This is a genomic window from Streptomyces sp. NPDC017940, from assembly GCF_044328435.1.
In the GTDB taxonomy this organism is placed as follows: Bacteria; Actinomycetota; Actinomycetes; order Streptomycetales; family Streptomycetaceae; genus Streptomyces.
Map to the genome: position 1 here is coordinate 744,635 of NZ_JBIRHJ010000002.1, position 57,671 is coordinate 802,305.

The 57,671-nt window shown below is 72.4% G+C and carries 45 protein-coding genes (2 of these 45 running past the window's edge); 21 read left to right on the plus strand and 24 right to left on the minus strand.

What is annotated here, in order from left to right; translation table 11 throughout:
• Positions 1-376, minus strand: partial view of an HdeD family acid-resistance protein gene (locus tag ACH4DX_RS08785; RefSeq protein ID WP_398154553.1) — the 5' portion only. It extends 308 nt beyond the left edge of the window; only the first 376 of its 684 coding nucleotides appear in the window; its start codon is at positions 374-376; its stop codon lies beyond the left edge, outside the window.
• 77 nt (positions 377-453) lie between these two features.
• On the opposite strand from ACH4DX_RS08785, the gene ACH4DX_RS08790 reads away from it, so the two are divergent.
• Entirely contained in the window at positions 454-1,236 is a 783-nt protein-coding gene (locus ACH4DX_RS08790; protein WP_398114713.1) for an enoyl-CoA hydratase/isomerase family protein, read from the plus strand.
• Positions 1,237-1,263: 27 nt separating this feature from the next.
• Here ACH4DX_RS08790 and ACH4DX_RS08795 read toward each other — a convergent pair whose 3' ends face one another.
• Both ACH4DX_RS08795 and ACH4DX_RS08800 read right to left on the minus strand, forming a co-directional pair.
• Positions 1,264-1,896, minus strand: a complete 633-nt coding sequence (locus ACH4DX_RS08795; protein ID WP_398114715.1) for a DJ-1/PfpI family protein — start codon at positions 1,894-1,896, stop codon at positions 1,264-1,266.
• Positions 1,897-1,967: 71 nt separating this feature from the next.
• The gene (locus ACH4DX_RS08800) at positions 1,968-2,945 is read right to left on the minus strand and encodes a GlxA family transcriptional regulator (protein ID WP_398154554.1); all 978 of its coding nucleotides are present in this window, start codon (positions 2,943-2,945) and stop codon (positions 1,968-1,970) included.
• A 149-nt stretch (positions 2,946-3,094) separates the two neighbouring features.
• Between ACH4DX_RS08800 and ACH4DX_RS08805 the strand changes: the two genes are divergently transcribed.
• The 3 genes from ACH4DX_RS08805 (at position 3,095) to ACH4DX_RS08815 (ending at position 6,766) form a co-directional block, all read left to right on the plus strand.
• Positions 3,095-3,988, plus strand: a complete 894-nt coding sequence (locus ACH4DX_RS08805; RefSeq protein ID WP_398114719.1) for a hypothetical protein — start codon at positions 3,095-3,097, stop codon at positions 3,986-3,988.
• 104 nt (positions 3,989-4,092) lie between these two features.
• Complete coding sequence (locus ACH4DX_RS08810) at positions 4,093-4,236, plus strand: LPFR motif small protein (protein ID WP_169749679.1); 144 nt, start codon at positions 4,093-4,095, stop codon at positions 4,234-4,236.
• Between the two features lie 67 nt (positions 4,237-4,303).
• Positions 4,304-6,766 carry a Tex family protein gene (locus tag ACH4DX_RS08815; protein WP_398154555.1) on the plus strand — a complete coding sequence of 821 codons (2,463 nt, stop codon included), beginning with the start codon at positions 4,304-4,306 and terminating at the stop codon, positions 6,764-6,766.
• Between the two features lie 162 nt (positions 6,767-6,928).
• Here ACH4DX_RS08815 and ACH4DX_RS08820 read toward each other — a convergent pair whose 3' ends face one another.
• Positions 6,929-8,572, minus strand: a complete 1,644-nt coding sequence (locus ACH4DX_RS08820; protein WP_398154556.1) for an ABC-F family ATP-binding cassette domain-containing protein — start codon at positions 8,570-8,572, stop codon at positions 6,929-6,931.
• A gap of 90 nt (positions 8,573-8,662) precedes the next feature.
• Positions 8,663-9,685 (minus strand): oxidoreductase, encoded by a 1,023-nt coding sequence (locus ACH4DX_RS08825; protein WP_398154557.1) that lies wholly within the window; start codon positions 9,683-9,685, stop codon positions 8,663-8,665.
• Positions 9,686-9,751: 66 nt separating this feature from the next.
• Between ACH4DX_RS08825 and ACH4DX_RS08830 the strand changes: the two genes are divergently transcribed.
• Positions 9,752-10,720: an FAD-dependent oxidoreductase gene (locus tag ACH4DX_RS08830; protein WP_398154558.1), complete on the plus strand. Its 969-nt coding sequence runs from the start codon at positions 9,752-9,754 to the stop codon at positions 10,718-10,720.
• A gap of 261 nt (positions 10,721-10,981) precedes the next feature.
• On the opposite strand, the gene ACH4DX_RS08835 is transcribed toward ACH4DX_RS08830, so the two are convergent.
• The 3 genes from ACH4DX_RS08835 to ACH4DX_RS08845 all read right to left on the minus strand — a co-directional run bounded on the left by ACH4DX_RS08835 (position 10,982) and on the right by ACH4DX_RS08845 (position 16,093).
• A complete protein-coding gene (locus ACH4DX_RS08835) occupies positions 10,982-12,673 on the minus strand; it encodes a BCCT family transporter (RefSeq protein ID WP_398116045.1) in 1,692 nt (563 codons plus the stop codon).
• A 127-nt stretch (positions 12,674-12,800) separates the two neighbouring features.
• Positions 12,801-14,081, minus strand: a complete 1,281-nt coding sequence (locus tag ACH4DX_RS08840) for a M14 family metallocarboxypeptidase (RefSeq protein WP_398154559.1) — start codon at positions 14,079-14,081, stop codon at positions 12,801-12,803.
• Entirely contained in the window at positions 14,078-16,093 is a 2,016-nt protein-coding gene (locus tag ACH4DX_RS08845) for a Xaa-Pro dipeptidyl-peptidase (protein ID WP_398154560.1), read from the minus strand. The genes ACH4DX_RS08840 and ACH4DX_RS08845 overlap by 4 nt, the downstream gene beginning before the upstream one ends.
• A gap of 267 nt (positions 16,094-16,360) precedes the next feature.
• Here ACH4DX_RS08845 and ACH4DX_RS08850 point away from each other — a divergent pair, with 267 nt between their 5' ends.
• Positions 16,361-17,899, plus strand: coding sequence for a M1 family metallopeptidase (locus tag ACH4DX_RS08850; RefSeq protein WP_398116047.1), 1,539 nt, complete (start codon positions 16,361-16,363; stop codon positions 17,897-17,899).
• Between the two features lie 163 nt (positions 17,900-18,062).
• Here the strand turns inward: ACH4DX_RS08850 and ACH4DX_RS08855 are convergent, their stop codons facing one another.
• Complete coding sequence (locus tag ACH4DX_RS08855) at positions 18,063-19,523, minus strand: amino acid permease (protein WP_398114733.1); 1,461 nt, start codon at positions 19,521-19,523, stop codon at positions 18,063-18,065.
• Positions 19,524-19,705: 182 nt separating this feature from the next.
• Positions 19,706-21,520 (minus strand): AMP-dependent synthetase/ligase, encoded by a 1,815-nt coding sequence (locus ACH4DX_RS08860; RefSeq protein ID WP_398154561.1) that lies wholly within the window; start codon positions 21,518-21,520, stop codon positions 19,706-19,708.
• A 133-nt stretch (positions 21,521-21,653) separates the two neighbouring features.
• On the opposite strand from ACH4DX_RS08860, the gene ACH4DX_RS08865 reads away from it, so the two are divergent.
• The gene (locus tag ACH4DX_RS08865) at positions 21,654-22,529 is read left to right on the plus strand and encodes a MerR family transcriptional regulator (protein WP_398154562.1); all 876 of its coding nucleotides are present in this window, start codon (positions 21,654-21,656) and stop codon (positions 22,527-22,529) included.
• A 48-nt stretch (positions 22,530-22,577) separates the two neighbouring features.
• Here the strand turns inward: ACH4DX_RS08865 and ACH4DX_RS08870 are convergent, their stop codons facing one another.
• The 4 genes from ACH4DX_RS08870 to ACH4DX_RS08885 form a co-directional block, all read right to left on the minus strand.
• On the minus strand, positions 22,578-24,773 hold the full coding sequence (locus ACH4DX_RS08870; RefSeq protein ID WP_398154563.1) for a 3-hydroxyacyl-CoA dehydrogenase NAD-binding domain-containing protein: 2,196 nt from the start codon (positions 24,771-24,773) through the stop codon (positions 22,578-22,580).
• A 274-nt stretch (positions 24,774-25,047) separates the two neighbouring features.
• The gene (locus ACH4DX_RS08875) at positions 25,048-26,262 is read right to left on the minus strand and encodes an acetyl-CoA C-acetyltransferase (protein WP_398154564.1); all 1,215 of its coding nucleotides are present in this window, start codon (positions 26,260-26,262) and stop codon (positions 25,048-25,050) included.
• Between the two features lie 35 nt (positions 26,263-26,297).
• Positions 26,298-27,440 (minus strand): acyl-CoA dehydrogenase family protein, encoded by a 1,143-nt coding sequence (locus ACH4DX_RS08880; RefSeq protein WP_398114743.1) that lies wholly within the window; start codon positions 27,438-27,440, stop codon positions 26,298-26,300.
• Positions 27,441-27,457: 17 nt separating this feature from the next.
• Positions 27,458-28,663, minus strand: a complete 1,206-nt coding sequence (locus ACH4DX_RS08885; protein ID WP_398154565.1) for a CaiB/BaiF CoA transferase family protein — start codon at positions 28,661-28,663, stop codon at positions 27,458-27,460.
• A 238-nt stretch (positions 28,664-28,901) separates the two neighbouring features.
• Between ACH4DX_RS08885 and ACH4DX_RS08890 the strand changes: the two genes are divergently transcribed.
• Positions 28,902-30,092: a saccharopine dehydrogenase family protein gene (locus ACH4DX_RS08890; protein ID WP_398154566.1), complete on the plus strand. Its 1,191-nt coding sequence runs from the start codon at positions 28,902-28,904 to the stop codon at positions 30,090-30,092.
• Between the two features lie 166 nt (positions 30,093-30,258).
• Here ACH4DX_RS08890 and nfi read toward each other — a convergent pair whose 3' ends face one another.
• A complete protein-coding gene (nfi, locus tag ACH4DX_RS08895) occupies positions 30,259-30,981 on the minus strand; it encodes a deoxyribonuclease V (protein ID WP_398154567.1) in 723 nt (240 codons plus the stop codon).
• Positions 30,982-31,170: 189 nt separating this feature from the next.
• Here nfi and ACH4DX_RS08900 point away from each other — a divergent pair, with 189 nt between their 5' ends.
• A complete protein-coding gene (locus tag ACH4DX_RS08900) occupies positions 31,171-31,470 on the plus strand; it encodes a YciI family protein (protein ID WP_030560764.1) in 300 nt (99 codons plus the stop codon).
• A 72-nt stretch (positions 31,471-31,542) separates the two neighbouring features.
• Here ACH4DX_RS08900 and ACH4DX_RS08905 read toward each other — a convergent pair whose 3' ends face one another.
• The gene (locus ACH4DX_RS08905) at positions 31,543-32,571 is read right to left on the minus strand and encodes a WD40/YVTN/BNR-like repeat-containing protein (RefSeq protein ID WP_398154762.1); all 1,029 of its coding nucleotides are present in this window, start codon (positions 32,569-32,571) and stop codon (positions 31,543-31,545) included.
• 603 nt (positions 32,572-33,174) lie between these two features.
• Here ACH4DX_RS08905 and ACH4DX_RS08910 point away from each other — a divergent pair.
• Entirely contained in the window at positions 33,175-33,591 is a 417-nt protein-coding gene (locus ACH4DX_RS08910) for an SsgA family sporulation/cell division regulator (protein ID WP_398114751.1), read from the plus strand.
• A 15-nt stretch (positions 33,592-33,606) separates the two neighbouring features.
• On the opposite strand, the gene ACH4DX_RS08915 is transcribed toward ACH4DX_RS08910, so the two are convergent.
• Positions 33,607-34,455 carry an isocitrate lyase/phosphoenolpyruvate mutase family protein gene (locus tag ACH4DX_RS08915; RefSeq protein ID WP_398154568.1) on the minus strand — a complete coding sequence of 283 codons (849 nt, stop codon included), beginning with the start codon at positions 34,453-34,455 and terminating at the stop codon, positions 33,607-33,609.
• 478 nt (positions 34,456-34,933) lie between these two features.
• Here ACH4DX_RS08915 and ACH4DX_RS08920 point away from each other — a divergent pair, with 478 nt between their 5' ends.
• From ACH4DX_RS08920 to ACH4DX_RS08935, 4 genes are all read left to right on the plus strand, one after another.
• Positions 34,934-36,568 (plus strand): ABC-F family ATP-binding cassette domain-containing protein, encoded by a 1,635-nt coding sequence (locus ACH4DX_RS08920; protein ID WP_398154569.1) that lies wholly within the window; start codon positions 34,934-34,936, stop codon positions 36,566-36,568.
• Positions 36,569-36,785: 217 nt separating this feature from the next.
• Positions 36,786-37,766, plus strand: a complete 981-nt coding sequence (locus tag ACH4DX_RS08925; protein WP_398114757.1) for an acyl-ACP desaturase — start codon at positions 36,786-36,788, stop codon at positions 37,764-37,766.
• A gap of 35 nt (positions 37,767-37,801) precedes the next feature.
• Positions 37,802-38,239: a hypothetical protein gene (locus ACH4DX_RS08930; RefSeq protein ID WP_398154570.1), complete on the plus strand. Its 438-nt coding sequence runs from the start codon at positions 37,802-37,804 to the stop codon at positions 38,237-38,239.
• A complete protein-coding gene (locus ACH4DX_RS08935) occupies positions 38,236-39,099 on the plus strand; it encodes a hypothetical protein (RefSeq protein ID WP_398154571.1) in 864 nt (287 codons plus the stop codon). Before ACH4DX_RS08930 ends, ACH4DX_RS08935 begins: the two co-directional genes overlap by 4 nt.
• A gap of 21 nt (positions 39,100-39,120) precedes the next feature.
• Here the strand turns inward: ACH4DX_RS08935 and ACH4DX_RS08940 are convergent, their stop codons facing one another.
• Both ACH4DX_RS08940 and ACH4DX_RS08945 read right to left on the minus strand, forming a co-directional pair.
• A complete protein-coding gene (locus tag ACH4DX_RS08940) occupies positions 39,121-39,372 on the minus strand; it encodes a WhiB family transcriptional regulator (protein WP_398114762.1) in 252 nt (83 codons plus the stop codon).
• 154 nt (positions 39,373-39,526) lie between these two features.
• The gene (locus ACH4DX_RS08945) at positions 39,527-40,318 is read right to left on the minus strand and encodes a VOC family protein (RefSeq protein WP_398154572.1); all 792 of its coding nucleotides are present in this window, start codon (positions 40,316-40,318) and stop codon (positions 39,527-39,529) included.
• A gap of 317 nt (positions 40,319-40,635) precedes the next feature.
• Between ACH4DX_RS08945 and ACH4DX_RS08950 the strand changes: the two genes are divergently transcribed.
• Complete coding sequence (locus ACH4DX_RS08950) at positions 40,636-41,859, plus strand: glycoside hydrolase family 64 protein (protein ID WP_398114766.1); 1,224 nt, start codon at positions 40,636-40,638, stop codon at positions 41,857-41,859.
• 64 nt (positions 41,860-41,923) lie between these two features.
• Here the strand turns inward: ACH4DX_RS08950 and ACH4DX_RS08955 are convergent, their stop codons facing one another.
• Together ACH4DX_RS08955 and ACH4DX_RS08960 are read right to left on the minus strand one after the other, a co-directional pair.
• Positions 41,924-43,042, minus strand: a complete 1,119-nt coding sequence (locus tag ACH4DX_RS08955; protein ID WP_398154573.1) for an acyltransferase family protein — start codon at positions 43,040-43,042, stop codon at positions 41,924-41,926.
• 321 nt (positions 43,043-43,363) lie between these two features.
• Positions 43,364-44,383 (minus strand): LacI family DNA-binding transcriptional regulator, encoded by a 1,020-nt coding sequence (locus tag ACH4DX_RS08960; RefSeq protein WP_398154574.1) that lies wholly within the window; start codon positions 44,381-44,383, stop codon positions 43,364-43,366.
• 116 nt (positions 44,384-44,499) lie between these two features.
• Here ACH4DX_RS08960 and ACH4DX_RS08965 point away from each other — a divergent pair, with 116 nt between their 5' ends.
• Positions 44,500-45,564: a biotin/lipoate A/B protein ligase family protein gene (locus ACH4DX_RS08965; RefSeq protein WP_398154575.1), complete on the plus strand. Its 1,065-nt coding sequence runs from the start codon at positions 44,500-44,502 to the stop codon at positions 45,562-45,564.
• A gap of 57 nt (positions 45,565-45,621) precedes the next feature.
• Here ACH4DX_RS08965 and ACH4DX_RS08970 read toward each other — a convergent pair whose 3' ends face one another.
• The gene (locus tag ACH4DX_RS08970; RefSeq protein ID WP_398154576.1) at positions 45,622-46,671 is read right to left on the minus strand and encodes a multicopper oxidase domain-containing protein; all 1,050 of its coding nucleotides are present in this window, start codon (positions 46,669-46,671) and stop codon (positions 45,622-45,624) included.
• Between the two features lie 409 nt (positions 46,672-47,080).
• Here ACH4DX_RS08970 and ACH4DX_RS08975 point away from each other — a divergent pair, with 409 nt between their 5' ends.
• Both ACH4DX_RS08975 and ACH4DX_RS08980 read left to right on the plus strand, forming a co-directional pair.
• Positions 47,081-49,525: a ThuA domain-containing protein gene (locus ACH4DX_RS08975; RefSeq protein WP_398154763.1), complete on the plus strand. Its 2,445-nt coding sequence runs from the start codon at positions 47,081-47,083 to the stop codon at positions 49,523-49,525.
• The gene (locus ACH4DX_RS08980; RefSeq protein ID WP_398154577.1) at positions 49,522-51,735 is read left to right on the plus strand and encodes an OmpL47-type beta-barrel domain-containing protein; all 2,214 of its coding nucleotides are present in this window, start codon (positions 49,522-49,524) and stop codon (positions 51,733-51,735) included. The genes ACH4DX_RS08975 and ACH4DX_RS08980 overlap by 4 nt, the downstream gene beginning before the upstream one ends.
• A gap of 26 nt (positions 51,736-51,761) precedes the next feature.
• Here the strand turns inward: ACH4DX_RS08980 and ligD are convergent, their stop codons facing one another.
• Positions 51,762-52,778 (minus strand): non-homologous end-joining DNA ligase, encoded by a 1,017-nt coding sequence (gene ligD / locus ACH4DX_RS08985; protein WP_398154578.1) that lies wholly within the window; start codon positions 52,776-52,778, stop codon positions 51,762-51,764.
• Positions 52,779-52,851: 73 nt separating this feature from the next.
• Between ligD and ACH4DX_RS08990 the strand changes: the two genes are divergently transcribed.
• The 3 genes from ACH4DX_RS08990 to ACH4DX_RS09000 all read left to right on the plus strand — a co-directional run bounded on the left by ACH4DX_RS08990 (position 52,852) and on the right by ACH4DX_RS09000 (position 56,919).
• Entirely contained in the window at positions 52,852-53,934 is a 1,083-nt protein-coding gene (locus ACH4DX_RS08990) for an ATP-dependent DNA ligase (protein ID WP_398114778.1), read from the plus strand.
• A 198-nt stretch (positions 53,935-54,132) separates the two neighbouring features.
• The gene (locus tag ACH4DX_RS08995; RefSeq protein WP_398154579.1) at positions 54,133-55,920 is read left to right on the plus strand and encodes an FAD-dependent oxidoreductase; all 1,788 of its coding nucleotides are present in this window, start codon (positions 54,133-54,135) and stop codon (positions 55,918-55,920) included.
• Between the two features lie 51 nt (positions 55,921-55,971).
• A complete protein-coding gene (locus ACH4DX_RS09000) occupies positions 55,972-56,919 on the plus strand; it encodes a DUF3048 domain-containing protein (RefSeq protein ID WP_398154580.1) in 948 nt (315 codons plus the stop codon).
• A 121-nt stretch (positions 56,920-57,040) separates the two neighbouring features.
• Here the strand turns inward: ACH4DX_RS09000 and ACH4DX_RS09005 are convergent, their stop codons facing one another.
• Positions 57,041-57,671 carry the 3' portion of an SDR family oxidoreductase gene (locus ACH4DX_RS09005; RefSeq protein WP_398154581.1) on the minus strand. It continues 311 nt past the right edge of the window, so only the last 631 of its 942 coding nucleotides appear in the window; its start codon lies off the right edge, out of view; it ends in the stop codon at positions 57,041-57,043.

Sequence of the window (57,671 nt, forward strand, 5' to 3'; positions counted from 1 at the left end):
GCAGCGCCGCGAACATCGTCAGCGCCTCCGCCGCCACATCGGGCCTGCGGATGACGACGACGCCCGCCGCGAGGTTCAGCGCGGCCACCACCACACCGAGCCAGAAGAAGTTCGTACCGCGGGACTGCACCGCGTGCAGCAGCGCCACGACGCCGCCCACCAGGAGCAGCCAGCCGAACAGCAGCATCGAGGTGAGCGTCGCGACACCCGCGTACACGAGCCCGACGAGCCCGCCGACGGCGAGGATCGCGCCGAGCAGCGTGAGCAGGCCGAAGCTGCGTCGCAGCTGCGGGCCCCGGTCGGTGGTGCCGGGCCCGTGGGCACCGGCCCTTCCGTGTGCGCGGCCCCTGCCGGCCTGCTTGTCTCTGCGGCCCATGACCATGTGCGTCTCCGTCCGTGCGAAGCCGCCCCTTGTCGATCGTACGTTCGCGGGGTGCGGATAGCATCCGGCGCATGGAGCCGCAGCTGAGGCAGGCCGTCGCCGACGGCGTCGCCACCGTCGTCATCGACCATCCGGCCAAGCGCAACGCCATGACGGCCGACATGTGGCGCGCGCTGCCACCGCTGCTCGGGGCCCTCGCCGTCGACCCCGCCGTCCGGGCCCTGGTCCTCACCGGCGCCGGGGACACTTTCTGCGCGGGCGCGGACATCTCCTCACTGCGTACGGAGCCCGGCCGCGCCCAGGAGCTCGCGGGGCGGGCCGAGGAGGCACTCGCGGCGTTCCCGAAGCCGACGCTCGCGGCCGTGCGGGGGTACTGCGTGGGCGGGGGCTGCCAGCTGGCCGCCGCCTGCGACCTGCGGTTCGCCGACCAGGACGCCACCTTCGCCATCACCCCGGCGAAGCTCGGCATCGTCTACCCGGCGTCCACCACGCGGCGCCTGGTGGCCCTGGTGGGCCCCTCCACCGCCAAGTACCTGCTGTTCTCCGGCGAGCCGGTCGACGCGGCGCGCGCGCTGCGCCGCGGGCTCGTGGACGAGGTGCTCGCCGCCGGTGAACTGGACGCCCGGGTCAAGGAGTTCACCCGGGTCCTCGCCTCCCGCTCGCTGCTCACCCAGGCGGCGGCGAAGGAGTTCGCGACGGACGTCGGCAGCCTCGGTGCCGGGACCGGGGCCGCCGGGGCCGCGCGGGAGGCGTACTGGGCGGGGCAGATGCGCGACAGCGGCGACACCGCCGAGGGTGTCGCCGCCTTCCTGGAGCGCAGGCGGCCGCGGTTCACCTGGACGCCGCCGCGCTAGGGGGCTTCCGGCAGGGCCACCCCGCGGCTACGCGGTCGCGCCCGCCTTGCGCCGCCACATCTCCACGAGGTGGGCCGGGGCCTTCTCCGGCGACCCCGCGTCGTAGGGCGGCTGGGGGTCGTACTCGATGAGCAGCTGGACGGTCTGGGCGCACTCGTCGCCCGCGATCCTGCCGACGAGGGCGAGGCCCATGTCGATACCGGAGGACACGCCCGCGGCCGTGACGTACTTGCCGTCGAAGACCACGCGCCGCCCCGTGGAGCGCGCGCCGAGTTCCTCGAGGGTCTCCAGGGCCAGCCAGTGCGAGGTCGCCTCGCGGCCGGTCAGGAGTCCGGCGGCGGCGAGCGCCAGGGAGCCCGTGCACACCGACGTCGTCCATGTGGTGGTCGCGTCGACGGCGCGCAGCCAGTCGAGCAGCGGCGCGTTCTCCCGCTGGTCGGCCTGGCCGGGGCCGCCGGGGACCACCACGATGTCCGGGCGCCGCACCTCCTCGAAGGTCTTGGTCGCGACGAGCGCGAGCTGCCCGCTGTCGTCGGTCACGGGTCCGGTGCGCTCGGCCACGAAGACCACCTCGGCGTCGGGGATGCCGCCGAGGGTCTGGTAGGGGCCGACGGCGTCGAGCGCGGTGAAACGCTCGTACAGGGCGATGGCGATCTGCATGGGTGCTCCTTGAGAGTGCGGTCGGTCGGTGGCGTGCGTCGGTGCGGTGCGGTGCGGTCAGGGGCCAGTGGTCAGGGAGTCGCGTTCAGGGGGCTGTGGAAGCGGCGGCGGTACTCGGCCGGTGGTGTGCCGAGTGCCTTCACGAAGGCGCGGCGCATGGCCTCCGGGGTGCCGTAGCCGCAGGCGCGCGAGACCTCCTCGACGCCGTCGGAGGTGTCCTCCAGGAGCCGTCGCGCCTGCTCGACGCGGACCCGTTCGACGTACTTGCCCGGCGTCGTACCGGTCTCCGCCTGGAAGGAGCGGGCGAAGTGCCGGGGCGAGAGCCGGGCGCGCCCGGCGAGCGACTCCACGCTGAGGTCGCCCCCGGGGTTCTCGCTGATCCACCGCTGGACCTCGCGCAGCGGCTCGCTCCTCGCCGTCTGCGCCGAGAGCTGCGCGCTGAACTGCGCCTGGTTCCCGGGGCGGCGCAGGAACACCACCAGATAGCGCGCCACGGTCAGGGCGGTGTCACGGCCCAGGTCCTCCTCGACGAGGGCGAGCGCCAGGTCGATGCCCGCCGTCACACCGGCCGAGGTGGCGACATGGCCGTCGCGTACGTAGATGGGGTCCGGGTCCACCTCGACCTCGGGGTGGTTGCGGGCGAGCGTGTCGCAGTACGCCCAGTGCGTCGTCGCGCGGCGGCCGTCGAGGAGTCCGGCGCGGGCGAGCAGGACCGCGCCGGTGCAGACGGACACCAGGCGGCGGGCGCGCGGGGCGTGGGCCCGGAGCCAGGCCACCAGGTCGGCGTCATCAGCCCGGGTGCCCGCGCCGCCGGGGACCAGCAGGGTGTGCCAGGGCCGCGCCGCGGCGTCCGCCAGGCGGAGGTCGGGGACCAGCGTGAGCCCGCTCGACGTCCGGAGCGGGGCGCCGTCGAGGGACGCCGTGACGACGCGGTAGGGCTCGGCGTCCCGGTGCCGGTGGCTCGCCCCGGTGAAGACCTCCAGGGGGCCCGTGACATCGAGGCTCTGGACGCCGTCGAAGAGGACGACCAGGACGGTTCGCTGCTGCATGCCTCGATTCTTGGGGCGGGCGCCCGACGGCCGCAATGACGAGTGCCCCACCTTTCCTGCCATGGCTGCTGGGGGGGGGTCGTGCCGCTCGGGGTGTCGGGGCCGGGCGGGACTTCACCTCATACCGACCAGTCGGTAACGTAGGGGGCATGACCTCTTCGACGACTTCCCCGCAGCTCGGCGCGGCCCTGCCCCCACGTGCGGGGCGGCGCTGCCACGGCGTGCTCAACACCGTGCACACGACGCACTATTTCGCCCCCGACGCGGGCCGTGAACTGGCCGCGCTCGGCATCACGCACCCCAAGGCCGTGAACTTCGCGATCCGGGGAGCGGCGATGGGGGCCGTGGGCGCGGGTGTGGTCACCGCCGCGTTCTACAACTACAAGCCGGAGGTCGTGGCGCGGTTCGTGCCCGCGGTGTGGCGCACCGCGACACCCGAGGACGTGCTCGCCGCCCGGCTGCGCGCCGTGGACTCCACGCTGCGCCGCCTCCTCGGCGACGACGTGCTGTCCTCGCCGGAGATGACCGAGGCGGCCGGGCTCGCCCTGCGGGCCGCGGAGGCCTGCTCGCCGGGCGGCCGCCCGCTGTATGCCGCGCACGCCGCCCTGCCCGTCCCCGAGGAGCCCCACCTCGCCTACTGGCACGCGGCCACACTGCTGCGCGAACACCGGGGCGACGGCCACCTGATGGCGCTCCTGGACGCGGAACTCGACGGCGTGGAGGCGCTGGCGAGCCACACGGCGACGGGCAAGAGCATGACGCCCAAGTGGAACCTGGCCACGCGCGGCTGGTCCCCGGAGGACTGGGGCGCGGCCGTGGAGCGGCTGCGCGGGCGCGGGATCCTGGACGCGGAGGGCGAGTTGACGCAGGCGGGCATCGCGCTGCGGCAGCAGATCGAGGAGCGCACCGACCGGCTCGACCGCGCCCCCTACGAACACCTCGGCGCGGCCGGTGTCGAGCGCCTCACCGAACTCGGCTCCGCGTTCGCCGGTGCGGTCGTGCGGGCGGGGGCGTTCCCCGGGGACCTGCTCGGCAAGGCCTGACATGCTTCCCCCGTCCGCGGGGTACCCGGACGGCCCGCGACTTCGAACAGCTCTCCGTGGAAGAGGTTCCGTGGAGGAGGTCGGGGAGACGAAGGGAGAACCTCGTGTTCCGTGCGATCGCGGACGTTCTGCGACAGATCGCTGGTGCCATCGCCACCGTGGTCACGCTGCCCTTCCGGGCGCTGGCCCGGCTGTTCGGCGGAGCTTCGCGTTCCGGTGGCAGGTCGGGGCGGACGCGCCGGGTCTGACCGCCTCGCTGTCGGTGCCGCCTGCCACAATTGGGCGGCAACCTCAGTGAGAAGGCGGTACCGGAACGTGACGACCACTCCAGCCTCCATCGAAAGCAGGATCGCCGAGGAGCTCGGCGTACGGGAGCGGCAGGTGAAGGCCGCCGTGGACCTGCTCGACGGCGGGTCGACGGTGCCCTTCATCGCGCGCTACCGCAAGGAAGCGACCGAGATGCTCGACGACGCGCAGCTGCGCACGCTCGAGGAGCGCCTGCGCTATCTGCGGGAACTGGAGGAGCGGCGCAGTGCCGTCCTCGAATCGGTGCGTGAGCAGGGCAAGCTCACCGACGATCTCGAGGCCCGCATCCGCGAGGCCGACACCAAGGCCCGCCTCGAGGACATCTATCTGCCGTTCAAGCCCAAGCGGCGCACCAAGGCGCAGATCGCCCGCGAGTCCGGCCTGGAGCCGCTCGCCGACGGGCTGCTCGGCGACCCGACGGTCGACCCGGTGGCTGCCGCCGCCGCGTTCGTCGACGCCGACAAGGGCGTCGCCGACCCGCAGGCCGCCCTCGACGGGGCCCGCGCCATCCTCACCGAGCGGTTCTCCGAGGACGCCGACCTCATCGGTGAGCTGCGTGAGCGCATGTGGGTGCGCGGGCGTCTGGCCGCCAGGGTCCGCGAGGGCAAGGAGGAGGCGGGCGCCAAGTTCGCCGACTACTTCGACTTCGCCGAGCCCTTCACCGAGCTGCCCTCGCACCGCGTCCTCGCGCTGCTCCGCGGCGAGAAGGAGGACGTGCTCGACCTGGTCCTCGAGCCGGAGGAGCCGAGCGAGGACCGGGTGGGCCCGTCGTCGTACGAGGACTCCGTCGCCCGGCGCTTCGGTGTCGCCGACCGCGGCAGGCCCGGCGACAAGTGGCTCGCCGACACGGTGCGCTGGGCCTGGCGGACCCGGATCCTGGTGCACCTCGGCATCGACCTGCGGCTGCGGCTGCGGACGGCGGCGGAGGACGAGGCGGTGCGCGTGTTCGCGGCGAACCTGCGCGACCTGCTGCTCGCCGCCCCCGCGGGCACGCGCGCCACGCTCGGCCTCGACCCCGGCTTCCGCACGGGCGTGAAGGTCGCCGTGGTGGACGCCACCGGCAAGGTCGTGGCGACGGACACCATCCACCCGCACGTCCCCGCGAACAAGTGGGACCAGGCCGTCGCCACCCTCGCCCGCCTCGCCGAGCAGCACCACGTGGACCTCATCGCGATCGGCAACGGCACCGCGTCCCGCGAGACCGACAAGCTGGCCGCCGACCTCATCACCAGGCACCCGGAGCTGAAGCTCACGAAGGTGATGGTCTCCGAGGCGGGCGCCTCGGTGTACTCGGCGTCCGCGTTCGCCTCGCAGGAGCTGCCGGAACTCGATGTGTCGCTGCGCGGCGCCGTGTCCATCGCGCGGCGGCTCCAGGACCCGCTCGCCGAGCTGGTGAAGATCGACCCGAAGTCCATCGGCGTGGGCCAGTACCAGCACGACCTGTCGGAGGTGAAGCTGTCCCGCTCCCTCGACGCGGTCGTGGAGGACTGCGTGAACGGCGTGGGCGTGGACGTGAACACGGCCTCCGCGCCGCTGCTCGCCCGGGTGTCCGGCATCGGCTCCGGCCTCGCCGAGAACATCGTGGCCCACCGCGACGCCAACGGCCCCTTCAAGAACCGCAAGGGCCTCAAGGACGTGCCCCGGCTCGGCCCCAAGGCGTACGAGCAGTGCGCGGGCTTCCTGCGCATCCGCGGCGGCGACGATCCGCTCGACGCCTCCAGCGTGCACCCGGAGGCCTACCCCGTGGTGCGGCGGATGGCGGGGACCGCGGGCGGTGACGTCGGCGCGCTGGTCGGTGACACCGCGACGCTGCGGTCGCTGCGGGCCGCCGACTTCGTCGACGACCTCTTCGGCCTGCCCACGGTCACGGACATCCTGAAGGAGCTGGAGAAGCCGGGGCGCGACCCGCGGCCGGCCTTCAGGACGGCGACCTTCAAGGACGGAGTCGAGAAGATCTCCGACCTCGCGCCGGGCATGGTCCTCGAAGGCGTCGTCACCAACGTCGCCGCGTTCGGTGCCTTCGTGGACGTCGGCGTCCACCAGGACGGCCTGGTGCACGTGTCGGCGATGTCCAGGACCTTCGTCAAGGACCCGCGCGACGTGGTGAAGCCGGGTGACATCGTCAAGGTGAAGGTCCTCGACGTCGACGTCCCGCGCAAGCGCGTCTCCCTGACCCTGCGCCTCGACGACGAGGCCGCGCGGGACTCCGCGGGCGCGGGCGGCGGCCGCAAGGAGCGCGGGGGCCGTCCGCCGCAGCAGCGCGGGGGGCGCGGGGGCACCCGGGAGCAGGGTGGCGGCGGGCGCGCGCCGCAGCAGGGTGGCGGTGGCCGCGCCCAGGCCGGGCGGAGCGGCGGCGCCAAGGAGCAGCCCCGGGGCGGCGGCAGGCCCCAGCGCCAGGGCCCGCCGCCCGCGAACGACGCGATGGCCGAGGCACTGCGCCGCGCGGGCCTGGTCGACCCCGGGCGCCGCTGACCGGGGCGCCCCGCCCGGGTCGCCACCGGGGAGACCCGGCGGCGACCCGGGGCTGACCCGGAGGCGGGGTGACCGGGGTGACCAGCAGCGGTCGGACCGTGCACGCCTGCGCCGGGGCACCTTCGGGGCAGTCGCTCGGAGCAGGTGCCCCGGGGAGTCGGCTCAGCGGGAAGCTTCCGTCACCGTGCCCGCCGCCACCGCCAGGCGGCGGGTCACGTGGACGGCGTCGAGCATGCGGCGGTCGTGGGTGACGAGGAGCAGGGTGCCCGCGTAGGAGTCGAGGGCCGACTCCAGTTGCTCGATGGCGGGCAGGTCGAGGTGGTTGGTGGGCTCGTCGAGGACCAGCAGGTTCACGCCGCGGCCCTGGAGGAGGGCGAGCGCGGCGCGGGTGCGCTCGCCCGGCGAGAGGGTCCCCGCCGACCGCAGCACGTGCTCCGCCTTGAGCCCGAACTTGGCGAGGAGCGTGCGGACCTCCGCCGGGTCGGTGTCGGGCACGGCCGCGCGGAACGCGTCGAACAGCGACTCCGCGCCGTGGAACAGGGCGCGCGCCTGGTCGACCTCGCCCACGACGACGCCCGGGCCGAGCGCCGCGTGCCCCTCGTCCACGGGGACACGGCCGAGCAGGGCGGCGAGCAGCGTCGACTTGCCCGAGCCGTTGGCGCCGGTGATGGCGACCCGGTCGGCCCAGTCGATCTGGAGGCCCACCGGCCCCAGCGTGAACGCGCCGCGGCGCACGACGGCCTCGCGCAGGGTCGCCACGACGGCACCGGAGCGCGGCGCCGCGGCGATCTCCATGCGCAGCTGCCACTCCTTGCGGGGCTCCTCCACGACGTCGAGGCGCTCGATCATGCGCTGCGTCTGGCGCGCCTTCGCGGCCTGCTTCTCGCTGGCCTCGCTGCGGAACTTGCGGCCGAGCTTGTCGCTGTCGGTGGCCTTGCGGCGGGCGTTCTTCACGCCCTTGTCCATCCAGGTCCGCTGCATCTGCGCCCGGTCGTGCAGGGCCGCGCGCTTGTCGGCGTACTCCTCGTAATCGGCACGGGCGTGCCTGCGGGCGACGTCGCGCTCCTCCAGGTACGCCTCGTAGCCACCGCCGTAGAGGTTGATCTGCTGCTGCGCCAGGTCGAGTTCGAGGACCTTGGTGACCGTGCGGGTCAGGAACTCGCGGTCGTGGCTCACGACGACGGTGCCCGCGCGCAGTCCGCGTACGAAGGCCTCGAGACGCTCCAGGCCCGCGAGGTCGAGGTCGTTGGTGGGCTCGTCGAGCAGGAACACGTCGTAGCGGGAGAGCAGCAGCGAGGCGAGGCCCGCGCGGGCCGCCTGACCGCCGGAGAGCGCCGTCATCGGGTGGTCGAGCCCCACGCCCAGACCGAGCGATCCCGCGACCTCCTCGGCGCGCTCGTCCAGGTCGGCGCCGCCGAGGGCGAGCCAGCGCTCCAGGCTGTGGGAGTACGCGTCGTCGGCACCGGGCGCGCCTGCGACGAGGCGTTCGGTGGCCTCGTCCATGGCGGTCTGCGCGGCGGCGACACCGGTGCGGCGGGCCAGGAAGGCGTGGATCGTCTCGCCCGGCCTGCGGTCGGGCTCCTGGGGCAGATGACCGACCGACGCCGTCGGGGGCGACAGGCTCAACCGGCCGGAGTCCGGGGTGTCCAGGCCCGCGAGAAGGCGCAGCAGCGTGGACTTCCCGGCTCCGTTGGCGCCCACGAGGCCGATGACGTCGCCGGGGGCGACGACGAGGTCCAGGCCTTCGAAGAGGGTGCGGTCGCCGTGGCCGGCGGCGAGGTGCTTCGCGACAAGGGTGGCGTTCATCAGACCCATGAGCCTAGCCGCACCGGCGGGCGGCCGGGCGGGTGGCCGGGCCCGGCGGTGACGAGCCCCCGGGCCACGCCGGGGCGCCCCTCAGGGCCGCGGCGCCGCGACCGTCACGCTGTCCGGGGTCCGCGCCACCACGTGGCGGGCCTTGGCCGGCAGCGGGAACCGGTGCTCCCCCGGCTCCAGGACCTGGTCGAGGACTGCGTGGACGCGGGTGCGGTGGAGCCGGCCGAGCCGGTAGGCGGTCAGCCGCACCCGGCAGGCGGAGGCGACCTCGGCGACGACCGCGTCCCCGGTCACCTCGAGCCGTGTGAGGCGTCGCTGCCCCGCGGGAGTGCGGTCGAGTGCGCCCTCGATCCGGGCGACGAGCAGCGGGACGACGGGCACGAGGCAGTCGACGTACGCGACGTCGGCCCCCGCGCCCTCGAAGGCCGCCCGCACCGCCGCGCGGACGCGCTCCTCCACCGCGCGCCCGAAGGCGACCGCCCCGTACGTCCGCAGCTCCTCGGCCGGCACACCGGCGGCGTCCGCCGCGATCTCCGCCCCGACGCCGATCGTCCGCAGGGCCGCGGCGAGTTTGGCGAGCAGCGCCACCCGCGCCCCGATGAGCAGCACGCGCCGCCGGCCGCCCCCCGGCCGCTCCCCGTTCAGGAGCCGCCCGAGCTGCGCGCGGTACTCGGCGCCGCGGAAGCGGAACGGGCCTATGCCGTGGTAGCCGTTCAGGGGCAGGTCGGCGTGGGCGGAGGTCTGCCAGGCGAAGTCGCGCCACACGTAGTCGTCGCCGCCGTCGCCGCCCCGCTCGATCACGGCCGTGACGGCGCCGCACCCGAGCCCCTCGCACTCGGGGCAGCCGTAGATCACGTACCGCCCGTCGAGCAGCGGGGCCTCGGCTTCCAGGAGCAGTCGGCGCACATGCGCGGTGAAGATCGCGGGCGGGATGTCGGAGGCGAGCGGGGACACGGCGTCCAGATCGGCGAGCTGGAAGAGGAGGGGACGGCCGTTCACGATGAAGTCGACGAAGTCGCGGTGGACTTGGCAGTCCCCGTTGGCGAGTACCCCACCGGCACGCATCGCCGGTGCCAGGCCGAAGGACGCGTACGCGGCAGGCATGCTGTGAGTATCCCCACCCGGCCGGGGGTCTGCGCACGTGCGCACACATTCCGCTACGTTTTCGGGATGGGTGGGACCAGCAGTACCGAGGTGATCGTTGTGGGCGGTGGGGTCATCGGGCTCACCACCGCCGTGGAGCTCGCGGAGCGCGGCCGCCGCGTCCGGGTCTGGGCGCGGGAGGCGGCCGAGCACACCACCTCGGCCGTCGCGGGCGGCCTGTGGTGGCCGTACCGCATCGAGCCCGAGGCCCAGGTGGGCGACTGGTCGCTGCGGTCGCTCGCGGTGTACGAGAAGCTGGCGGCGGACCCGGAACGCACCGGCGTACGCATGGTCGACGGCGTACACGCGCGGACCGGCCTGGACGGGCTCGGGCCCTGGGCCGCGCGGGTGCCGGGGCTGCGGGCGGCGACCGCCGCCGAGTGCCCGGAGCCCGGCCTGTGGGCGCGGCTTCCGCTCATCGACATGCCCACGCATCTGGCGTGGCTGCGGGGGCGGTTGCGCGCGGCGGGGGGCGTGGTCGAGCAGCGGACCGCGCACAGCCTCGACGAGGCGCTCGGGGAGGCGCCGGACGTCGTCAACTGCTCCGGTCTCGGCGCCCGCTCCCTGGTGCCCGACGACACGGTGCGTCCGGTGCGGGGTCAGCTGGTGCTCGTGGAGAACCCGGGACTGCGTACGTGGTTCACGGCCGCGGATCAGGCGTCTTCGGCGACGACGTACTTCCTGCCGCAGCCCGGGCGCCTGGTGCTCGGCGGCACCGCCGACGACGGCGACTGGTCCCTGGAGCCGGACCCGGCGGTGGCGAGGGCCATCGTCGAGCGCTGCGCCCGCGTCCGCCCCGAGATCGCCTCGGCCCGCGTGCTCGGCCACCGCGTGGGCCTGCGCCCCGCACGCCCGTCGGTCCGCCTGGAACGCGAGCTCCGGGGTGCGGGCCGCACCCTTATCCACAACTACGGCCACGGCGGCGCCGGAGTAACGGTCGCCTGGGGCTGCGCCCGATCAGCCGCCAACCTCCTGGACTCCCCGCCACACCCCTGAGCAGCAGCTCAGCCCCCACGGGGCCTCCCCCACCGCCGCCGCAAGCCAGAATCTCCCCACCTTGACGGCGAAGCCGAATGCCCCCTCGCCCCCCACGGCGAAGCCGAGGTTTTTTCCCCGCCGCAACGGCGAGCAACCGAACAAACGCATCCCGGCGGTGCCAAGCCCACCCCGCCAGAACAGAGACACCCCGAACGGAAACGGCCCCCGCCCCCGGCACGAAGCCGGGACCGAGGGCCGCCGCCCAGCAGGGGGCAAGGCTCAGCGGGCCGGATCGGGCCGCTTCTCCACAGGCGAACCCGACCCGGGCTCGCCGTCCTCCCCGTTGTCGGCCGGTCCGATGCGGATCTCGAACTCCCCGACCCCGTACTGCTCGTGACCGGCGATGACGGCCTTCTCGACGGCCTCGGAGCCGTGTTCGCCGCGTACGATCAGCGGGTCGTGGCGCAGATCGCGCATCAGCGCCACGCACATGCCGATCATCACCAGGGTGAAGGGTGCCGCCACGAGGATCGTCAGGTTCTGCAAGCCCTTGAGGGCGTTGTCGTTCCCGTCACCGATCAGCAGCATGATCGCGGCGACCGCTCCGGTGACCACGCCCCAGAAGACCACGACGAGTCGGCCGGGTTCGAGCGAACCCCTCTGGGAGAGCGTGCCCATGACGATCGAGGCGGCGTCCGCGCCGGACACGAAGAAGATGCCGACGAGGATCATCACCAGGAGGCTGGTGGCGGTCGCGATCGGGTACTCGTTCAGGAGGCCGAAGAGCTGCGCCTCGGGGGTGGCGTCGCCCTCCAGGCCGCCGCGCTCCTTGACCTTCATGGCGCTGCCGCCGAAGACGGCGAACCAGATCAGGCTGACGGAGCTGGGGACCAGGATGACGCCGCCGACGAACTGACGGATCGTACGCCCGCGGCTGATGCGCGCGATGAACATGCCGACGAAGGGCGTCCAGGAGATCCACCACGCCCAGTAGAACACCGTCCAGCCGCCGAGCCAGTCCGAGACGCCCTCACCGCTCGACGCCTCGGTGCGGCCGATCAGCTGCGGCAGATCGTTGAGGTAGGCGCCGATCGAGGTCGGCAGCATGTCGAGCACGATCACGGTCGGGCCCGCGATGAAGACGAAGAGGACGAGCAGCAGGGCGAGCACCATGTTGATGTTCGAGAGCCACTGGATGCCCTTCTCCACGCCGGAGACCGCGGACGCCACGAAGGCCACGGTCAGCACGGCGATGATGGTGACGAGCAGGCCGGTGCCCGCCTTCTCCATCCAGTCGAGTTCCTCGAATCCGCTGCCGATCTGCAACGCGCCGAGGCCGAGCGAGGCGGCGGAGCCGAAGAGCGTGGCGAAGATGGCGATGATGTCGATGACCCGCCCCCACGCACCGTGGGCGTGCTTTTCGCCGATGAGTGGCACGAAGACGGAGCTGATGGTCTGCCGCCGGTTCCGCCTAAAGGTGCTGTAGGCGATGGCGAGGCCGACGACCGCGTAGATGGCCCAGGGGTGCAGGGTCCAGTGGAACAGGGTGGTCGCCATGGAGGTCTCCATGGCGGCCGCCTTGTCCGCGGGGTCGGTGCCGGGCGGCGGCGTCGTGAAGTGGGCGAGGGGTTCGCTCACTCCGTAGAACATCAGGCCGATGCCCATGCCGGCGCTGAACATCATCGCGACCCAGGACACCGTGCGGAACTCGGGCTCCTCACCCTCCTTGCCGAGCGTGATCCTGCCGTACCGGCTCATGGCGAGCCACAGGGCGAAGACCACGAAGCCGGACGCCGCCAGCATGAAGGCCCAGCCACCGTTGTGGATGAGGCCTTCGAGCATGTCGGAGGAGACGTCCTCGAGGGTGTCCGTGGCGACGGCGCCCCAGACGACGAAGGCCAGGGTGAGCCCGGCCGTGACGCCGAAGACCACCCGGTCCGTCCGTGCCAGCCCCCCGTGGCCCACCGACAGCGGCGGGCCTCCTCCGGGATCCGCTTTCTGCGTTTCCTGGGTCACAAGTGCACCTTTCGCGGAGTTGTTGATCGTCGTGGATTCTTCTCCGCTACCCCCTACCACAAGTGACGTGCGCTCCGATGCCTCAACAGTCGGTGTCGGGCTGCCCGATGGCGAGGTGATAGGACGCGCGTCCGTCCAGGAGCAGCGGGACGAGCGCGCGTGCGGGCTGCCGCAACGGCACGAGCGCGCCCGCGCCGTCCCGCTTCACCGTAACGCCGTGGAGGCCGAGTTCGTCCTTGACGTCGGCGAACTGTTCCGGTGTGAGGCGGTAGCCGCACGCCGGGTCCTGAAGGGTCTCGCCGGGTTCGGCCGGGTCGTTGTCGGCGCCGCCGAGGTAGACCGGGCCCCGGTCGCGCAGCCCGGCGAGCCGGGACGCCGTGCTCGCCGCCTCCAGGCGCCACCGGTGGCTCTCGGCGTAGGAGAAGAGGCCGTCGAGTGCCGACAGTTGTGAGCGCACCCGGCGCCGGTTGTTGAGGGACTCGTCCCTCTTCTCGGCGTCCGTGAGGGGGTCGACGCGGCTCTCGATGAGGAGTCCCGCCGCGTGTTTCAGGCCGGAGGCGTTGCGCAGGATGCGTTCCTGGCCGTCTCCGGCGACCTGCTTGACGGGGTCCCCCGTCACCGGGTCGGTCCAGATGCCGTAGGTGCCGGTGCTGTGTCCTTCGGCCTCGGCGGCGGGGCGTACGTAGTCGCGGGAGAGTGCCTTCGCCTCGCGGTGCAGCGCGCCGTGGGTGTTGAGGTTGCGCGGCCAGAGGTCGAACAGGTCCTTGTCGTAGTACTGGGGTGTGGCGCCGTACTCGTGCAGGTCGTAGATGGCGTCGGGCCTGTGGTCGCGGATGACGGCGGCCATGGCGCGGCCCTCGGTGGTCTTGAGGGCGATGTGGTCGCGGTTGATGTCGACGCCGTCGGAGTTGCCGCGGGTGTCCGCGGCGCGGCCGTCGGGGTTGGCGGTGGGCACGACGAGCAGGGTGGTCCTGGACAGGAACCGCCGGGTCCTGTCGTCCTTGGCGTAGGCCAGGTCGCGGACGGTGGTCAGACAGGCCTCGCGCCCGGAGGGCTCGTCGCCGTGCTGGCTGCACACGAGGAGCACGGTGCTCGCGGTGCGGCGCTCCCCGATGCGGACGAGCTGCACCGGCCGGTCCTGCTTCGTGGTGCCGACGCGGGACACCGAGACGCGGTCGGTGGCCTTGTCGAGGCTCCGCAGGAGCCGCTGCTCCTCGGGCTGGCTGGTCCAGCGCGCGCCGTTGCTCTCTTCGAAGCCGGTGCGCGGTGGCGCCGGGGACGCCTGTGCGGGGGCCGTGAGCAGCGGCGCGGCGAGCACCGCGCAGACTCCGGTCAGTGCCAGGGCGCGTATGCGGGATGTCATGAGGTGCGGCCTCCGGGTACGGGGGAGATCCGGCGGGGCGGTGCGACCCCGTCGAGGCGGGACTCGCGCGGTACGACGGCGTGCGGGACCGTGGCGAGTGCCTTGGCGCCGCCTACGAGTGGTACGCGGGCGACGGTGCGGGCGAGGTCGACGGTGAGGGTCGGGGTGTCGGCGGGGGGCACGATGAGGTTCCTGTCGGTGCCGCCGACGATCAGTGCGAGCCGGTGTCCCTTGGGTACGACGTGGTCGCTCGCGGCCAGGTCCAGGGTGATGGTGTACGGCTTGCCGGGCGTCAGCGGCCCGCCGTGCTGGTCGGACGCGTGGTTGCCGAGGTCGGCCCAGCCGCGGCTGAAGACGGTGTAGTCGACGTTCGCGGTCCTGGCCCGGGTGTTCTTGAAGCAGGAGCTGTCGCCGGGTGTGCTCCGGCCCCAGCAGGAGCGGTCGGGCAGCGTGTCGATGCCCTCGTCGTCGTGGGTGTAGTCACGGATGGTGCCGGGGCCGATGTCGGCGAGTACGGCCGTGAGGTGGGCCGTGCGCGTCGTCGGCGTGACGGTGACCCGTATCTGCGAGGAGCCGGAGATGCGCAGGTCGCGGGCGAGAGGGCGGGTGGTGAAGCCGTTCTTCGCGGGCGTGGACGTGTCGATCGCCGAGGCCCAGTCGGCCTCGCCGAGCCGCCGGTCGTCGGTGAAGGTCTCGGTGCCCCTGCCGGGGCGCGGGCCGAGGGTGCCGACGCCGGGCGCGGTGCCCTTGGCGGGGTGCAGCGCGGTGGTGGAGGTGCCGCGGGGCGGCCAGACGCGGTCGGTGGTCCAGCGGTCGGGGGCGCGCTCGACGTCGGCCATCGGCTCGCGGTCGATGCCGTTGCGGTAACCGAGGAGTTCGTGGTCGAACCAGCGGTGCAGGGTGCGCACCCAGTGGGCGCGCCGGAAGTCGAAGGGGTCGACGTGCCCGGCCTGGCTCAGCCAGATCTTCCGCTCCACGCCGGCTTCGGCGAGGGCGTCCCACCACTGCCCGAAGTGCTTGGTCCGCACGTTCAGGTCCTGGAGGCCGTGTACGAGGAAGACGCTGGCCCTGACCTTGCGGGCGTCGGGCACGTGGTCGCGTTCGGTCCACAGCGGGGTCCAGTCGCCGCTGCGGGGCGCCCCGGTGACGAGTTGCTGCTTGACGTGGCCGCAGCGCGCGGCCGCCTCGGGGCTCTCGATGCCGCGGGCGAGTCCGTCGGGGCCGCTGTTGTACAGCGGGGCGCCCTTGGCGAAGTAGTAGTCGTACCAGGAGGAGATGGCGCCGATCGGCACGATGGTCCGCAGGCCCTCGACGCCGGTGGCGGCGACGCCGTTGGCGACGGTGCCGTCGTAGCTCTTGCCGATCATTCCGGTGCGGCCGTTGGTCCACCCGGCGTCGGCCCGCCGGTCCCCGGTGCGGGTGGTGTAGCCGCGGGCGCGGCCGTTCAGCCAGTCGACGACGGCCTTCGCGGACTGGACGTCGGAGCGGCCGCCGACGTCGACGCAGCCGTCGGAGCGGTTGGTGCCCGCGAGGTCGACGGCGGCGTAGGCGTAGCCGCGGGGCACGAAGTAGTTGTCGTAGTACAGCGGGAACCGGACGGGGTCGCCGTTCGCGTCGTACGTCTTCTTCTGGCTCTCGTTGCCGCGTCCGCAGCAGGAGTAGTACGGACTGGCGTCCATGATCACGGGTATCTTCCGGCCCTCGGCCGCGGGTTCGCGGGGCCGGACTATGTCGACGGCGACGCGGTCGGTGCGGCCGTCCGCGTCGCCGTCGATCCGGATGTCGACCCACACGGACTCGCGTATCGCATCCGTGTAGGAGTAGATGGGCTTGCTCTCCTTCACCCGGCCCGCCATCTCCTCGGCGTCGGGAGTGCGCGGCGCGGAGTGGGCGGCGCCGCCCGGGGCCAGGAGGGTGGCGAGCAGGGCGGCGAGCGCCGCCGTCAGGAGCGTCCTCCACAGCGCCGGGCTCAGCGGGGTCTTCGGGCGCGTGCGTCGCGCGCGTATCGGCATGGCGCGGAAGGTACACGCGTCAACTCCTGGCGGAAAGGGGGCCGTACGTCCCGGTGAAAGGTGCGTGGGGCAAGAACGCACATGTCGGCTGAATGGCGATCGTGTGACATATGCGGCCATGGACATGGTCAGGGGTGACGGTGCTCAATAGGGTCGACGACATCGTGACGTACCGCGCCAGGCAGGGACGGCGGCCCCGCACCCCGGGGGCCGCCGTGCCGCGTCCTGGCGCAATCGACCGCATATCGTGATGACTTGGAGATACCCGTGCACCGCAGACTCATCGCCCCGGGCGCGCTCGCGGCCTCGCTCGTCCTGCTGGCGATCCCGGCATCGGCCGCCGACTTCGCCCCCGGGGCGCCGGGCGCCGGCGACCCCTACTACCCGGACGCAGGCAACGGCGGCTACGACGTCTCGCACTACGACCTGCGCCTGAAGTACCAGCCCAGGACGGACTTGTTGGAGGGCACGGCCACGCTCCAGGCCACCGCCACGCAGAACCTGTCCCGCTTCAACCTGGACCTCGGCCTGAAGGTCAGCGAGGTCCGGGTGAACGGCAAGAAGGCCGCGTTCGCCAGGACCGGCGAGCAGGAGCTCGAGATCACCCCGAAGGCGGGCCTGACCAAGGGCAGTTCCCTCTCGGTGGTCGTGAAGTACGCGGGCAAGCCGTCCGAGGTGAAGATCCACGGCTTCACCGCGTGGCAGCGCACGCCCGACGGCGGTGTGGCGGCCCAGGAGCCGGAGTCGTCGGCCTGGTGGTTCCCCGGCAACGACCACCCGCGCGACAAGGCGACGTACGACGTGTCGGTGTCCGTGCCCGACGGTACGCAGGCCATCTCCAACGGCGTGCTCCAGTCGCAGTCCTCCAAGCTGGGCTGGACCCGCTACAACTGGCGTTCCAACAAGCCGCAGGCCACGTATCTCGCGACGCTCGCCGTCGGCAGATTCGACATCACCACGGACAAGACGGAGAACGGGCTTCCCGTCCTCAACGCCTACAGCAAGGACCTCGGTGACAACGCGGGCGCGGCGCGCGCCAGCATCGAGCGGACCACCGAGGTCGCCGAGTGGCTGGAGGAGGTGTTCGGCAAGTACCCCTTCAACGCGCTCGGCGGTTACGTACCGAACGTCCCCGCCAGCTACGCCCTGGAGACCCAGACGCGGCCGTTCTACGGCCCGCGGGCCTTCGCGAACGGCTCGAACGTCTCCATCGTCGTGCACGAGCTCGCCCACCAGTGGTACGGCGACAGCGTCTCCGTGGAGAACTGGAAGGACATCTGGGTCAACGAGGGCTTCGCCCGCTACAGCCAGTGGCTGTGGTCCGAGAAGGAGGGCGAGGGCACGGCCCAGGAACTCGCCGACTACGTGTACGCCCAGAACGCGGCGGACTCGCCCTTCTGGCAGGTCAAGCCGGGCGACCCGGGTCCCGACAACCAGTTCCACATCGCCGTGTACGACCGCGGTGCCCTCGCCCTTCAGGCGCTGCGCAACGAGATCGGTGACGAGTCCTTCTTCCGGATCCTGAAGGGCTGGCCGAAGGAGCGGGCGTACGGCAACGCCTCGGTGCGTGACTTCGTGTCGTACGCCGAGAAGGTCAGCGGCAAGCCGCTGTCGGGGCTCTTCGACACCTGGCTGTACCAGGTGGGCAAGCCGGGGGCGCCCGCCGCGCGCGACGCCGGGGTGGCCCGGGCCGCGGGGAAGGCCGCGCCGGCGAAGCCGAAGTCGTGGAAGAAGATCGCTGCGACGAACACGCTGCACGACCACGAGCACGGCGGTGAGCACGGCAAGGGCCACGACCACCGCTGACGCTCGCCGTCGGCCTGCGGACGCGCCAGTGGGGGGCGCCCTTCAAGGCGCCCCCCACTGGTGTTGCCGGTTCCCGTGGCCCCTACGTCACCGGCGTCCGGCAGGTGCGCTGTGCCCACCCGGTCCACCCCTGGCGGACCGGTCGGCCACAGCGGGGCAACAGCTACTTCGTGACGTCGACCGCCTCGCGGTCCTGCTTGCGGCGGATCGCGTACCAGCCGGCCGTGAGGCCCGCCGCCACGATCGGGATGAGGAAGAGCGTCTTGCGGCCCACCTCGGCGTCCTTCCACATCAGGCCGAGGACGGCGAGCAGGAAGGCGATCGTGACGTACTGCGTGACGCCGCTGCCGGGCAGCCGGAAGTCGGGCCTGGTCAGGTGGCCCTCCTTGGCCCTGCGGACGAAGGCCAGGTGGCACACCATGATGCTGATCCAGGTGCCGATGATGCCGAGCGAGGCCACGTTCAGGACGATCTCGAACGCCTTGTCCGGCACGACGCGGTTGAGGGCGACGCCGAGGACGCCCACCGACGCGGTGAGCAGGATGCCGCCGTAGGGCACCTGGTTGCGGTTCATCCTGGCGGTGAACTTCGGCGCCGAGCCCGCCATGGCCATGGAGCGCAGGATGCGGCCGGTGGAGTACAGGCCGGAGTTCAGCGAGGACATGGCCGCGGTGAGGACGACGAAGTTCATGACGTCACCGGCGCCCGAGACGCCGATCTTGGAGAGCACGGTGACGAAGGGGCTCTCGTCGGCGGAGTACATCGTGCCGGGGAGCAGCAGCGCGAGCAGCACGACCGAGCCGACGTAGAAGACACCGACACGCCACATGATCGAGTTCACGGCGCGCGGGACGACCTTCTGCGGGTCCTTGGTCTCACCCGCGGCGACGCCGACCAGTTCGAGGGACGCGTACGCGAAGACGACGCCCTGGAGCACGATCACGACCGGCATCAGGCCGTTCGGCAGGAAGCCGCCGTGGTCGGTGATCATGTTCAGGCCGGGCTTCTCGCCGCCCACGTCGTGCTGCGTGGAGACCAGGAAGATGCCGACGAACATGAAGGCCACGAGCGCCGCGACCTTGATGATCGCGAACCAGAACTCCATCTCGCCGAACCACTTCACGGAGATCAGGTTCACGGCGAGGACCACGGCGAGCGCGGCGAGGGCGAGCACCCACTGCGGGATGTCGGTGAAGAAGCTCCAGTAGTGCGTGTAGAGCGCGATGGCCGTGATGTCGGCGATGCAGGTGGTCGACCAGTTGAGGAAGTACATCCAGCCGGCGACGTAGGCACCCTTCTCGCCCAGGAACTCGCGGGCGTAACTCACGAAGGAGCCGGACGAGGGCCGGTAGAGGACCATCTCGCCGAGGGCGCGGACCACGAAGAACGCGATGATGCCGCACACGAGGTACGCGACGGCGAGGGCGGGCCCCGCCGAGTGGAGGCGGCCACCCGCCCCGAGGAACAGGCCGGTGCCGATCGCGCCACCGATCGCGATCATGTTGACGTGGCGGGCCTTGAGGTCCTTGCTGTAACCGGCGTCGCCCGCGTCCGCGGGGGCGGCGTTGGCCGCCTGGGACACGGCGGGGGCGTCCGTGGCCGTGTCTACGGCGTCGTTGCTCACGTGGAAGATCCACTCTGTGGTGCCCGGAAGAGGTTCCGGGGTCCGGATGTGCTGCGGGCCGCCACACCCCTGACGTGGGCGAACCAACGCGACACCTTCCCCCACCGCCCCCTGCGGATGCGGTGGCACAGATCACATAGCGGCACTTCTCACATGGTGAGCGCCCTCTGTACAGCTGCGCGTCAGACGGTGTAAAGGTCCTCGATCAGATCCCGGTACCTGTCCCTGATGACCCTGCGGCGCAGCTTCAGGGACGGCGTCAGCTCCCCGGTCTCCGGGCCCCACTCCCCGGCGAGGAGCCGGTACCGCTTGATCTGCTCGGTGCGGTTCAGGCGCGCGTTGGCCGTCTCGACGGCACGGGCGACCTCCTGCCGTACGGCGGGGTGGTCCACCAGGCCGGCGCCGCCGGCGTCGATGCCGCGGGCGGCGGCCCAGGCGGGCGCCAGCTCCGGGTCGAGGACGAGCAGCGCCACCAGATAGGAGCGGCCGTCGCCGTGCACCAGGGCCTGGCCGATCAGCGGGTGCTCCTTGAGGGCGTTCTCGACCAGCGCGGGGGCCACGTTCTTGCCCGTGGACGTCACGATGATCTCCTTCTTGCGGTCGGTGATCCACAGGAAGCCGTCGTCGTCGAGCCGCCCCACGTCACCGGTCGCGAACCAGCCGTCCGCGTCCCGCAGGCCGTCGACGCCGCCGTCGGCCCGCAGATAGCCGTCGCACACGAAGGGCCCGCGCACCATGACCTCGCCGTCGTCGGCGACGCGTACCTCCATGCCCTCCAGGGGCTTCCCCACCGAGCCGAGCCGGAAGGCGCCGCGTCCGTTGGCGGTGACGACGCCCGTCGTCTCGGTCAGCCCCCAGGCGTCCAGGACCACCAGGCCGAACCCGGCCCAGAACCTCGCCACGGTAACCGGCATCGGCGCCGCCGCGCTCGCCGTCCACCGCAGCCTGTCGAACCCGGCGAGCGCGAGCAGCGGGTCGAGCACCCGCTCCTTGGCCTCGCGGTAGGCCGCCGCCAACTCCGCCGGTGGTTCCTCGCCGCGCTCACGGCAGTCCACGTGCGCGCGTGCCGTCGCCGCCGCGTCCTCGACCGCCCGGCGGCGCTCGTCGGGCAGCCCGGCGAGCGCGGCCCGTACGGCCGCTGCGAGCTTCTCCCACACCCGGGGCACACCGAAGAACTGCTGCGGACGCACCTCCCGTGCCAGGGCGCCCACGAGCGCCGGGTCCGGGCACATGTGGACCTCGGACGCGCGGAGCAGCGGCAAATAGATCCCGAGCATGCGCTCGGCGATGTGCGCGAACGGCAGATAGCAGATGTGGCCGGCCCGCCCCGGGAACTCGATCGCGGCGTCCAGGGCGATGCCGTTGCCGATGACGTTGCGGTGCGTCATGCGCACGCCCTTGGGGTCGCCGGTGGTGCCCGAGGTGTAGACGACGGTCAGCGGGTCCGTGGCCGCGCACTCCCGCCAGCCCTCGTCGAAGGCGTACGGGTCGAGGAGCCGGGTGCCGGCGGCGAGCACGGACGCGTAGGTGCGGTGCGGTCCCGCGGCGGCCGCGTCGACGACGACCAGCCGCTCCAGGGGCGTGCTCGCGTCCTCGACGAGGGGCCCCCAGCGCGGCAGCTCCCGTGCGCCCTCCACGATCGCGAACCGGGCCCGGCTGTGCCGGACGATGTGCGCGATCTGGCCGGGTGCCGAGGTGCCGTACACGGTGACGGGGACGGCGCCCAGGTGGACCAGGGCGACGTCGCTCAGCCAGTGCTCGGGGCGGTTGGCCATCATCATCAGGACGTGCTCGCCGCGCCGGACGCCGAGCGCCGCGTACCCGGTGGCGAGCGCGGCGACCTCGCGGCGCACCTCGCTCCAGGTGCGCGTCGCCCAGCCGGTGCCCTCGCGCCAGGAGAGCGCGGGCAGGTCCGGATGGTCCTCGGCGTTGCGCAGCAGCAGGGCGGGGAAGGTGAGGTCGGCCGGGTCGCCGGGAAGTCGCGGGATCGAGGTCATGGAACCGCCTCCTGACACCGTCGGTGCGCTGTCGGCCACGTGGCGTGACTGGCCCGGAGACTTTCACAACAGTGGTGGCACAGCAATACTGTTGCACCGCATCGACGCACGGCAGGGGAGGTGGCGCGCCGCCATGACGACGGGCACGGACGAGCCGACGGGCACGGGGCAGCCGACGCGGGCGGAGGATGCGGAGGACGCGGCGTACGCGGAGGAGTCGCCATCCGCGGAGGAGTCGGCGTACGCGAAGGGGTCGGCGTACGCGAAGGAATCTGCGTACGCCAAGGACGCGGCGGAGCCGACGTACACGGTCGACGAGCTGGCCGCGCACGCGGGCGTCACGGTCCGCACGATCCGCTTCTACAGCACGAAGGGGCTGCTGCCCCCGCCGGTGATCGGACCGCGCCGCGTGGGCCACTACGGCCCCGGGCACCTCTCGCGTCTCGCCCTCATCGAGGAGTTGCAGCACCAGGGGATGACGCTCGCCGCGATCGAGCGCTATCTGGAGCAGCTGCCGCCCGGCCTGAGCGCGCACGACCTCGCCATCCACCGCGCGGTGGTGGCGTCGTGGGCGCCGGACGCGCCGGAGGACATGTCCCGTGCGGAGCTGGAGCGCCGGGCGGGCCGGGCGCTCTCGGACGAGGACCTGGAGCGGCTCGCGGCGATGGGCGTGGCCGCCGCCCGTGACGGGGACCCCGGCCGGCTGCGGGTGGACACCGGCCTCCTCCGCCTCGGCGTGCAGCTGCTCGGCGTGCCCATCGCGCACGAGACGATCCTGGCCTCGCGGACCGTGCTCATGGAGCACGCGCGCTCGGCGGCGCACGAGCTGTCGCGGCTGTTCCGCGACGAGGTCTCGGACTCCCGCCGGGAGCGCGAGTGCGACCCCGAGCACGTCGCGGCGATGCGGTCCCTCTCGGCGCACATGCAGCCGATGGTGGTGCAGGCCCTGGTCACGGCGTTCCAGCGGTCGCTGAAGGAGGAGCTGCGGGAGTGGCTGAAGGAGAGCTGAGGGAGTGGCTCGGCGAGACCGAGCCACTCCCCCGCGCGTGCGGCACCGTCAGGCCGCGTCGCTGAACCGCTCGCCCCGCTCCGCCTTCTCGACGAGCAGCGCGGGCGGCGTGAACCGCTCGCCGTAGCGCTCGGCGAGCTCCCGCGCGCGGGCCACGAACGCGGGCAGCCCGGCGCCGTCCCCGTAGCCGTTGATGTACTGGAGGACGCCGCCCGTCCAGCCGGGGAAGCCGATGCCGAAGACGGAGCCGATGTTGGCGTCGGCCACCGACGTCAGGACGCCCTCCTCGAGCAGGCGCACGGTGTCGAGCGCCTCCGAGAACAGCATCCGCTCCTTCATGTCCTCGAACGGGATGCTGTGCCCGGGCCGGGTGAAGTGCTCGCGCAGGCCCGGCCAGAGGCCCGCACGCCTGCCGTCGTCACCGTAGTCGTAGAAGCCCTTGCCGCCGCTGCGTCCGGTGCGTCCGAACTCGTCGACCAGGCGGTCGATGACGGCCTCCGCGGGGTGGGTGTCCCAGGTGCCGCCCGCTTCCTCGACCGCCCGCCTGGACTCGTTGCGGATCTTGCGCGGGAGGGTGAGCGTCAGCTCGTCCATCAGGGACAGGACCTTCGCCGGGTAGCCCGCCTGGGCGGCGGCCTGCTCGATCGACGCGGGCTCGACGCCCTCACCGATCATGGCGACGCCCTCGTTGATGAACTGCCCGATGACGCGCGAGGTGAAGAAGCCGCGCGAGTCGTTGACGACGATGGGCGTCTTGTTGATCTGGCGTACGAGGTCGAAGGCGCGGGCCAGCGCCTCGTCGCCGGTGCGCTCACCCTTGATGATCTCCACGAGCGGCATCTTGTCGACGGGCGAGAAGAAGTGCAGGCCGATGAAGTCGACGGGGCGGGCGACGCCCTCGGCGAGCTGGGAGATGGGCAGCGTCGAGGTGTTGGAGCACAGCAGCGCGTCCGGCGCGACGACGTCCTGGATCTCCTGGAACACCTTGTGCTTGAGCGCCGTGTCCTCGAAGACCGCCTCGATCACCGCGTCACAGCCCGCGAGCTGCTGCGGGTCGGCGGTCGGCGTGATGCGGGCGAGCAGCGCGTCGGCCTGCTCCTGCGTGGTGCGGCCCCGGGAGACGGCCTTGGCGCAGAGCTTCTCCGAGTAGCCCTTGCCCTTGGCCGCGGCCTCGGCGGAGACGTCCTTGAGCACGACGTCGATGCCGGCACGCGCGCAGGAGTAGGCGATGCCCGCCCCCATCATCCCGGCGCCCAGCACGGCGACCTTGCGGACCGTGCGGGACTCGATGCCCCGGGGGCGGTTGGCGCCGGAATTGACGGCCTGGAGGTCGAAGAAGAACGCCTGGATCATGTTCTTGGCGACCTGCCCCGTGACCAGCTCGGTGAAGTACCGGGCCTCGATGGTCAGCGCGGTCTCGAAGTCGACCTGGGAGCCCTCGACGGCGGCCGCGAGGATGTTGCGGGGCGCCGGGTAGGGGGCCCCGGCCAGCTGCTTCTTCAGGTTCGCGGGGAACGCGGGCAGGTTGGCGGCGAACTTGGGGTTGGCCGGAGTGCCGCCGGGGATGCGGTAGCCGGGCACGTCCCAGGGCTGCTGCGACTCGGGGTGGGCGTCGATGAAGGCGCGGGCCATGGCCAGCATCTCCTCCGTCGTCGTGGCCACCTCGTGGACCAGGCCGTTCTCCAGGGCCCGCCGCGGGGAGTACTGGGTGCCCTGGAGCAGGACCTTCAGGAGGGCGTCGGTGATGCCCATGAGGCGTACGGTGCGGGTGACGCCGCCGCCCGCGGGCAGCAGGCCGAGGGTGACCTCGGGCAGGCCGATCTTCGACCCCGGCGCGTCGAGCGCGATCCGGTGGTGGCTGGCGAGCGCGATCTCGTAGCCGCCGCCGAGGGCCGCGCCGTTGAGGGCGGCGACGACGGGCTTGCCGAGGGTCTCGATGCGGCGCAGCGACTTCTTGATGGCGGTGCCCGCCTCGAACGCCTGTTGGGCGTTGTCGGGGCCGACCTGGATCATCTCCTTGAGGTCGCCGCCCGCGAAGAAGGTCTTCTTGGCGGAGGTGTAGACGAAGCCGCGGATCGCGCCCTCGTCCGCCTGGACGGCGGCCTCGGCGCGGTCGGCGATCGCGGCGATGGAGTCCTTGAACGCCTGGTTCATGGTGTTCGCGGACTGGTGGGGATCGTCGAGGACGAGGGTGACGATGCCCGTGTCGTCCTGTTCCCAGCGGATGGTGGTGCTCTTGGTCATGTCTGTGTCTCCGTGAAGTCTGCGGGGGCGTTGGCGGGCGGGGGCGGAATCTGGGGTGGGTGGTCGCGGTTCGTTGCCGACTGGCCGCCGGTGGGGGCTGGTCGCGCAGTTCCCCGCGCCCCTGGGGCTGCGGCTCCGCCGCGCCTCGTGAAGGCGCGCGCAGCGCGGCCTTCAGGGGCGCGGGGAACTGCGCGCGCAACCACGACGCACGCGCGGGCGGCGACGCCCCCCAGCCCCAGCGGCGCGGCCCGGCGCGGCGCGGCGCGGCCCGGTGCTACACCCGTTCCACGATCGTGGCGATCCCCATGCCCCCGCCGACGCACAGGGTGGCAAGCCCGTACCGCAGGTCACGCCGCTCCAGCTCGTCGACGAGCGTCCCGAGGATCATCGCCCCGGTCGCGCCCAAGGGATGGCCCAACGCGATCGCGCCGCCGTTGACGTTGACCTTGTCCAGGGACAGGCCCATGTCCTCCACGAAGCGCAGGACGACGGCGGCGAACGCCTCGTTGATCTCGACCAGGTCGATGTCGTCGATGCCGAGCCCGGCCTTGGCGAGCGCCTTGCGGGTGGCGGGCGCGGGACCGGTGAGCATGATCAGCGGCTCGGACCCGGAGACGGCGGCGGAGACGATCCGGGCCCGCGGGGTCAGGCCGTACCGCTCGCCGACCTCCCGGGAGCCGACGGCGACGAGCGAGGCGCCGTCGACGATGCCCGAGGAGTTGCCCGCGTGGTGGACGTGGTCGATCTCCTCGATCCAGTGGTACTTCTGCAACGCGACCGCGTCGAACCCGCCCAGGTCGCCGATGTCCTTGAAGGACGGCTTCAGCTTGGCGAGGGAGTCGGCGGTGGTGCCGGGGCGCAGGTGCTCGTCGTGGTCGAGGACGGTGAGGCCGCTGCGGTCCTTGACCGGGACGACGGACCGCGCGAAGCGGCCTTCCTTCCAGGCGGTGGCGGCCCGCTCCTGGGACAGCGCCGCGTACTCGTCGACGTCGCGCCTGCTGTAGCCCCCGATCGTGGCGATCAGGTCGGCGCCGATGCCCTGCGGCGCGAAGTTCGTGTCCCAGTTGGTCATCGGGTCGGCGAACCAGGCACCGCCGTCGGAGGCCATCGGCACCCGGGACATGGACTCGACGCCCCCGGCGAGCACGAGGTCCTCCCAGCCCGAGCGGACCTTCATGGCGGCCATGTTGACCGCTTCGAGACCCGAGGCACAGAAGCGGTTCTCCTGGACGCCCGCGACCGTGTCCGGCAGTCCGGCGGCGACGGCCGCGATCCGCGCGATGTCCGAACCCTGGTCACCGACCGGGCCGACCACACCGAGCACGATGTCGTCGACGGCGGCCGGGTCGAGGCCGGGGAAGCGGGCCCGGATCTCGTGGATGAGACCGACGACGAGGTCGATCGGCTTGGTGCCGTGCAGGGCACCGTTCGCCTTGCCGCGTCCGCGCGGGGTGCGGATCGCGTCGTACACGTACGCTTCGGTGGTCACGCCAGTGCCTTTCGGGGAAGTCGGTCCTTGGAGGGTCAGCTGAGCAGGGAACGGCCGATGATCTCCTTCATGATCTCGGTCGTGCCGCCGTAGATGGTCTGGATGCGGCCGTCGGTGAACGCCTTGGCCACGCGGTACTCGGTCATGTAGCCGTAGCCGCCGTGCAGTTGCAGGCAGCGGTCGGCGACGCGCTTCTGCAACTCGGTGGCCCACCACTTGGCCATGGAGGCGTGGACCGCGTCGAGTTCCCCGTTCGAGTGATCGACGACGCACCGGTCGATGAACGTACGGGTGACGGCGCACTCGGTGGCCATCTCCGCGATCTCGAAACGGATGTGCTGGAGCTTGGCCAGGGGGCGCCCGAAGGCCTCGCGCTCCTTGACGTACGCCGTGGTGATCTCCAGGAGGTGTTCGGCGGCGGCGATCCCGGCGACGGCGATGCCCATGCGCTCCTGGGCGAGGTTCGTCATCAGGTGCACGAAGGCGCCGTCCAGCTCGCCGAGCAGGTTCTCCTTGGGCACGCGTACGTCGTTGAAGAACAGTTCCGCGGTGTCCTGGGCCTTCTGGCCGATCTTGTCGAGGTTGCGGCCCCGCTCGAAGCCGGGCGCACCGCGCTCGACGACGAGCAGCGACAGGCCGTGCGCGCCCCCCTCGGGGGTGGTTTTCGCGACCACGACGACGAGGTCGGCGAGGATGCCGTTGGAGATGAACGTCTTGGAGCCGTTCAGGAGCCAGTGGTCGCCCATGTCCGCCGCGGTGGTGCGGATGCCCTGGAGGTCGGAGCCCGCGCCCGGTTCGGTCATGGCGATGGCCGTGACGGTCTCGCCGGTGCAGAAGCCGGGCAGCCAGCGGCGCTTCTGCTCGTCGGTGGCGAGGCCTGTCAGATAGGGGCCGACGATGTCGTTGTGCAGGCCGACGGCCAGGCCCGCGGCGCCCGCGCGGGTGAACTCCTCGGCGAGGACGGCGGCGTAGCGGAAGTCGTCGTTCCCGCCGCCCCCGTACTCCTCGGGCACCGCGAGGCCGAGCAGCCCCTGGCGTCCGGCCGCGAGCCATGCCGCGCGGGAGACGACGCCGTCCTTCTCCCACTGCTCGTAGTGCGGTGTCACCTCCTTGGCGAGGAAGGTGCGTACGGTCTCGCGGAACGCGTCGTGCTCGGCGGTGAAGATGTGCCGTTCCATGTGTGGCCTCCTCGGCCCTAGTGCCGGCCCTCGGCGGTGGTCGCTCCTTCGGCGGCGGTGGTCGCTCCCCCGGCGGGTTCGGGTGGCTGCGGGTTCCGGGTGAGCAGGCCCGGCACGTCCCAGTCGTGGGCCACCTCCGCGGTGTCGGCGCCGGGCTGCGCCGGGGCGCCGCGTACGGCGGTGGGGGTGGCGGAGAAGCGGGGGGCGGGGGCGGGCTGGGTGATGCCGCCGTGGTCGGTGAACGTGCCGCGGGCGGCGAGGTGGGGGTGGTGCGGGGCCTCGCGCAGCGACAGGACCGGCGCCACGCACGCGTCGGTGCCCTCGAAGAGTGCCGTCCACTCCGCGCGCGTCCGGGTACGGAACCGGGCGGCCACGGCCTCGCGCAGCTCGCCCCAGCGCGCGAGGTCCCGGCGGGCGGGCGCCAGGTCGCGCAGCCCGATCAGCTCGGTGAACTCGTCGTAGAACCGCTGTTCCAGCGCGCCGACGGCCATGTACTCGCCGTCCGCCGTCTCGTAGGTGCCGTAGAAAGGGCAGCCGCCGTCCAGGAGGTTGGCGCCCCTGCGGTCCTGCCAGCCGCCCGCCGCCACCATGCCGTGGATCATCGATGCCAGATGCGCGGCACCGTCCACGATCGCGGCGTCCACGACCTGGCCGGTGCCGGTGGCGCGCGCGTGGTGCAGGGCGGCGAGGACGCCGACGACCAGGTACAGCGAGCCGCCCGCGTAGTCACCGACGAGGTTGGCCGGGACGGCGGGCGGCTCCCCGGCGTTGCCGATCATCCCGAGGGTGCCGGTGAGGGCGATGTAGGAGATGTCGTGACCGGCGCGCGGGGCGAGCGGTCCTTCCTGGCCCCACCCGGTCATGCGGCCGTACACGAGCGCCGGGTTGCGGGCGTGGCAGGCCTCGGGCCCGACACCTAGACGCTCGGCGACCCCGGGGCGGTAGCCCTCCACGAGCACGTCCGCCCGCGCGGCGAGGTCCAGGACGCGGTCCACGCCGTCGGGGGTCTTCAGGTCGACGACGACGCTGCGCTTGTTGCGGTTGGTGACGTCGTGGGCGGGGTCGATCGCGAGGCCCGGGCCGCCCGGCCGGTCGACGCGCACGACGTCGGCGCCGAGGTCGGCGAGGAGCATGGCGGCGAAGGGGCCGGGCCCGATGCCCGCGAGCTCCACCACGCGCACGCCCGTCAGCGGGCCGTGAACGCCTTTGTCCGGCACTGCCATTGAGCCCCCAGCACTGTGACACAACCGATGTAACACCAGTGATGCTAAGAACGTGTTCCACTCCGCACAAGCCCCTGGCGAGCAAGCGCTTAGCCCACGGGAGTGGCGCGGGTCACGCGGGGGCGGCACGCGCGCGCCCTGCCCGTCCCACGCGGGCACCGTCGTGTCCACGGGACCGCCCCGCCCACGCTAGCCTCGGCCACCGACAACGGTGCGGGACACACGGCTGAGAGGTGCCATGAGCAGTCAAGACCAGGACCGTCCGTACGACGTCGTGCTCTTCGGGGCGACGAGTTTCGTGGGCGCGCTGACGGCCGCCTACCTCGCCGAGCACGCACCCGACACGCTCCGCTGGGCCATCGCGGGACGCGACCCGGACAAGCTGCGGCGGCTGCGCGAGCGCCTCGCGGCGGACCGCCCCGGGTGCGCCGACAAACTGCCCGTGGTGCGGGCGGACGCTGCCGACCCCGCGTCGCTGCGCGAACTGGCCGCGTGCACCCGCGTGGTGGCGAGCACCGTCGGCCCCTACCTGACCCACGGGCGGGATCTGGTGGCCGCGTGCGCGGAGGCGGGCACCGACTACGCCGATCTGACCGGCGAGCCGGAGTTCGTGGACCTGATGTACGTGCGGCACGACGCCCGCGCGCGGGAGACCGGCGCGCGCCTGGTGCACGCCTGTGGCTTCGACTCGGTTCCGCACGACCTGGGCGTGTACTACACGGTGCGGCAGTTGCCGCAGGACGTGCCCCTGCGCGTCGACGGCTTCGTCAGCGTCAAGGCACGGTTCTCCGGCGGTACGTTCGCCTCCGCGCTCCAGCAGTTCGCGCGCGGCCCCCAGATGCTCGCCGCCGCGCGCGAACGCCGCAGGCACGAGCCCCGGCTCGCGGACCGCAAGGCGTACGCCCCGCCGGGCGCCCCGCGCTACGCCGCCGAGGTCGACGCCTGGGCGCTGCCGCTGCCGACCATCGATCCGCAGGTCGTGCAGCGTTCGGCGCGGGCGCTGCCGCGGTACGGACCCGACTTCCGCTACCGCCACTACGCCGCCGTGCGGTCGCTGCCCGTCGCGCTCGGCGGCGTGGCGGGCGTGACGGCGCTGTTCGCCGCGGCGCAGCTGCCACCGGTGCGGCGCCGCCTGTCGGGCCTCCTCAAGCCCGGCGAGGGACCGGACGCGGCGCAGCGTGCGGCCGGCCGGTTCTCCGTGCGGTTCGTCGGGGAGGGCGGCGGGCAGCGGGTCTTCACCGAGGTGTGGGGCGGCGACCCCGGCTACGACGAGACCGCGAAGATCCTCGCGGAGGCCTCGATGTCCCTGGCCCTCGACGACCTGCCCGCGACCGCGGGACAGGTGACACCGGCGGAGGCGATGGGGGATGCGCTGACGGCACGGCTCAGGGGGGCGGGGGTGGGGTTTCGGGTGGCGGCGCGGCGCTGAGGGGTCCCGGGGGTCCCGGGGGTCCATGGGGTTCCGGGGTCCCGGGCGAGTTGCTGCGGCCGTTGCGGCGTCGGGCGGGGCCGAAGCCGTCGGGCACTGGCCCGAGCCGGAGCCGCTGGGCGCCGGGCGGGGCCCGGCCCTGCCCGGTCCCGTCCTGCCACGCCCGTCAGGTGCCCGTCGCCTCCCGCAGTGCCGCCCGGCACAGCGCGTCCGCCCTGCGGGTGGTTTCCGGGAGGCGGTAGCGCGGGGTGAGGTGCAGGGTGTGCGCGCGGGCCGCGGCGAGGGTCACGCGGTGGCCCACGGAGACGAACACCGGCTTGACGCCCGCGCGGGTGCGGAGCGCGCTGCCGACTTCCTCCGCGCCGTCGAGCAGCGGCGTCGCGCTGCCGCGCGCGTCGTCCGGCGCCCGGTGGGAGAACGTGAACGGGTTCTTGGCGACCCCGATCGTGGGCAGCCCGGTGAGCACACCGAGGTGACTCGCGAGGCCGAAGCGGCGCGGGTGCGCGATGCCGTAGCCGTCGCACACGACGAGCCCCGGATCGGCGTCGAGGGCGTCCAGGGCGGCGAGGACGGCGGGCACCTCACGGAACGCCAACAGGCCCGGAACGTACGGGAAGGCGACCCGGCCGACCGCCGTGGCCTCCTCGACGACCTCCAGGCTCGCTCCGTCGAGGACGACGACCGCCGCGGCGACCACGTCGCGCTCGTCGTCGTACGCCACGTCCACTCCCGTGACGTGGCCACTGCCCGGCGACGGCCCCTCCTCGTCGCGCACGACCCGCGCCCGCAGGGCGTCCTGGACGGCACGGGCGGCCGCCTCGTCGGCGGGCCAGTCGGCGGGCAGAGGCGGGATCCCCGCCGTACGCGGGTTCGTCGAAGGCATGCTCATCGTGCGCATCAGCCTAGAGCCCCCGCCAGGATGCCCCGGCAAGCTCTCGGCAGGCCTTCCATGCGGTCCGACTTCGACTCCGCACCCGTGTCGGCCGGGGGTGGTGAGGCCCGCGCGTGAGCCCCGTTCCGGTACGGCGACGGCCCCAACGGGCTGTCGTCGTACCGGCGTCGCGGTAGCCTCACGATCATGTTTGTCATGGAGCTGACCTACACCGCATCGGTCGACCGCGTCGACGCCCTGCTCACCGAGCATGTGGCCTGGCTGGACGCGCAGTACGCGGCCGGCGTGTTCATCGCCTCGGGGCGCAAGAACCCGCGCGACGGTGGCGTGATCCTCGCCGTGGGCGACCACCGTGCGGACATCGAGCGGCTCGCCGCGAGCGACCCGTTCGCCGTCGGGGGCGTGTGCACGTACCGCATCACGGAGTTCTTCGCGACGAAGACCGCTGCCGAGCTCGCGCCCTACCGGCAGGAACTGCCCTCCTGAAGCCCCCTGCCCGGCCCCGCACCACACCGGGGCCGGGTGCCCCGGGTCCGGTCGGGCCCGGGGCGCCCTGCCTCAGCCCTGTTCGAGGCGCGCGACGCGCCCCTTCTCCCCCGCCGCCCAGCAACTCAGGTCCCAGGTGCAGTCCACGGTGTCGTACGAACCGCCGTCCACCGTGCGCCAGGTGCGGCCGCTGTCCGTCGTGACGTCCGTGCCCGTCGGGCCGACCGCGAGGGCCGTGCCGCGGGAGTACGGGAACCAGGCGACGCCCGAGCGATAGGCGGGGGCGGGCCGCGCCGACGGCTGCCAGGTCCGGCCGCCGTCACGGGTCAGCGCGGACGCCCGGGGCGACTGCTCGCCGGGGCGGTAGTCGCCGCCGACGGCGATGCCGTGGGCGCGGTCGCGGAAGGCGAGGCCGAAGACCCCGCGGGCCGGGTCGCCGCCCGGCACGGGGGTGTCCGCGACGGTCCACGTCCGCCCCCGGTCCGCCGAGTGCAGCACGCGTGCGCGGGCCGCGCCGCCCGTCGCGAGCCACACGTCGCGCGGGCCCGAACTCACCAGGCACTGCCCGCTCGCCGCGAACGCGCTCTCGCCCGGTTGCGCCGCGGGCATGCCCTTGTCGGGCAGCACCCGCCAGGAACGGCCGCCGTCCGCGGTCGACAGGATGCGGTACTTGCCGTCCACCGGGTCACTCATCGCCAGGCCGTGACGCCGGTCGAAGAACGTCATGCAGTCGTAGAACGCCCTGGGGTCGGCGTTGCGGAACGATTCCGTCCAGGTGGCGCCGCCGTCGGTGGTGCGCAGGACCCGGGACGCGTCGCCCTCACCGATCGCGAGGACCACGGCGCGACGGCCGTCGAACGCCTCGACGTCCCGGAACTCGAGCGCGCCCGCTCCGGGCGGTGACACATCACGCCAGCTCGCGCCGCCGTCCGTGGTACGGAGCACGGTCCCCTTCGAACCGGCCGCCCACGCCGTGCTCCGGCTGACGGCGGCGAGCCCCCGGAAGCGGGCGTCGGTGCCGGTGGGCTTGAGCGACCAGGAGGGCGGGGTGAGTACCCCGGGCGGGGCCCACGCGGTGCTCGGGGCACCGCTCGCACGCAGGGCCGGTGCCGCCACGGCAACGGGGGCGCCGACCGCGCCCAGAGCCGGTGCAGGTACCCGTACCGGTACGGCAACGGAGGCGCCGCCCGCGCCCGGGGCCGAAGCGGCGCCCGCCGCCCCGCCCCCGGCCGGGACCGCCGCGATCGACGTCAGCGCCAGCGCCGCGACGCCGAGGCCCGCCCACGTCCCCCGCCGCGCGCCCCGCGAGGCCTCGGCGCGCCGGGACGGCTCCGGGCTCCCAGACCCGGCCGGGCGCCGGAACCGCGGCGGCCGTCCCGTACCGGGGTCGTCCCCGGCTCTCCTCGTACGTATCGCCCGCATCGCGTGCCCCTCCCGGTCCGCCTGCCCCATACCTTGCGTGGCGGGGCGAAGCTAGCCCACCCCCGGGGCCTCGTCCAGACGGCGGAAGCGAGGCCGTGAAGATCGCCCGGGCGGCGGTCCGCGGGAACCGGCGGTGCCCGCGCGGTATCGCGGTGACAGACGTCACTCGCTTCGGAGGGGTCCTCGCGTGCACGGATCTCCCGATTCCGACGTCTATCCAAGTGCCCGGCCCCGGTCGTGCGCACCCCGGTCGTCCAGCCGTCAGAGTTGAGGGAGCAGGCGTTGTCCACTGTCATCGAGCAAGCCGTTGAGGCCCGCCTGGTCGCCGCCGCGCCCCGGATGCCCACCATCCCCGCCACGCTCCACTACGACCGGCGCGATCCGTTCGCCGTCCGGATGAGCTTCCCGGCCCCGGCGACCCTGGAGGGCGTCGAGGTGTTCTGGACGTTCGCCCGCGAACTGCTCGCGCAGGGCGTGGAGACCGCCTCGGGCAACGGTGACGTACGGGTGCGCCCCTACGGGTACGACCGCACCGTCCTGGAGTTCCACGCGCCCGAGGGCACCGCCATCGTCCACATCCGCACCGGTGACCTGCGCCGCTTCCTGCACAGCACGACCGTCCTGGTACCCGCGGGGCAGGAGCACCTGCACGTCGACCTGGACCAGGACCTGGCCGAGCTGATGCGCGACGCGTGTTGATGAGGCACGACCCCGTCAGCCCCCGAACAACTCGTTCAGCTCCCCGTATTCGAGGCCGCCCGCCAGCGCTCCGTACGTCCCCTCGGTGAGCAGCTCCGTCGCGGCCCTGCGGACCAACGCGTGGGCCGCCTGCGCGATGCCGGAGCCGACGCTGACGCGCGCGACGCCGAGCCCGGCGAGTTCCGCGACCATCGGCGCGCCCGGTCCCGCCAGGACGTTCACCGGCCCGTCGATGCCCTCGACCAGCGCCTCGACCGTCGCCGGGTCCACCGCTCCGGGCACGAACACGCCGTCGGCGCCCGCAGCGAGAAACGCGGCGGCCCGTTCGAGGGTCAGCGCGAGCCGCGCGTCCGTCCCGTCGCCCACGCCCCGCAGCCAGGTGTCGACGCGCGCGTTCACGAAGAGTGCGACACCCGCCGCGTCGGCGGCCCCGCGCGCGGCCGCGATCCGCTCGCACTGCTCGGCCACCGGCCGCAGGGGCTCGCCCGCCCCGTGCCGGGAGTCCTCGATGTTCACGCCGACGGCGCCCGCGTCGACGACGGCCCGCACCGTGTCCGCCACGCCCGCCGCCTCGCGCGCGTAACCGCTCTCGATGTCGGCGGTCACCGGCACGTCGACGGCGGCCACGATCGCGGCGACGGCGGCGAGCGCCCGCTCACGGGTGAGCCGGTCGCCGTCGGCGGTGCCCAGGGCCCAGGCGAGACCCGCGCTGGTGGTGGCGACGGCCCGCGCTCCCGCCGCCCGGACGACGCGGGCGCTCGCGACGTCCCAGGCGTTGGGCAGGACGAGCGGCGATCCGGGGGCGTGCAGGGCACGGAAGGCGGCCGCCGGGGCCGCGACGGCGGTGGCGTTCTGGTTCGTCATGCGCAGCACTCAAGCAGGCGCCGCCCCCTCCGGTCCGGCGAGAATCCGACACGGCCGTCCGGCCACCGGCGCGGCACGATATTCCGTTGACACCCCCACCGCGCCCTCCCTACGTTGGACAACGCTTCTGTTGCCGTCGAACGGAGAAGGACGTTGCTCGTCTGAGGTCTTGAGACACCGCGTCACACAGCACCGCATGAACCCCTTCCGTTCATGGCCGCTCATGAACATCCCGTTCATGTCCGCCCATGAACCTCCCCGTTCCTGCCGCCCATGAACAGCTTCCGTTCATGCCGCCCTCGCTGTGCACGTCGTGTGCGACCTCGGCGTACGAGCCGTCCGTTCCGGCACCGGGTCTTCCTCCGTGCTCCGGCCCCCGGGCCCGGCCCCGCCCCGCCCCGGTGTCCGCACGCGCTGCCGCGGTGTCCCGCACGCGTTGCCCGACACCCGCGCTCCAGCCAGCAACCGCGAGGCCCGTATGTCACACACCCCCAGCACCACGTCCATCACCTGCACCGCCCTGTCCTTCTCCTGGCCGGACGGTACAGCCGTACTCGACGGCTTCCAGGCGGCGTTCGGCCCCGGCAGGACCGGACTCATCGGCCGCAACGGATCGGGCAAGTCGACGCTCCTGAGGCTCATCGCCGGTGAGTTGACTCCGGGCGACGGCACCGTCCGCACCGCGGGCGACGTCGGCTACCTGCCGCAGGACATCACCCTCGACACCACCCTGCGCGTCGACGAGGTCCTCGGCATCGCGGGGCGCCGCGCCGCCCTGCACGCCATCGAGGCGGGCGACGCCAGCGAGGAGCACTTCGCGGCGGTCGGCGACGACTGGGACGTCGAGGAGCGCGCCACGGCGACCCTCGCCCAGCTCGGCCTCGGCCACATCGGGCTCGACCGGACCACCGGCGAGGTGTCCGGCGGCGAGTCGGTGCTCCTGCGCCTGGCCGCGCTGCTGCTGGCCGGGCCCGGCGTCCTGCTGCTCGACGAGCCCACCAACAACCTCGACCTGCACGCGCGCCGCCGCCTGTACGCGGCCGTCGAGGCGTGGTCCGGGGTCCTGGTCGTGGTCAGCCACGACCGGGAGCTCCTGGACCGCGTGGACCAGGTCGCCGATCTGCGTGACGGCGAACTGCACTGGTACGGCGGCAACTTCAGCGCGTACGAGGAAGCACTCGCCGTCGAGCAGGAGGCCGCGGAGCGCATGGTGCGCGTCGCCGAGGCCGACCTGCGCAGGCAGCGGCGCGAACTCTCCGACGCCCAGGTCAAACTGGCCCGCCGCAAGCGGTACGGCCAGAAGATGTGGGACCAGAAGCGGGAGCCGAAGGTCGTCATGGGAAACCGCAGACGCGCCGCCCAGGAGTCCGCGGGCAAGCACCGCATCCTGCACGAGGAGAAGCTGGCCGAGGCCAAGGACCGTCTCGACGTCGCCGTGGAGGCGGTGCGGGACGACGACGACATCCGCGTCGACCTGCCGTACACCGCGGTGCCCCCGGGCCGCACCGTCCTGACGCTCCTCGATCTGCAACTGCGGTACGGGGCACGCCTGAAGGGCGGTTGCGAGGTGCGCGGCCCCGAGCGGATCGCCCTCGTCGGCCGCAACGGCGCGGGCAAGACCACACTGCTGCGCACCATCAGCGGTGAGCTGGAGCCGCGGTCCGGCCAGGCGCTCGCCCACGTACCGCTGCGCTTCCTGCCGCAGCGCCTCGACGTGCTCGACGACGAACTCACCGTCGTCGAGAACGTCGCACGGTTCGCGCCGGACGCCACGAACAACCAGATCCGGGCGCGTCTCGCCCGCTTCCTGTTCAAAGGCGCGAAGGCCGAGCAGCTCGCCGGCACCCTGTCCGGCGGCGAGCGCTTCCGCGCCGCCCTCGCGGCGCTGCTCCTCGCCGAGCCCGCGCCGCAGCTCCTCATGCTCGACGAGCCGACGAACAACCTGGACATGGCGAGCGTCCGGCAGCTGGCAAGCGCCCTGGAGAGCTACGAGGGCGCGCTGATCGTCGCCAGTCACGACCTGCCGTTCCTGGAGTCCATCGGTATCACGCGCTGGCTCCGGCTCGACGGTCGGCTCACCGAGGCGAAAAACACGACAGAAGCTGTCGGGTAAGCCGCCCGGCTTCGTTCATATGCGGTCCCTGGGGTACCCGGTAGCGCGGTAGGACGCCCTCCGGTTGCAGCGGAAGGACCTCCCCCGGTTTGGGAGGATCTTTACGGAGGGCTTAACCTACGGGAACGTAACCTACGATGCCGTAGGTACAAACCGCTCGCGGCGTCCGGAATCCCCCGGGTGCCGCTCCCCCTCCCCTCCGTCCCCAGGAGACCTTATGACGATCACTTCTCCCCATCTCGGCAGCCCGGACACCTGGACCGACGCCCGGCTCCTGTTCGCCCTGGAAGAAGTGGTCGAAAAGGAGCTCAACCGGCACCTGGCCGTCGCCAAGGACTGGATGCCGCACGAGTACGTGCCGTTCTCCGACGCCCGGAACTTCCCCGGCCTCTTCGAGGACGGCGAGGCCTGGCAGAAGGAGCAGTCGCCGGTCACGGACATCGGCCGTATCGCCCTCGTCGTGAACCTGCTCACCGAGGACAACCTGCCGAGCTACCACCACGAGATCGCCTCGCTCTTCGGCCGCGACGGCGCCTGGGGCACATGGGTGCACCGCTGGACCGCGGAGGAGGGCCGCCACGGCATCGTCATGCGCGACTACCTCCTCGCCTCCCGGGCCGTGGACCCCGACCAGCTGGAGCAGTTCCGGATGTCCCACATGAGTGAGGGCTTCGAGTCCGACAACCGGCACTCGATGCTGCACTCGGTGGCGTACGTGGCCTTCCAGGAGCTGGCCACCCGGATCTCCCACCGCAACACCGGCCACCAGTCGGGCGACCCCGTCTGCGACCGGATGCTCGCGCGCATCGCGACCGACGAGAACCTGCACATGGTCTTCTACCGGAACCTGCTGCGGGCCGCCTTCGACATCGCCCCCGACCTCACGATGTGCGCCGTCCGGGACGTCGTCGTCGACTTCCGCATGCCCGGCCACGGCATCCCCGGCTTCGAGCGGGCCGCCGCGCAGATGGCCATCGGCGAGGTCTACAACCTGCGCATCCACCACGACGACGTACTCCAGCCCGTGCTCCGCTTCCTCAAGATCATGGAGATTCCCGGCCTCGGCCCCGAGGGCGTGAAGGCGCAGGAGGAACTGGGCCTCTTCATGGGCGGCCTCGACGCGGAGGCCTCGAAGTTCGACGAGCGCCTCGCGGCCCGCAAGGCCCGCCTGGCCGCCCGGGGCGAGACCCGCGCCTGAGCGAGCGCCCCGGCGATTTACGGTACGGCCCCCGGGTGCCATGTTGGGCGGACGAGCGCACGAGCCCGACCAACAGCGGCTGGGGCCCGGTGTTCGACACACCGCCGCCCGAGCACCACGGCGTCTACGGCAACCCGGACTACTCCCCCGACCCGGCGGCGTACCTGGCCCGCAGCCCGTTCCACGACCTCGTCGCGGGCGGCGGGCTCAACGCGGTGTCGCAGGCACAGGACCAGGTGGCGGGGTTGTGCAGCGCGGCGTTCGCATGGCCGTTCCGCCTCGCTGGCGGCGAGGCCTTCGAGGTCGACGTACGGCTCCCGGTCGACCTCTACAGCGGCCCGGCCGACCTGGCCGAGATCCGCGCCACACCCGCCACCGACCGGGCATCGCGGGCCTGTACGAGGCGGCGCGCCTCTCCGAACGCCTCGGCACCCCCGAGACGGAAGAACTGTGGTGGGCCTACGACGACTTGAGGCAGGCCACCGCGGCGTCGATCCGCTGGGTCCTGGACGAGCAGCGGCGGCGCGGCGAGTGGGAGACGTACATACCGACAGGGCCTGGTGACGTCGGCAGGCGCGACTCGACGATGATTGGCGCGGCGGCGTACTTCCATCCGCTGCGCCTGCACCTGGGCGGCGAGCTGGGCGACGACATCGACCGGGCGGCCCGCTGGACCCTGGACACCCTGTACGCGCGGTTCGTGACGGGCGGCTTCCGGCACGGGGCGGCCTGGAACGCGTACGGCCCCTGTCTCACCCTTCAGTTGGCGCACGCGTATCTGCTCGCCGGGAACACCGCCCGGATGGACGCGCTGCTCGGCTGGACCGTGGCCGCCTCGCTGCCGCGAGCCGACGACCGGGTGGTGGCGCTCGGCGCGTGGAACGAGCAGCACGCGTTCCCCGTCGCTTCCGGCTTCGCGGAAGTCCCCCACCGGCCTTGGTACATGGGGGACATCCCGCACGGCTGGGCCGCCGCGGAGTATCTGCTGCTGCTCCGCGACATCCTGTTCTTCGAGGCCGAAGAGGACCGTGATCCGCACCTCTACATGGCGCCGGACGTCCGCCCGCACTGGGTGCCGGACGGCGAGCGGGTCGCCGTGGAGTGCGCGCCCACGCTGTTCGGCGCGCCCTTCGGCTACCGGCTCGCGCACGACGCCGGGGCCCGCAGGGTGAGTGTGGACATCACCCTGTCCCCCGAGCAGGTGCGGTACGTCTACCCGTGCCGGTTCGGCAGTGTGCGCGCGGTGTCGGCGGACGGGCGCGCGGTGCCGGTGCTCGGTGACGACGTGCACCTGCCCGCGGGCACCCGGCGGTTCGAGGTGGACTACGTCTGACCGGGGCCGCGGCGGGCCCGCTCAGGCCGCGCGTTCCCGCCGCAGGCTCTGCCGTTCCTTCTCCGAGAGTCCGCCCCAGACCCCGAACCGTTCGTCGTTGTCGATGGCGTACGCCAGGCAGGCCGGGCGCATGGCGCACAGACGGCAGATCCGCTTGGCCTCCCGCACCGAGCTTCCGGGCTCGGGGAAGAAGAAGTCGGGTCCGGTCTGCGCGCACAGCGCCTGCTCCCGCCAGGCGAGTTCGGGCTCGGTCACAATGGTGTCGGAGTGCATGACAACGATCCTGCGCGAAGGCGCGAAACAACGGATCAACGTTCGCTCAACGAGGCGCGCCGGGGCACCCCAGATCGGTGGACCGCACGGCCGGGCCCCGCCCCGGCCAGGGGCCCCGGCCCGGGTCCCTCACTGCTGCTGCGCCCCCGGTCCCTCACTGCTGCTGCGGCTCCGGCTGCATCAGGGCGAACCGCGCGCCGAAGGGATCGGCGAGCTTCGCGAAGGCGCCGACACCGGCGAGGTCCATGCGCTCGGCCCGGACCGTGCCACCGCCCGCCCGCGCCTTCTCGACCACCGCGTCGATGTCGGTGACCTGGAAGTACGGCATCCAATAGACTCCGGCCTCCTGCTCCGCGGGGTCCTGCGCGAGCGGCCACAGGCCGCCGAACATGTCCTCGGAGGTGCCGTCCCCGGGATACACCATGGTGTACGAACCGCCCTCGAAGGGCTGGACGACGGTCCTCCAGCCGAACACCGCGCCGTAGAACGCGGCGCCCGTCTCGATGTCCGGGGTGTACAGCTCGGTCCAGATCAGCGCGCCCGGTTCGTTCACCGCGTCGAAGCCCCTGTGCCGGCCCGGCTGCCACACCGCGAAGGCGACGCCCGCCGCGTCCGTGAAGCCCGCCATGCGGCCGAGGTCAAGGACGTCGACCGGCTCCCAGGCGATGCTGCCGCCCGCCTGCTCGACCTGCTTGGCGGTGGCGTCGGCGTCCGGCGTGCAGAAGTACAGCGACCAGGCCGGGGCGCCCGTCTCGGGCGTGACCTCCATCCCGCCGGCGACGGGCCTGCCGCCGAGCCGGAACGTGCCGTACCCGCCGACCTCCTCGCCGCCCTTCTCGAAGTCCCAGCCGAACACGCCCCGGTAGAAGTCGGCGGCGCCTTCCATGTCCGTCGTGCCCAGGTCGACCCAGTTGGGTGCCCCGGTGACCGTGCGAGTGCTGAGCATGATCGACTCCTTTGTCGTCGCCCCACGTCTGCCCTACTGCCGAGTCTGGCACCGGGCACTGACAATCCGCGCTCCGAGGGCCGCGCCCGCACACGCACCGTCACCGGCGCTCCCGCGGTGCCCCGTGTCCGGTCACGCTGCGCGTCCGGCCGTCATCACCTTGTGAAACCGCACAAGATTCTGAGAGCGCTCTCAGCCACACCTCTTGACGGCGGGTTTTCACCGCGGCAACAGTGGAGGCACGTCGACGCACCACCGCGCACCCGGGCCGCACTCCTGCTCAACTCCCCCCACTGTCAAGCCAGGAGAGAATTCCCGTGATCTCGCGCAGAGTGTTCCTGACGTCGTCCGCGGCTGCCGCGGGCGCCCTCGCCCACCCCGCCCGGGGCAGCGTGCCGAGCCCCCGCGCCGGAGCCGCCCCCGCCACCTGCGAACTGGCCCTGGTGAACAAGTCGCTGCCGGGCCAGGTCCGCGCGTACGTCACCGGCCACGAGAACGGCACCGGCCGCTGGGTGCTGCTCAGGCCCGGCGGTGGCGTCTACCGCCCCGAGTCGCCGTCGGCCCCGCAGACGCCGCTGCCGGTGGACTGCGCCATTCCGCTGGGTGCCGCGGGCTCCGCGCCCCGGGTGCTCACGCTCCCGCAGATGTACGGCGCCCGGGTGTACTTCGTCCGCGACGACAAGCTGGACTTCTTCCTCAACCCGGGCCCCGCCCTGGTCGAGCCGGCCTTCGCCACCAGGGCGGACCCGAACTACGGCCGCAGGTGGTCGTTCTGCGAGTTCACCTTCGACAGCACCCAGCTGTTCGCGAACATCAGCTACGTCGACCTCGTGACCGCGCTCCCCATCGGCCTCACCCTGGAGGGCGACGCCAGGCACACCGTCGCCCCCCTGCCGGGCGGGGCCGTCGACAGGATCGCCGCCGACCTCGTGGCACAGGCGGGCCGGGACGGACAGCCCTGGGACAAGCTGGTGATCAGGGGCGAGGGCGGGGTCCTCCGGGTCATCTCCCCGCAGAACCTCATGGCCCCCTACTTCGACCGCCCCGGCCAGATGCCGTTCCGCGATCTCTTCAGGGGCTACATCGACCAGGTCTGGGACAAGTACCGCTCCACCGACCTGCGGATCGACCTCCAGGGCGGCCGGGGCGTGCGCGTCGGCCGCGTCTCGGGCGACACCCTCGCCTTCCAGGGCGGCCACACCTTCGCCAAGCCCACCTCGAAGGACGTCTTCACCTGCAACCACGGCCCGTTCACCAACAACCCCGACGACTCCGACGACAAGAAGGGCCTGCTCGCCCGGCTCGCCGCCGGCTTCAACCGCAGCATCATGCTCACCCACCCCTCGCAGCCCAACGGCACATCGGCCGGTGACTACTACCGCGGCGGCGTCACCAACCACTGGGCACGCGTCGTGCACGCCAACTCGCCCATCGGGTACGCCTTCCCGTACGACGACGTGCGTCCGGACGGGCAGCCCGACGTGTCGGGCGCGGCCCACGACGGCAACCCGCGCCGGTTCACGGTGTCGGTCGGTTCGTAGGCCGCGGGTCGCCGCGGACAGCCGCGCGCCCCGGCCTCCCAGCGGGTCGGGGCGCGCGCCGCGTCTAGTCCTTCGCGTCCGCAGCCGCGAGGGGCGCGGGCGCGGTGGCGGCGGGCGGCACCCGTGGGCCCGTCCCGGGCCGCGCGGCACCGCCGAACCTGCGCACCAGCGGCGCCTCCACCCAGGTGAACATGGCGTACGACACCGCGAGGCTCGCCGCCAGGCACCCGAGGAGTGCCGCCAGCGCGGCGCCGTCGGAGAGGTCCTGCACCAGCCACCGCTGCGCCGACATCAGGAACAGCGTGTGCACCAGGTAGAAGGCGAACGACATCTCGCCGAGCCGCACCATCACCCGGCCCCGCATGACCGAGCGGGTCCCGCGCACGTCGGCCGTCGCGCCCGCCACGATCAGCGGCACCACCCAGAAGGCGGCCGTGCCGCCGAGGCTGTACAGGTAGGGCACCTGCGCGTTGAGCACGAAGCCGCCGAGGGCGAACAGCGTGCCCGGGATCATGCCCACCCGCGGCACGGTGCCACTGAGCACCAGGCGCGCCACGACGATGCCGAGCACGAACTCCACCAGGCGGGTCAGCGGGAAGAAGTAGACGAGCCAGAGCTGCTCGTACGCGAGGGACTGGCCGGGCATGATGGGCGCGCCGTCCACGGCGTGCTCGGCGAACAGGACGACGAGCCAGGGAACGACGAGCAGCAGCCCGCCCACCGTCCACAGGGCGCGTACGGAGAGCCGCCGCACCAGGGGCAGCAGCAGCGGGAAGCCCAGATAGAAGAACACCTCGCACGACAGCGACCAGGCCACCGGGTTCATCCCGGTCGGCACGAGGATCTCGGGCACCCAGGACTGGACGAGGAAGAGGCTGGTGAAGAACTTCTTCGCCTCGAACGGGTCGGAGGCGAGCAACATGATCACGACGACGGCCGCGAAGGCGACGAGGTGGTTCGGGTAGACCTTCACCATGCGGCGCCGCCAGAAACCCGGCACGGTGTCGCGCGGCCGCGCCGACCAGGTCAATATGAAGCCGCTCAGAATGAAGAAGAAGCTGACGCTCGGCGTGCCGGTGTCCTTGAAGATGTCGGTGAAGAAATCCCCGGTGTCGCCGCGCAGGAAATTCATGCCGGAGGTCGCGTGGAAAGCGAAGACGGGGAGCGCCGCGATAAAGCGCATCCCGCTGAGGGACGGCAGTCTGGACAGGTGGGGACGTAAGGCATCTGTGGCCATGGAAGGGCCCTCCGCTCGCTTTGGAACCGTCGGCTTCGAGCCGCCGAGTGGTCCGTAGAGGCTGACGGTTGAGGTTCGAGGACCGCAAGATTTCACTGGCCATTTACTGGTGTCCGTGTACCGCCGACAGTACGGACGCGAAAAGAAGCGGAGGATGGTTTCGCCGCGCCATCGTCCAGAAAGTCGAGTTCGCGAGCGGGGCGCAGAGCAATCCGGAACGCACCGTGCCGGGGAAGGGGGCGCGCGGTGGGGACTTTGCTCGCGCGGTCAGGCGGATGCCCTGCGGACGAGTGCGGTGGGCAGCACCACACGGGCGGCCGCGGGGTCCTGCCCCTGGTCGCCGCGGAGCAGCAGCGCCGCCATCAGGCGCCCCATCTCCTCGGTCTCCTGCCGCACCGTCGTCAGCGGCGGTTCCGTCTGCTCCGCGACGGGCAGCATGTCGTCGAACCCGACGACCGCCACGTCCCGCGGCACCCGCCGCCCCGCGTCCCGCAGCACGCGCAGGGCCCCGGACGCCGACACGTCGTTGGCGGCGAACACGGCGTCGACGTCGGGGCGGCGGTCCAGGAGCAGGCGCATGGCGCGCTCACCGCCGGCCAGGGTGAAGTCGCCGTCGGCGGTCAGGGCGGGGTCGGCGCCGGGCATCAGTTCCCGGTAGCCGTCGAGGCGGTCGACGGCCGACGTCTGGTCGAGGGGCCCCGTGATGTGGGCGACGTGCCTGCGGCCGAGGCCGACGAGGTGCCGTACGGCCTGGTGGGCGCCGCCGCGGTTGTCGCAGTCCACGTACCGCACGCTGTCCGCGCCGTCCGCCCAGCCGGGCCGCCCGCCGAAGACCGTGGGCACCCCGGCGCCGTGGATGATGCCGGGCAGCGGGTCGTCCAGGTGCAGCGAGAAGACGAGCGCGCCGTCCACATGGCCGCCGGCGAGATAGCGCCCGACCCGCTCGTGGTCGTCCCTGCCCTCCATCAGGAGCAGCACCAGCTGGACGTCGCGCGCCGTCAGTTCTTTGCTGATGCCGCGCAGTTGGAGGGCGAAGAAGGGGTCGCCGAACACCCTGGTCTCGGGCTCGGCGATGACCACGGCGACGGCGTCGTGCCGCCGGGTGACGAGGCTGCGGGCGGCACGGTTGGGGACGTAGCCGAGCTCCCGCACGGCCCGCCGCACCTTGGTGGCGAGCGCCTCGCGCACCCCTGCCTCACCGTTCACGACACGTGAGACCGTCGCCCGCGACACCCCGGCCCGCGCGGCCACGGCTTCCAGCGTGGGACGCGATGCTGCCTGGGGCACCTCGGGACTCCTCGTCGACGGTTGCCGCACAGGATAGCCCCGGCCGGCACCGCCGCGATGTGCCTCCGCGAAGGACTGCGGACGCCCCACACCCGGACACTCGGTACCTTTGCCTCATGCATGGTGAGTACAAGGTCCCCGGTGGCAAGCTCGTGGTCGTCGATCTGGACGTCGACAACGACACTCTGAAGAACGTCCGCGTGTCGGGGGACTTCTTCCTGGAACCCGACGAGGCGCTCCTCGCCATCGACCGGGCCCTCGAAGGCGCCCCCGCGGGCACGGACACCGCGGGCCTGACCGCGCGCATCGACGCCGCGCTGCCGGAGTCGGCCGTCCTGTTCGGCCTGACCACCGAGAGCGTGGCGGTGGCGGTGCGCCGCGCCCTCGCGCAGGCCAGCGACTGGAGCGACTACGACTGGCAGCTCATCCATGACGCCCCCCAGCCCCCGGCGCTCCACATGGCCCTCGACGAAGTGATCACCGCCGAGGTCGCGGCCGGACGGCGCCCGCCCACGCTGCGCGTCTGGGAGTGGGACTCGCCCGCCGTGATCATCGGCAGCTTCCAGTCGCTGCGCAACGAAGTGGACCCCGAGGGCGTCGCCCGGCACGGTGTGACCGTCGTACGCCGCGTCTCCGGCGGCGGCGCCATGTTCGCCGAGCCGCGGAGCACCATCACCTACTCCCTGGCCGTGCCCGAGTCCCTCGTCTCCGGCCTGTCCTTCGCCGACAGCTACGCCTATCTGGACGACTGGGTCCTCGACGCGCTCGGCGACATGGGCATCAAGGCCTGGTACCAGCCCCTGAACGACATCGCCACCGAGGTCGGCAAGGTCGCGGGGGCCGCGCAGAAGCGGATGGTCGGCCCCGGCGGCGGCCCCGGCGCGGTCCTGCACCACGTGACCATGTCGTACGACATCGACGCCGACAAGATGCTCGACGTGCTCCGCATCGGCAAGGAGAAGCTCTCCGACAAGGGCACCAAGAGCGCCGAGAAGCGGGTCGACCCGCTGCGCCGCCAGACCGGTCTGCCGCGTGAGACGGTCATCGAGCGGATGATCGACTCCTTCCGCTCCCGCTACGGCCTCACGTCCGGCACGGTCACCGCGGCGGAACTGGCGCGCGCCGAGGACCTGGTCCGCACGAAGTTCGGCACGGCGGAGTGGACGGCCCGCGTGCCCTAGGGCCCCGCCCGGGTGCGCCACCGGGTCGTCCGGGGTGCGCCGACCCACCCCGCCCGGTCAGTGGTGCTCGTGCCCCGACCCCCGATCGGCCGGTCCCGCCTCCGGCTCCTTCGCGGCCCCTTTGTCGGCGGACTTCTTCTCGGCGCCCGCGTGCGGATGGTGCGGCTCGTAGTCGGGGATGGTGCCGTCCGGCTTCCGCACCAGGAACAGGCCCACCATCCCCATGTCGGAGTGGCTCTGTACGTGGCAGTGGTACATCCACGCGCCCGCGCCGACGCCCTCGCCCGCGATCACCTGGAAGCCGAAGGAGTCCCCCGGCCCGGTGATCTTGTCGTCGAGGATCTGGCTCGGGTCGTCGGGTCCCGTCAGGAGGCCGGTGCGGTTGTCGGCCCAGCGGTGACCGTGGATGTGGAACGTGTGGTAGTACTCGCCGTGGGTGATCGAGACGAACTCGACCCGGTCGCCCACCGTGGCCTCGAAGTCCGGGCCGGAGTGCGCGGGCCTGTTGTTGATCAGCATGTCGTTGAAGACGACGACACAGGTCCGGTCGGGCAGGATGTCGCCCTTCCTGCGCACGATCACCGCGCCGTACAGGCCCTTGCGGACGCCCACCGTGCCGTGGTCGGTGCCCACCACGTGGTCGTGGTAGTGCCAGTAGCCCGCGGTGCCGGGACGCCAGGTGCCGTCCTTGCGGCGGCCCGGGGCGTGGGTGCGCCAGGTGTAGGTGCGCTTGCCGCCGGGGGGCACGTGGGACTTGGTGTGCCTGCTGCCGTCGCTGGATACCTCGTAGTCCATGCCGTGCACGTGCAGGCTGACGTCCACGTCGGTGGTGTTCTCGAACTCTACGTGCAGGGTGTCCCCTTCGTTGAGTTCGAGCAGCGGCCCGGGGATGGTCGCCTTCCCCTTCTCCAGGCCGTAGCCGAGCTGCCCCTCGGGCAGCTTCTCGGCGTACATCCTGATGCGCCGCACCTCGCCGCCCGCGGGTGCCGTCCGGGGCGGCTTCTCGGCCGGTACGGCGTCCGGCGCCATGGCCGACAACGATGTCACCCCAGTAGCGGCCGCCGCGCCGCCGACCAGCATCCGCCGGTTGAAGCTCCGTCTGTCCATGCCGAACTCCCCACTGCGGTACGGGAACTGACCCTGCGTGCGAGACCAAGGGGAACTGCCGGGGGTGCGCGAGGCACCGGATCCGGCCACACGGTAGCGGCAGGACCGTCGTTTATCCACAGGCAGGACAAAGTTCGTACGAAGTGCGGTCATACCTATTGGCGGGCCACGAAAAGAGGTCTAGCTTCAGCGGCGCCGTAGCTGTGAGCGCTGCGGCTGTGAGCGCTGTAGCTGTGAGTGCTGTGGCGGTAAGCGCTGTAGCCGCGACCGCTGTGGCCGTGACCGCTGTTGCCGTGACCGACGAGGGGTGGGTGTACTCATGCGGCTCACACCGCTTCAACGACCCGTTGGATTCATCGGGTCGCGCAGATCAAGACGGAGAACCACGCGGCGCGCCTGGACCGCGGCCCTGCTCGCGGGTGCCGTCGCCACCGGCGTCCTGACGGGGCCCGGCGCCTCCGCACGCCCCTTTCCGGGACCTTCCGACGACTTCAAGACAACGATGTCGCGCGCTCTGCCCGCTCCCCCGGGAAGCGCGAACGTGCGCGTGCTCGTGTTCTACGGCTCGGCCGCGGACGGCGACGAGTCGCCGGTCGTCGACGCCGCCATCGCGGCCGTCGAGAAGATCGGCCGGTCCGGTCCGGCCGAGCAGCGCTTCACCGTGACGGCCACGGACGACCCGGCCGTGTTCACCGACGCCAGGAAGCTCGGCAGGTTCAACGCCGTCACCTTCGTGACCGGCGGCGGCGACGTCCTCGACGCCGAGCAGGAGTTGGGCCTCGAGGCCTACATGGAGGCCGGCGGCGGCTTCCTCGGCCTGCACGACGCGGCCCGCGCGGAACCGTACTCCTCCTGGTTCACCGGCCTGATCGGCGCCCGCCCCAAGGACACCGGCCCCACGGCGGTGCAGCGCGCCACCGTCGAGGTCGGCGACCGCGAGCATCCGGCCACCAAGGAACTGCCCCTGGAGTGGAAGCGCCCCGACAAGTGGCTGAACTGGGAGAAGAACCCGTCGGGTGACGTGCACACCGTGGCCCGGGTGCGCGAGGCGACGTACGAGCCGGGCGCGGGCGCGAACGGCTGGGACCACCCGGTGTCCTGGTGCCGCGACTACGACGGCGGCCGGTCCTTCTACACCGGTATGGGCGGCACCGCCGACGCCTACGACGAGGCCGACTTCCGCGGCCATCTGCGCGGCGCCCTGCTGTGGACGACCCGCCTGGCCCGCGCCGACTGCCAGGCCACCATCAACGCCAACTACCGGGCCGAACGGCTGACGCAGCCCAACAAGCCGGGCCGGAACGACCAGATCGGCGAGCCGCACGGCCTGGTGACGGCGCCCGACGGCCGGGTCTTCCACATCGGCCGCGGCGGCGCCGACTCCTCCCGGCCCGTCGTCACCGACTGGAACAATCCGGACGTCGGCAAGGGCACGGGCGAGATCCACGTCTACGACCCGAGGACCAGGAAGTCGACCCTCGCCGGAGCGCTCACCGTCTTCGGCAACAAGGGCGGCGGTGGTGAGCTGACCAAGGTCGAGGAGGGCCTGCTCGGCATCGAGCTCGACCCGGGGTTCGCGCGGAACGGCTGGGTGTATCTGCACTACACCCCGCACGCGCGGATCAACCGCGAGACGCACATGGCCGAGCGCTACGTCTCCCGCTTCACCTTCGACGAGGCCACCGACACACTGGACCTGGCCAGCGAGAAGGTGCTGCTGAAATGGCCGGTGCAGATCCACAGCTGCTGTCACTCCGGCGGCGGGATGTCCTGGGACTCCAGAGGCAACCTGTACATCGCGACCGGTGACAACAACTCCTCCGGGTTCAGCGACGGCTACTCGGGCAACAACCCGCAGCCCCAGTTCAAGGGTGTTGCCTTCGCCGACGCCCGCCGCACCTCCGGCAACACCAACAACCTCAACGGCAAGATCCTGCGCATCCACCCCGAGCCCGACGGCACCTACACCCTGCCCGACGGCAACCTCTTCACCGGCGAGGAGCAGGACGAGGGCGGCGGCAAGACGCGCGGCGAGATCTATGTGATGGGCGTGCGCAACCCGGCCCGCATCTTCGTCGACAAGAAGACCGACACCCTGTACGCGGGCTGGGTCGGCCCGGACGCCGGTCAGGCGTCGACGACCTGGGGCCCGGCGAAGTACGACACGTTCGCGGCGATCACACACGCCTCCAACCGCGGCTGGCCGTACTGCATGGGCAACAACCAGCCCTACCGCGACCGCAATCTGCCGGACCCGAGCAAGCCCCTCGGCTGGTACGACTGCCGGAACCTGCGCAACGAGTCGCCCCACAACGACGGCCTGGTGAAGATCCCGCCGGCGGAGCCCAACACCATCTGGTACTCGCCGCAGGGCGGCGGCGTCGACTACCCGCGGGACGCGAACGGCGTCCCCAGCTACAGGCCGGAGGAGGCCGAGCAGCTCCTGCCGTGGCTCAAGGGCGGCGGCCAGGCCACGATGAACGGCCCGGTCTACCGCTACGACGCGGCGAGCACGTCCGCGGACAAGTGGCCCTCGTACTGGGACGGCAAGTGGTTCGTCGGTGACTTCTACGACGGCGACCAGCCGCGGCACGCGGTGCTCACCGACCCGAGGACGGTCGGCAGGGGCGGTCTTCCGGTGCACGCCGAGTCCCTGCGCTCCATCGTCCCGGTGGGCAACGACCGCATCAAGAACCTCATGGACTGGAAGTTCGCGCCGGACGGCTCGCTGTACGTCCTCGACTACGGGCGCGGCTTCTTCACCTCGGACGCCAAGTCGGCGCTGTGGCGCGTGACGTACAAGGGCGGCGCGGCGACCCCGGCCGCGGGCGACCTGGCCAGGAAGGCACGATGATGAGAACCGCTCCCCCGCGGCCGCGTTCCCGGAGGCTGTGGCCCGCGCTGCTGGCCGCGCTCGCCCTGGTGCTCGGCCTGACCTCGGTGGCCGGGGCCGCTCCTGACGGGCCCCGGCCCGTGGAACAGCAGACCCTGACCTGGACCGCGGACAACGACATCGCCAAGTACAAGTCGGCGCCGACGACGGCGGTCGCCGGAAGGACGACGATCGTCTTCGAGAACAGCGTGGCGACCGGCAACACCACCGGTATGCCGCACACGCTGACGTTCGACGTCTCCGACCCCGAGTACAACAACGACGTCTCCCTGAACATCCTCGCCAACCCGGGTGACGACAAGGGCGGCAAGCACACCGCCGAGGTGACCCTCACCCCGGGCCGTTACCGCTACTACTGCACCATCCCCGGCCACGGCGCGATGCAGGGCGTCCTGGTGGTGACCGAGGGCGGCGGCGAGGACACGACGGCCCCCGAGGCCGCGGCGGACGTCCAGGGCGCGACCGACGCTGACGGCGCGTACGTGGGTTCGGCGACGGTCTCGGTGACGGCGACCGACGAGGGCTCCGGCGTCGACAGGATCGAGTACGCCGTCGGGGCCGACGGGGCGTGGCAGCCGTACACGGCGCCCGTCGTCGTCAACACCGTCGGCACGCACAGGATCCGCTACCGCGCCGTCGACAGGGCGGGCAACGTGGCTGCTGAGAAGGCCGTCGTTTTCCAGGTGGTCGCACCGTCGACGGACGACAGGACGCCGCCGGAGACGTCGGCGACGGTCACCGGGGAGCAGAACGGCTCGGGTCAGTACCTGGGCATGGCGACGGTCACGGTGGCGGCGTCCGACGCGGGTTCCGGCCTGAACAAGGTCGAGTACGCACTCGGCGACGGCGCCTGGACGGCGTACACGACGCCCGTGATGGTGCACGCGGCCGGCGCCCACAAGGTGCGCTACCGGGCGTTCGACAAGGCGGGCAACGTGGCGCCGGAGAAGTCGGTGGAGTTCACCGTGGTGGCGCCGCCCGCCGAGGACAAGGAGCCGCCGGAGACGTCGGCGAAGGTCGGGGGCGACAAGAACTCCGACGGCGCCTACATCGGCCGTGCCGAGGTCACGGTGTCCGCGACCGACGCTGGGTCGGGCGTCGACAAGGTCGAGTACTCCCTGGACGGCGGCCCCTACGTGGCCTACGCCGCGCCGGTGGTCGTCGACCGCGTGGGCCGGCACACGGTGGCGTACCGGGCGAGCGACAAGGCGGGCAACACCGCGCCCGCGAAGTCCGTGGCGTTCACGGTGGACGAGGGCGGCGGGGTCCCCGGGCCCGGCTGTCCCGAGTACGACGAGCGCTCGACGGTGTTCGTCGGCACGGTCGACACCGGCATCCCGAACCGTGTCACCGACAACCGGTGCCGGATCGGCGAGCTGATCGAGGACGAGAAGGACTGGTCGTCGCACGCGCTGTTCCGCAAGCACGTCAAGACCGTCACGGACCGCCTGAAGAAGACGGGAGAGATCGACAGGCGCGAGTACAACAGGATCAGCAAGGCGGCCGAGGAGTCCGGCATCGGCAAGCCGGGCCAGACCGAGGGCTACCGGCCCCTCTTCGACGGCACCCAGAAGTCGTTCGCCAAGTGGAGCCACGTGGGCGGCGGTTCGTTCGGCCTGAACGCCGACGGCACGATGACGTCGGGCACCACCAGGAGCGGCCTCGGGATGCTGTGGTTCCCCGCGCGCAAGTACGGGGACTTCTCGCTGAAGCTCCAGTGGCGCGACGACGCCCCGTCGAACGGCAACGCCAACTCGGGCGTCTTCGTGCGCTTCCCGCAGGTCCACGACCATCCGGAGGAGTCGCGTCCGGAGTGGGTCGCCATCAAGTACGGCCACGAGGTGCAGGTCCTCGACCGTCCTGACGGCGACATGTACAAGACGGGGTCGATCTACGGCTTCGACCGCGTCGGTCTCGCGGGCGCGGGCGTGACCCCCAAGGGCACCTGGAACGACTACGAGGTCCGCGTCGTCGACCAGCACTACGCGATCTACCGCAACGGGGTCCTGATCAACGAGTTCGACAACACCGGCGGCCGGGTCTTCGAGCCGCCGCGCGGCGACGACCCCGGCACGGACGGCCGCCGCTTCGCGTCCGGGTACATCGGCCTCCAGGTCCACGGCACGACGGACGTGGTGTCGTACCGGGACATCCGGATCAAGGAGCTGTAGGCACCGGCAGCCACCGGGGGGCGGGTTCAGTCGTCGTGCCTGGCACGGCTCGGCTGGACCCGCTTCGGCTCTCCGGGCATCTTCGGGTACTCCGGCGGATAGGGCAGGTCGCCGTGGCCGTGATCGCGTTCGTCGCGGTCCGCCTGCTCCAGGACCGCGTCCAGGGAGAAGGCGTGCTCGTCCATGTCCCGATGCACGTCACCGAGCCGGGCGAACCGCTCGGGCATCGTGGCGACGTCGAAGTCGCGGGGCACGGCGTCGTCGAGTTCGTCCCAGCTCAGGGGCGCGGAGACGGGGGCGTGCGGGCGGGCGCGGACGGAGTAGGCGGAGGCGATGGTGCGGTCGCGGGCGGTCTGGTTGTAGTCGACGAAGATCCGCTCGCCGCGCTCCTCCTTCCACCAGGCGGTCGTCACCGCGTCCGGCATCCGCCGCTCCAGGGCGCGGCCGCAGGTGATCGCGGCCCGGCGCACCTCGGTGAACGTCCAGCGCGGTGTGATCGGCACGAAGACGTGGATGCCCCGCCCGCCGGACGTCTTCGGCCAGCCGCGCAGGCCGAACCCGTCGAGCAGGTCCCGGAGTTCATGGGCGGCGCGGACGGCGTCGGCGTAGTCGGTACCGGGCTGCGGGTCGAGGTCCAGGCGCAGTTCGTCCGGGTGGTCGAGGTCATCGCGCCGCACCGGCCAGGGGTGGAAGGTGAGCGTGCCGTACTGGGCGGCCCACACCACGGCGGCGACCTCGGTGGGGCACATCTCGTCGGCGGTGCGGCCGCTGGGGAAGGCGATGGTGGCGGTCGGGGTCCAGTCGGGCAGGTTCTTCGGGGCGCGCTTCTGGTAGAAGTGCTCGCCCTCGATGCTCTCGGGATACCGCTCCAGGGTGGTGGGCCGGTCCCGCAGCGCCCGCAGGATGCCCCCGCCGACGGCGATGAAGTACTCGGCGACGTCCCGCTTGGTGAAGCCGCGCTCGGGGAACAGCACCCGGTCGGGGCTGGAGAGCCGCACCGTGCGCTCGCCCGCCGTCAGCTCCACCGCCGCTCCCGCACCCATGCGGCCACCGTAGCCGCGTACGACAAATGCCGCACACCGGGCACATATGGGCGACCGGCCGGAGAATCGGACCATGGATCTGCCGGTGATGCCGCCCGTGAAGCCCATGCTCGCCAAGTCCGTGGCGCGCATCCCGCCCGGCATGCAGTACGAGGCGAAGTGGGACGGGTTCCGTGCGATCGCCTTCAGGGACGGCCCGGAGGTCGAGCTGGGCAGCCGCAGCGGCAAGACGCTGACCAGGTACTTTCCCGAGCTGGTGGAGGCGCTCCGGGAGCGGCTGCCCGAGCGGTGCGTGGTGGACGGCGAGATCGTGATCGCGCGCGGCCGGCGGCTCGACTTCGACGCCCTCACCGAGCGCATCCATCCGGCCGCGTCCCGGGTGCGGACGCTCGCCGAGCGGACACCGGCGTCGTTCGTCGCCTTCGACCTGCTCGCCCTCTTCGACGAGGCGCTCCTCGACGTCCCTCTCAGCGACCGGCGCCGGCTCCTGAGCGGCGCCCTCAAGGGCGTGCGCGCGCCCGTGCACCTCGCGCCCGCGACACTGGACCGGGACGTGGCCGAGCGGTGGTTCGAGGAGTACGAGGGCGCCGGGCTCGACGGAGTGATCGCCAAGCCGCTCGACCTGCGCTACCGGCCGAACGAGCGCCTGATGTACAAGATCAAGCACGAGCGTACGGCCGACTGCGTGGTCGCGGGCCTCCGCTTCCACAAGAGCGGTCCCGTGGTGGGGTCGCTGCTGCTCGGTCTGTACGACGGCGCCGGCACGCTCCAGCACGTCGGGGTCTGTGCGGCGTTCTCCATGAAGCGGCGGGCCGAACTGGTGGCCGAGCTGGAGCCCCTGCGGATGTCCGACCCGGCCGAGCACCCCTGGGCCGCCTGGACGGACGAGGCGGCCCACGAGGACGCCCGGCTGCCCGGGGCGGTGAGCCGCTGGACCGGCAAGAAGGACCTCTCCTGGGTGCCGCTGCGGCCCGAGCGGGTGTGCGAGGTCGCGTACGACCACATGGAGAACGGGGCGCGGTTCCGGCACACGGCGCAGTTCCGCCGGTGGCGGCCGGACCGGGCGCCCGGGTCGTGCACCTACGCCCAGCTGGAGGAACCCGCGGTCTACGACTTGGACGCGGTGTTGGGGTCGCCTCCCGTGTCCCCCGCGTAGCGCTGCCCGCGGGGTCCCGTCCGCACGGTCCCGCCCACAGGCTCTTGCCCGCAGAGTCCTGCCCGCAGGCTTCCGCCCGCAAGCTCCCATCCGTGGACGAGATCGAGCCAACGCGCGGCGCGCCGCTTCCGGCCTCCCGCCGCTCCCCCTAGGCTCCGCCCCCGACACCCGAGTTACCATCGGTAAGGGGGAGAGCGCGTGGGGCACGCACAAGGCAGTACCCGCAGAGCCTTCGTGGGACGGACGGCGGCGGCGGGCGGCGCGGCCGCGTTGGGCCTGGGAACACTCCCCGCGCCGGCGGGTGCCGCGCCCCGGACGCCCAGGAGGAAGCAGACGGTCGCCGTGCTCGGCGGCGGCGTCGCCGGGCTGACCGCCGCCCACGAGCTGGCGGAGCGCGGCTTCGCGGTCACCGTGTACGAGCGCCGCGCCCTCGGCGGCAAGGCCCGCAGCATGGACGTACCGAACAGCGCGAAGGGCACCCGCAGGCCGCTGCCCGCGGAGCACGGCTTCCGCTTCATCCCGGGGATCTACCACAACCTCCCCGACTCGATGCGCCGCATCCCCTTCCCCGGGAACGCGAACGGCGTCTGGGACAACCTCGTGAGCCCGCCGGAGATGAGCTTCGCCCGCTCCGGCGGCCGCGAGGACATCCGCCTGCCGATCCCCCAGCACACCGGGGACCCGGCACGCCTCACCAAGGACGACATCGCCCGCGCGCTCACCGCGCTGCTCGACACGGCCACCAGCATCCCCGGCCACGAGGTCGCCTACTTCGTCAACCGCGCCCTGGTCTTCCTCACCAGCTGCGACGAGCGCCGTGACGACGACTGGGAGTCGACCCCCTGGTGGGAGTTCGTGCGGGCCGAGCAGATGTCGAAGGACTACCAGCGCGTCCTCGCCATCGGCATCACCCGCAACATCGTGGCGACCAAGGCCGAGGAGGCCAGCACCCGCACCGTCGGCACGCTCGGCGAGGCGTTCGTCTTCAACGCCCTGGGGCGCGGCGCCGACGGCCCGCCCGACCGGATCCTGAACGCGCCGACCAACGAGGCGTGGATCGACCCGTGGGTGGCGCACCTGAAGTCCCTCGGCGTGGAGTTCCGCGTCGGCTGGACGGTGCGCGACCTGGTGTACGGCGACGGCAGGATCACCCGTACGGTCGTCGGGAACCCCGCGGGCGGCCGCGAGGACGTCGTCGCCGACCACTACGTACAGGCCATGCCGGTCGAGCACGCACGGCGCACCTGGAGCAGGGAACTCAAGGCCGCCGACCCGCAGCTGGCGCGCTGCGACAGGCTCAGGACGGACTGGATGACGGGCATCCAGTTCTATCTGACGGAGCGCCCCGGCACCGTCGAGGGCCACTTCAACTGCATCGACTCGCCCTGGTCGCTGACGGGCATCGCCCAGGCGGCCCACTGGAAGGGCCGCGACTTCCCCAGGGACTACGGCGACGGCACCGCCGTGGACTGTCTGTCGGTGGACATCTCCGAGTGGGACGTACCGGGGATCCTGTACGGCAAGACGGCCAAGCGGTGCACGCGCGACGAGGTGGCGCGCGAGGTGTGGGCACAGCTGAAGGCGTCCCTGAACGACACCGGCAAGGCGGTCCTGAGCGACGCCAAGCTGCACTCGTGGTTCCTCGACCCCGGTGTCGACGGCATCGGCGGCCCGCACCCCACCAACGAGGACGAACTCCTCATCCACCCGGTGGGCACCCTGCACAACCGGCCATCGGCGGCGACGAAGGTCCCGAACCTGTTCCTCGCGGGTGACTACGTGGCCGTCGACATCGACCTGGCGACGATGGAGGGCGCCAACGCCGCGGCCCGCCAGGCGGTCAACGCCCTGCTCGACCGGGTGGGCTCCGACCAGGAGCGGTGCGAGGTGACGCCCCTGTACCGCGCCCCGGAGATCGAGGGCCTCAGGCGCCACGACCGCCTGCGGTACCGGCTCGGTCTGCCCAATGCCCTCGATCTGGGGTGAGATCTCCCCGGTCATGGCTGCGGCGCGGCCGGTACGGGGTAAAGCCCCGGCATGACATCGCGAAGACGACAGTGGCGTGCGGCGACGGCGGTGGCGCTGCTCGCCGCCCTGGCCCCGGCCTGCACGCTCGAGGAACGGCCGGGTGCGGGCCGCGACGAGAAGCGGCCCGTGCGCACGGCGGCCGAGGGCCGCGTGCTCGCCGTGAAGATTGACAATGTGCGCCCCGCACGCCCGCAGACCGGCCTCGACGCGGCGGACGTCGTGTACGCCGAGCAGGTGGAGGCCGGTCTGAGCCGTCTGATGGCGGTGTACGCGACCCGGCTGCCCCCGGCCGTGGGGCCGGTGCGCAGCGCGCGGGAGACGGACCTGGAGCTCCTGCGCCAGTTCGACCGCCCGGCGCTCGCGTTCTCCGGGGCGCAGAACAAGCTGCTCCCGCTGATCGACCGGGCACCGCTGCGCTCGCTGCCCGCGGAGGGTGCGGCCGAGAAGGCGTACTACCGCAGCGACGACAGACCGGCCCCCCACAACCTCTATCTGCGGCCCGCAGCGCTCGGGGTGCGCCCCGAACCGAGCGGCCTGAAGAGCACCGGTTTCACGTTCGGGCCGCGCCCGTCCGGCGGTACGCCGCTGACCCGGCACACGGTCACCTTCCCGTCGGCCCGCTTCACCTTCACCTGGGTCGAGTACGAGGGGCGCTGGCACATCGCGATGGACGACGACACGGCCCGCACGCCGGAGGGCAAGGCGCTGTCGGCCGCGACCGTGGTGGTGCAGCGCGTCGACGTCAAGGACTCCCGCTACCACGACAGCTCCGGCAACTCCTCCCCGCTCACCCGCACGGTGGGCTCGGGCACGGCCGAGGTGCTGCGGGACGGCCGGTCCTACGAGGCGCGCTGGGAGCGCAGGACCGCCGACGGCGGCACCGCCTTCACCACACCCGACGGCAAGCCGCTGGCGTTCGCCCAGGGCCCGGTGTGGGTGGTGTTCACGAAGGCCTGACGACCGCGCCGAACCCGCCGTGCGTGCGCCGCCCTCCGGTCGTGGGGCGCGGCGGGGCGCGGCGGCCGTCCTGCGGGACCACCACGGCCGTCTCGACCGCCACGTCCCGCGCGGCGCCGGGTCACCGCGCCCCGTACACCGGCTGGGGCGCCTCGGCCCCGGCGAGCAACTCCAGGGCCGCCGCACCCGCTTCTGCGGCGCTGCGACGACCGCCCTTGTCGAGGGTGGGACCGGGACGCCAGCCCTCCATGACGGTGATGCGGCCCCCCTCGGTCTCGAAGACGCGGCCGGTGACCCCGGCGGAGGACTCCGAGCCGAGCCAGACGACCAGGGGGGACACGTTCTCCGGGGCCATGGCGTCGAAGGTGCCGCAATCCCCGTCCCGGGGAGGGGCCATGGTGTCGGCGAAGGCCTGCTCGGTCATGCGGGTCCGCGCGGCGGGCGCGACGGCGTTCACGCGTACTCCGTAGGCGGCCAGTTCGGCGGACGCCACCAGGGTGAGGCCGAGGATCCCGGCCTTGGCGGCGCTGTAATTGCCCTGCCCCACGCTGCCGAGGAGGCCCGCACCCGAGCTGGTGTTGACCACGCACGCGTGCGGCGCCCGCCCCCGCTTGGCCTCGGCGCGCCAGTGGACGGCTGCGTGCTTCAGGGGGAGGAAGTGTCCCTTCAGATGGACGCGTACGACGGCGTCCCAGGCCTCCTCGTCGAGGTTGACCAGCATGCGGTCGCGCAGGAAGCCCGCGTTGTTGACG

Coding starts and splice junctions, on each gene's coding strand:
- ACH4DX_RS08790 (WP_398114713.1), top strand. CDS start 454: ATGGAGCCGCAGCTGAGGCAGGCCGTCGCCGACGGCGTCGCCACCGTC.
- ACH4DX_RS08795 (WP_398114715.1), bottom strand. CDS start 1,896: ATGCAGATCGCCATCGCCCTGTACGAGCGTTTCACCGCGCTCGACGCC.
- ACH4DX_RS08800 (WP_398154554.1), bottom strand. CDS start 2,945: ATGCAGCAGCGAACCGTCCTGGTCGTCCTCTTCGACGGCGTCCAGAGC.
- ACH4DX_RS08805 (WP_398114719.1), top strand. CDS start 3,095: ATGACCTCTTCGACGACTTCCCCGCAGCTCGGCGCGGCCCTGCCCCCA.
- ACH4DX_RS08820 (WP_398154556.1), bottom strand. CDS start 8,572: ATGAACGCCACCCTTGTCGCGAAGCACCTCGCCGCCGGCCACGGCGAC.
- ACH4DX_RS08825 (WP_398154557.1), bottom strand. CDS start 9,685: ATGCCTGCCGCGTACGCGTCCTTCGGCCTGGCACCGGCGATGCGTGCC.
- ACH4DX_RS08830 (WP_398154558.1), top strand. CDS start 9,752: ATGGGTGGGACCAGCAGTACCGAGGTGATCGTTGTGGGCGGTGGGGTC.
- ACH4DX_RS08840 (WP_398154559.1), bottom strand. CDS start 14,081: ATGACATCCCGCATACGCGCCCTGGCACTGACCGGAGTCTGCGCGGTG.
- ACH4DX_RS08845 (WP_398154560.1), bottom strand. CDS start 16,093: ATGCCGATACGCGCGCGACGCACGCGCCCGAAGACCCCGCTGAGCCCG.
- ACH4DX_RS08860 (WP_398154561.1), bottom strand. CDS start 21,520: ATGACCTCGATCCCGCGACTTCCCGGCGACCCGGCCGACCTCACCTTC.
- ACH4DX_RS08865 (WP_398154562.1), top strand. CDS start 21,654: ATGACGACGGGCACGGACGAGCCGACGGGCACGGGGCAGCCGACGCGG.
- ACH4DX_RS08870 (WP_398154563.1), bottom strand. CDS start 24,773: ATGACCAAGAGCACCACCATCCGCTGGGAACAGGACGACACGGGCATC.
- ACH4DX_RS08880 (WP_398114743.1), bottom strand. CDS start 27,440: ATGGAACGGCACATCTTCACCGCCGAGCACGACGCGTTCCGCGAGACC.
- ACH4DX_RS08885 (WP_398154565.1), bottom strand. CDS start 28,663: ATGGCAGTGCCGGACAAAGGCGTTCACGGCCCGCTGACGGGCGTGCGC.
- ACH4DX_RS08890 (WP_398154566.1), top strand. CDS start 28,902: ATGAGCAGTCAAGACCAGGACCGTCCGTACGACGTCGTGCTCTTCGGG.
- nfi (WP_398154567.1), bottom strand. CDS start 30,981: ATGAGCATGCCTTCGACGAACCCGCGTACGGCGGGGATCCCGCCTCTG.
- ACH4DX_RS08900 (WP_030560764.1), top strand. CDS start 31,171: ATGTTTGTCATGGAGCTGACCTACACCGCATCGGTCGACCGCGTCGAC.
- ACH4DX_RS08915 (WP_398154568.1), bottom strand. CDS start 34,455: ATGACGAACCAGAACGCCACCGCCGTCGCGGCCCCGGCGGCCGCCTTC.
- ACH4DX_RS08920 (WP_398154569.1), top strand. CDS start 34,934: ATGTCACACACCCCCAGCACCACGTCCATCACCTGCACCGCCCTGTCC.
- ACH4DX_RS08925 (WP_398114757.1), top strand. CDS start 36,786: ATGACGATCACTTCTCCCCATCTCGGCAGCCCGGACACCTGGACCGAC.
- ACH4DX_RS08940 (WP_398114762.1), bottom strand. CDS start 39,372: ATGCACTCCGACACCATTGTGACCGAGCCCGAACTCGCCTGGCGGGAG.
- ACH4DX_RS08945 (WP_398154572.1), bottom strand. CDS start 40,318: ATGCTCAGCACTCGCACGGTCACCGGGGCACCCAACTGGGTCGACCTG.
- ACH4DX_RS08955 (WP_398154573.1), bottom strand. CDS start 43,042: ATGCGCTTTATCGCGGCGCTCCCCGTCTTCGCTTTCCACGCGACCTCC.
- ACH4DX_RS08965 (WP_398154575.1), top strand. CDS start 44,500: ATGCATGGTGAGTACAAGGTCCCCGGTGGCAAGCTCGTGGTCGTCGAT.
- ACH4DX_RS08970 (WP_398154576.1), bottom strand. CDS start 46,671: ATGGACAGACGGAGCTTCAACCGGCGGATGCTGGTCGGCGGCGCGGCG.
- ACH4DX_RS08980 (WP_398154577.1), top strand. CDS start 49,522: ATGATGAGAACCGCTCCCCCGCGGCCGCGTTCCCGGAGGCTGTGGCCC.
- ligD (WP_398154578.1), bottom strand. CDS start 52,778: ATGGGTGCGGGAGCGGCGGTGGAGCTGACGGCGGGCGAGCGCACGGTG.
- ACH4DX_RS08990 (WP_398114778.1), top strand. CDS start 52,852: ATGGATCTGCCGGTGATGCCGCCCGTGAAGCCCATGCTCGCCAAGTCC.
- ACH4DX_RS09000 (WP_398154580.1), top strand. CDS start 55,972: ATGACATCGCGAAGACGACAGTGGCGTGCGGCGACGGCGGTGGCGCTG.